Below are 47,380 nucleotides of genomic sequence, written 5' to 3' on the forward strand. Positions count from 1 at the left end.
TCGCTCACGATTCGATTAGAAAGGTTGTGCAGGAAATCGTTGCGTTGATTGGCGATCATTTCATGACACCGGGCGAGTCTCTGGATCGCTTTCTGCTGATTCTTCGACTCTTTCACCTTCCGCGAAACTCGCTGCTGTAACACCTTCAGGCGCTGCAACGAGTTCTTCAAGTATCGGGGATTCTTGATCTTCTCTCCCGTGGAAAGGGTTGCGAAGTCCGTCAACCCGACATCGATACCAAGGGTAGTGTCCAGACAAAACGGCGAGGGGTCCGGTGCCGGCTGCCCATCGTCGACAAGGATGCTGACAAACCACTTCCTGGTTGTGGTTACAGAGACGATCGCGTACTTCATCTTCCCGGTGAACATCCGGTGGAAGATGGTTTTGATCTCACCGATCTTCGGGAGTTTAATCCGACGCCGCCCAAAGTCCACGGTATAATGCTGAGGCACCTGAAAGGACTGCACCGGATTCTTCTTCGACTTGAATCGAGGGAATCCCTTTTTCTCACGGAAGAACCGCGTGAAAGCGTTATCGAGGTTCTTGTTCGCGTTCTGAAGCGATTGGGAGTTGACCTCTTTGAGCCATGGATGCTCTTCTTTGAGGACAGGAAGACGGTTGTTCAGGTCATAGCAGGAGAGTTTTTTGCCTTCCTGTTCGTATGCCCGGATCTTCTGCTCCAGAGAATGGTTGTACACAAACCGACAGGCATGGATGTGTTTCATGAGCATTGCGGTCTGCTCACAGTTAGGGTACATCCGATACTTGTAGGCCTGGAGCATACAGGTATCTGTTGACCTTACAGGAATATATTGTTTTTGGTAATCCTCGGGAAACATGACGAAGGGCGACTCCGCTCCACGAAAGATGCTCGGCATCTTCCTGTCAGGAAACTTCCTGTGGAAGTTTCCGTGTCATCCCCGCACCTGTTGGGTGGGGTCTTCCCGCTCCGCCCCCTTCACCCCCGCAAGATAAACTCTCACGCAAAGATCGCGAAGTACGTGTCACGTTATCAGCGATATCAGGTCGTGTTTGGTGATGACGCCCTGCACCTTCCCCTTTTCGAGCACGACGATCGCGTGGTTATGATGGAGGAGATGGACGATCGTGTCGAGGGGCGCCGTGGGCGGGACCGTCGGGAATCCGGGTTCGATATAGTCTTGCACCACCTTTCGGTGCGTCTGGTGAAGCCCTCCGTCTTCCACGGCGTTCATGATGGCGGATTCGGATATGCACCCGACCGGCACCCCGTTCTCGAGCACCGGCAGCTGGGAGATGCCGTTCTGGCCCATGATCTCGACGGCTCGGCTGACGGGATCGTTCGGGGCGACGGAGAGCACAGGTGCGTTCATCACGTCGGCGGCCGTGATTATCGAGTGCTCCGCTGCCTGCAGGACCTCCACGATCTTTGCGAGCGTGCTCACCCTCGGGTCCACACTGCCCGCCTCGATCCGCGCGACCATTGACTGGCTGATCCCGGCCATGCGGGCAACATCCGCCTGTTTTAAGCCCATACGGAGTCGTTTCTCGCGTAATTCAGCCGGGGTAGGGATTTCCATATTTATTACTATAGGTAATTTTTTAATATATACCTTTGCTGATACATTATTCGGGTCCATATCGGGAAGGTGTTGACGACAGGCAACGGAAGGCACTTCTGCGGCTCATCGTCCCTTCCCGGACAGGTTGATATACCGAAAGGTCGCATGGGATGATATGACTGTAAACAAAGACGAGCAACAGGCCGTTCTCATGAAGGTCAGGGATGTTCTCTCGACCTACCACACCCTGGACGCCGTCCGGGACGAACTTGAGTCCCTTGGCTTCGATGTCCGGGCGGAGCACGGGGACGTCGTATCCATGGAGAATGCACCCGCCGAGATCTTCGTCCAGATCTCCATGAACGACCGGGGCGATATCGTCGATTCCCACGTCGTGACGTTTGACGAGATCGAACTCAAACCGAGGCAGGGTTCTCAACCGCCGTAACGGGCCACGTGCAATAGCAGGGAGTGGGAGGAGTAAGCCTCCTTCTGTTCAGTGCGGCATTCAGCTACGCGCCATACCCGGGCGGATACCAGACGATCCATCTGCCCTGTTCTGGCTTGCACCCGCAGGGATTCACCGTTTCATCGTCTCCCGCCGCTACGTTCAACGAGTTGCTTGCGCGGGGTTTCCGCGTTTCTCGCCCCCTTTGGGGGGCTCGGTCGTTTCATCACTGACGACGGGTCGTGTCGTTTCTGTGTCATTGCCGTGACTCTCGCCACCCGCACTTGCATGCGGCTGCGTGTCTGGCCGGTGGGAGGACTTTCCTCAGCGGCACAGGAATGTGCCACCGTCGGCCGCACTCTCCCTCTCCTAAGTAGTGTTGACCGTGAGAATATATAGCCGTACAGGTACCCTCCTCCAGCAGCCGGCACCGGCGTACCTTCTCCGTTGAGGTTCCCGGATCGACCGCGCGTATCCCCGGGGTCTGGATATGTTTATATACTTGATCCGGGGTCTTACCATTGGCGTTACCATGGGGGAAAGCAGGGCTCGTGCACATCTGGAACTAGCGGCAATCGTTACGGCGTTCGTTGCCGTAACAGCACTCTTCTCGTTTGTCTCGCTTGCGGCAAACGCGATGGAGGGCGGACCCGCTCCCGGTCCCGGCGCATACCCGGTCCTGCCTGCAGACGACCCGCATCTTGCCCCGGTCGGGGCAATCACGGGTTCTTCGTCGGTCCCCGAATCCTCCGGCACCTCCATCGATACCATCACCTTCCGCGTTGTCCATACCGGCGGGGGGAACGGACCCGTCGACCTTGCCCGGACCACCGTGACGGTCATGGCAGGTACCTATCTTGAGATCCTTACACAGTCCGGGGCCGCTTCTCCGGGACCGGGGACGTGGACGGCAACACCTCCCCGGGGCGACACCCTCCTTCTCGCCGGGGAGGACTGTGAGATCCGGCTTTGCCTCGACCGCCCCGTCTCTGCCGGTGAGGCTCTGACCGTCTGGGTGCGTCCCGAGGGCGGCGGACCCTGCTCGATCACCGGGCCGGTGGATACGGGCTCTTCCCGCTCCTGAGAAAGACTAAAAGTATTCAACATCATACGACCCATTTTGATGGAAATGCTGACCCCGGAAGAAGGCAGGACGGCTGTTCGCCTGGCACGCAGTGCCGTCGAGAAGGCCGTCAACGGCGAACGGACGACGCTGCCTGCTCTTCCCCCGGTCTTCGGGGAGAAGCGCGGCGTCTTCGTTACGATCAAGCGGGAGGGGTCCCTCCGCGGATGTATCGGCCTCCCGTACCCGATACGGCCGCTCGGCGACGCGATCGTCGAGGCGGCCGTGTCGGCCGCTCTTGAGGACCCCCGGTTTTTGCCGGTGTCGCGGTCGGAACTTGCCGACCTCGACCTTGAGGTGACGGTGCTCACCGTGCCCCGGCCGCTCGAATGCCCGCCGGAGGAGCGCCCCGGCTGTGTCGAGGTCGGGAAGCACGGCCTGATCGTCAGCGGTCTCGGGACAGGGGGCCTCCTCCTCCCGCAGGTCGCGACCGAGTACGGCTGGGACAGCCGGGAGTTCCTCGACCAGACCTGCATCAAGGCCGGACTCCGGCCCGGGTACTGGAAGCGCGACGATGTTGCCGTGCAGACGTTCGAGGGGCAGATATTTGAAGAGAAGGCGGTTTAATCCGAATGGCAATTACTTTTGAGGTCGTACACAAAGATATCGCCGGGAGGGTCGGGAAACTCAGGGTGAACGATAGAATCGTTCGGACACCCGCGCTCCTCCCCGTCGTCAACCCCCACCTCCCCCTGGTAACCCCCCGCGAGATGCAGGAGATGGGCGTCGAGGCCCTGATCACAAACGCCTACATCTTCCGGCGGAGCGCGGAATACCGCGACCGGGCGCTGGCGGAGGGGCTTCACTCGGTTCTCGACTTCGACGGGGTCGTCATGACCGACTCCGGCTCGTTCCAGCTCTCGGTCTACGGCGAGGTCGAGGTGAGCAACCGGGACACGCTCGAGTTCCAGCAGGCGATCGGGAGCGACATCGTCGTTCCCCTGGACATCCCAACCCCGTCGGACGCGAGCCGGGAGAGGGCGGCACGGGAACTTGCGGTCACCATGGACCGGATTCGTGAGGCCCAACAACTCTTCCCCGACGCAAACCTCGCCGGGCCGGTGCAGGGCGGCATCTTCACCGATCTCCGCGAGGAGGCCGGACGGGCCGTCCGGGACCTCAACTTCACCTTCGCTCCGATCGGGGCCGTGGTGCCGCTGATGGAGAACTACCGTTACCGGGACCTGGTAAAGGTCGTTCTCGCGGCAAAACGCGGTCTCTCCCCGGCGACCGCCGTCCACCTCTTCGGTGCAGGCCACCCGTCGATGTTCGCCCTCGCCGTCGCGATGGGCTGCGACCTCTTCGATTCTGCCGCATACGCCCTCTTTGCACGGGAAGGGCGCTACATCACCCCGCACGGGAGTTTCAAGATCGACGAACTCGCGGAACTGCCCTGCTCCTGCCGGGTCTGCCGCTCGATGACCGCCGACGAGCTCCGTACGTCCGGGGACCGGGAGCGGCTGCTCGCCCTCCATAACCTCTACGTCACCCTCGCGGAGATCGCCCGCATCCGGCAGGCGATCCAGGACGGGACGCTCTGGGAACTGGTCGACGAGCGGTGCCGGAGTCACCCGCGCCTGCTCGACGGCTACCGGGAACTCCTCGCCCACGCATCAACGCTCGCGCGCGACGACCCCGTCTCCAAGCGCCGGTTCTTCTACCGGGGATCGGAGACCTGCCGGAGGACGGAGGTGCTCCGGTTCCGCGAGGTCATCCCCCGCATCCCTCTCGGCGACCGTGTGCTGGTCTCGTTCGACGGGCGGGAGGTTCCGGGGTTCGATACGGTGCTGAACTTCAAGCCGCCCTTCGGGCCGTACCCCGCCGAGCTTGCGGAGACCTTCCCCATTGGACAGAGCGAGGTCCCGGAGTGGGACGACGACATGGTCAGGTCGGGGTGCGCCGGCATCCGGGCCCTGATGAAGGCCCACCCGGAGAAGCGGTTCGTCGTCCTGTGCGGCGAAGCGTGGGCTCGCCTCGTCAGCGAGGAGGTCCCCGATGCGGAGGTGGTATCGTGAGCCGGTATGAGGCGGAGAGGCGCGACGGCCTTGCACGGATCGGGACCTATGAAGAGGGAGAGGAGAGGGTCTCCCTCCCCGCCGCCCTCGATGTGGACGGCCTCTTTCCGGCGCTCAACAGGCGCCCCCTCTCAAACGTCCCGCTCGCGATAGACCCGGCGTTCGTCGAGAACTATTTTTCCCCCGGGGAGGGGCAGCCGGTGACCGTCCACCCGCTCGCCGCTTCGGCGGAGTCGGGCGACTGTGTCATGGTCGCAAACTGGCATACGGCGCAGAAGAACCCCCGGAATTACGCGATGTGGCTGGCGGCTCTCAAAGAGAGCGTCCCGCCGGACACCGCGTGGTACGCCCCGGCTGCGGCGCTCCCTTCGACCGCCTGCCTCCTCGTCTACTCGGGCTTCGACCTCTTCGACTACCGGGCCGTCGACCTTGCATCCGCACGGAAAATGTTCTGCCTTCCGGAAGGCGAGTTTCCCGCCTCGATCATGAAGACGGGAGTCTGCGGGTGCGAGGGGTGCCGGGCCGGCGACCTCGCGCGGCACAACCGTCTCGCGCTCGACCGCGAGATCGCCCTTGTGCGGCACTATATCGAGGCGGGAAGGCTCCGGGAGCTTGTGGAATCGCGGTGCCGGGCGGCCGCCGAACAGGTGGGCATCCTCCGGTTCCTCGACCGGAACTACGCTTTTATGGAGCGCTTCCTCCCGGTGGCGCGGGGGGTGCCGATGCGTGCCAACACCGCCGAGTCGCAGAACCGCTCAGAGATCCGGCGGTTCGCCGACCGGGTGATCGAGCGGTTCGTCCCGACCCGGACCGACGTCGCGGTCCTCCTCCCCTGCTCGGCGCGGAAGCCCTACTCGCTCTCACGGAGCCACCGGCTCTTTATGAACACGGTGGACCGGCGGGCGCACGAACTGATCGTCACCTCGCCGCTCGGCCTCGTTCCCCGGGAACTGGAGCGGGTCTACCCGGCGGGGCACTACGACGTGCCGGTGACCGGCTATTGGGACCGCGAGGAGTGCGCCTTCATCGCCGATATCCTCGCCCGCTACTTCGCGGCGCACCCCTACCGCCGGGTGATCGCCCACCTTGAGGGTGGGGCGCTCACGGTTGCGGAGATGGCGGCGGAGGCTTCGGGGATTGACCTTGAGGTGACCTGTCAGGGGCACCCGACGGCGCCGGGCTCCCTCCGGGCCCTTAATGACGCTCTCGCGGGCGAACGCCGGGTTCAGACCGATACCGTCCGGGGCACGGTATCCTGGCAGTTCGGAACCGAGATCAACACGAAGGGCCTCCAGGTCCGGGGCAGGAGCATGCAGATGGCGGTCCTCCGCGGAAAGCAGCAACTCTTCAGCATCGATTCCGGGACCGGGCTCTTCCGTCCGACGTTCGAGGGGTGGGACCTGATACCGGAGGGCTACCGGGTCCGGATAGATGCATTCGTGCCGCAGGGCGACATCCTTGCCCCGGGAGTCACGGGATGCGACCCCGGGATACGGGAGGGCGATGAGGTGCTCGTGGAAGGGCCGCTCGCGGTCGCCACCGGGCGTGCGATGATGGGGGCGGACGAGATGCGCCGGTCAAAGCGCGGGGTTGCGGTGAAGGTCCGGAAGGTGAAGAAGGCAGGAGAATAGGTGATCTTCCTCCGGGTTCACACTCTCAGGCTCATTGCGAAACGCCATCTTTGGCGTCCATGACACTCAAGTTCACATTGGTTGCGTGAACTACCCCGCGCCTTTTGGGCGGGGCTTCCTGCTTCATTCTCCCTCTATCGAGATAAACCTGAGCACGGATTTTCACCTGATATCGCGCTTGGGGGGTAGGGACAATGGGGAGTGCGATGGGCGAAACGCCCGGAGTTCGAGAAGAACAAAGTTCTTCGAGGGGGGATGCTCCCCCTCCCCGTCAGCCCCTCCTCCCCTAATGACGATTGCCACCACGGGTCCACTATGTCGGGCTTGTGGCTTGTCATAGTTACAATTCCGGGCAACTAGGTGAATACCAACCTTATCCCGCCCGCCACGCAAACCTCAACCAAGAAAAAAAAGGGCAGGCTCTCCTGCCACAACTGTCCGAGCCTTTACTTCTTCGGGACGAGTTTCACCGCCGTCCCGTAGGCGAGGAGTTCCGCCGCGGTCGACATCGTCTGGGACGTCGTGAACCGGATGTTCACCACCGCGTCGGCCCCGAGATCGTGCGCGGCGTTGACCATCCGGTTGTACGACTCGGTTCGGGCATCAGAGAGCATCGAGGTGTACTCCTGAAGTTCGCCGCCGACGACGCTCTTTAAGCCGGCCATAACGTCTTTTCCGATATTCTTCGTCCGTACCGTATTGCCGAAGACCACACCGAGGATCTCCCCGATGGCGTAGCCCGGGACTTCTGCAGTCGTCGTAAGTATCATGTTCGCTTACTCCTTGATGGCTTCGAGGGTCTCCTCGCGCCCCCGCCATATGATCAGTGCAAGGCCGATCACGATGAACGGGATGCCGAAGATAGGGACAATCAATGCGAGCACCGCACCGATGATGATCAGTGCAATCCCCCAGCATACCGGACTCCGCATACATAGCCGTGCGACGGACGTGATGATAATCGTTCGTGTTTCCGCCCCGGATATCTATGTGCCCTCTCAATATCGAGTCCGGTTCGGCAGCGATCGGCGGCGGTCAGGCGCGGGGGAGATGCAGTAAAGAGGCTGGAGGCACAATAAGTATGAAATGTTCGGATGTGTCTCGATGTTACGATCGACCAGCACCATCAGGAGTGAAGCAGTTGTATAAGGTGGAATCAGCGACCATACTCGCCGACCGGGTATATGAATACTGGATCCGCGCGCCGCAGGTGGCCCGGCACGTGCGGGCGGGGCAGTTCCTCATCCTGCGCCTGCACGAAGCGGGCGAGCGGATACCGCTTACCATCTCGGCCGTCAGGGGAGACGCCGTCCGGGTGATCTTTATGGCCGTCGGCAAGACAACCCAGGAACTTGCGACGCTCCGGGCCGGGGACAGCATCACGGACGTCGCGGGACCGCTCGGAAAGCCGAGCGAGATCGCCAACTACGGCACCTGTTGCGTCATCGGCGGCGGTGTCGGGATCGCGAGCACGCCTCTCATCGCAAAGGAACTAAAAAGTGCGGGCAATCGCGTCATCGGGATCATCGGGGCGCGGAGCGCCGATCTCCTCATCCTCGAGGACGAGATGCGGGAGATCTGCGGCGAACTCTACATCACGACCGACGACGGGAGCAAGGGCGTTCACGGGTTTGCAAGCGACGTCCTGAAGAAACTGCTCGAAGAGAGAACGATCGACCGGGTCTGGATCATCGGCCCCGCCATCATGATGAAGGTCACCTCCGGCGTGACGGTGCCCTACGGCGTGAAGACTTACGTGAGCCTCAACCCGATCATGGTCGACGGGACGGGGATGTGCGGCTCCTGCCGGGTGACCGTCGGCGGGGAGACGAAGTTCGCCTGCGTCGACGGTCCCGAGTTCGACGCTCACCAGGTCGACTTTGTCGAATTGATGCAGCGGCAGCGGATCTACACCGAGCAGGAGAAGGTCTCGCTTGAGCGGTTTGCCGAACACCAGTGCCGGTGCGGCGAAGGAGGCGGCCGCCATGAGTGACCGGCCGGCCGAGGTCCGGGTCCACGATTTCGGCGAGGTGGATACCGGCCTCTCCGTCACCGAGGCCATCACCGAGGCGGAACGCTGCCTGCAGTGCAGGAAACCGCTCTGTGTAAGGGGCTGCCCGGTCTGCATCGACATCCCCGCATTCGTCCGCGAGGTCGCGAACGGCAACTTCCCCGCCGCCGCGCGGGCGCTCAAGGAGCAGAACATGCTCCCCGCCATCTGCGGACGGGTCTGTCCGCAGGAGAGCCAGTGCGAGGGGACCTGCATCCTCGGCAACAAGGAGACCCCGATCCGGATCGGAGCGCTTGAGCGGTTCGTGGCCGACTGGGAGCGGGAGAACGGGCCAGAACTCCCAGAGGTGGCGAAGTCGACCGGGAAGCGGGTGGCGGTCGTGGGCTCCGGGCCTGCCGGGCTGACGGCCGCGGCCGAGCTCGCGCGTGCCGGCCACGCCGTCACGATCTTCGAGTCGCTCCACGAGGCCGGGGGTGTCCTGACCTACGGCATCCCCGCGTTCCGGCTGCCGAAAGACGTCGTTAAAGCGGAACTCGACCAGGTGCTCGCCCTCGGCGTCCGGCTGAAGAAGAACCACCTTGTGGGGAGGAGCGTCAGCGTGGACGAACTCCTCGGCTACGACGCGGTCTTCCTCGCGACCGGGGCGGGGCTTCCCGCGTTTATGTGCATCCCCGGGGAGAACTTAAACGGCGTCTACTCGGCAAACGAGTTCCTGACAAGGGTGAACCTGATGCACGCCGATGCGTTCCCGGAGTTCGACACGCCGGTCATGCACGGGGGGCGCGTCGCGGTGATCGGCGGCGGCAACGTGGCGATGGACTCCGCACGGGTGGCGCGCCGCCTGGGGGCGAAGGTCTCCCTGATCTACCGGAGGGGCGAGGAGGAGATGCCGGCGCGGAGGGCCGAGATCGAGCACGCAAAGGAAGAAGGGATCGAGTTTTTCACCTGCACGAACCCGACCCGGGTCTTCGGCGAGCAGTGCTGCGTCACCGGGATCGAGTGCGTGCGGATGTCCCTCTGCGGCATCGATGCGAGCGGCCGCCGGTCCCCGGAGTTAATCGAGGGGAGTGAGTTCACCCTCGACGTGGATATGGTGGTCCAGGCGATCGGGACGAGCCCGAACCCGCTCCTCGTCTCCCTGATCCCGGGACTCGAGCGCGGCCGGAGAGGCAACGTCGTCGTCGACGAGAACGGCCGAACGTCCATCCCCCACGTTTACGCCGGCGGGGATATCGCCACCGGCGCGGCGACGGTGATCGAGGCGATGGGCACGGCAAAGCGCGCGGCGGCGGCGATCAACGCGATGCTGAAGGAAGAGTGAACTCTTTTTCCGGGGTGAGCCAGGGTCGGCCCATTCCCCATCCTGACATTTGCGAACAATTCGTGGAGAGCAGGGAACCGGATCAACCGTCCCCTCTGCACCGGAATGCAACCGCGAGGAGGTTCGACCCGATCAGCGGCAACCCGGCTGCCCAGTAGAGGGTGATGAGCCCGCTCCAGGGATGAAGAGTGGGTGACGGCGAAAGAACGGTATCCTTTACGATACAGGCGAAGATGACGGCGACAAAGATCGTAACGCCCGCGATCGCCCGAAGAGGGACGGGCGCCTTCGCCTTCAGGCGTTCCGGGAGAAGATGAACGAAGGCCAGGGACGCCGGAGACAGCGCGGCAAGCAGGCCGATCCAGACGACCTCGATCCCGCTCACCGGGTCCGAAAGGAACGAGTTCCCATCGGGATAGAGCAGGAGACTCACGATACCGAGGGCGAAGACGGTGCCCGGGAGCAGCAGGTCGAAATACCGTGGTCCGGTCTCCTCCCGTGCTGCCGAGATGAACAGGAGGAGACCGAGAAGGGAGATTCCGCTCAATACGAATGTTGCTGCAGTAAGCCCGGTGAACAGGGCGACCCAGAGGAAAAAGAAGATGGTTGAAGTACACGCAAGCGATATGCTGCAGAGGGGTAGTTTCATCATACGGCCTCGAATCTCCGGCGGTTCACCCGACATGGAGCGCAAACCTATCTCCTGCCTCCGGGCAGTGACGGGGTTCGCACGGCCCGGATTGGACGAACCTCCGTGGTAATTACAGGCAGTGTACCCCTTTGCAAGACTACAATATATACTAATCGATTTTAGTATATAGTTATATTTAGTTCAAAACTGAAGACGCGTTCTCCTGCAGAAGGTCTGCCCGTCCCTCCGGCCCTATCGCCGCCTCCGGTACAGGGCGAAACCCATCCCGACGCCAAGAGCCGCAAAGACCGCTCCAAACCCCGGCGTCGTCGTCCGGAGCGACTGCCCGGGCGCCAGGTCCGAGGGGACCTGCGCGACGTTCGTCTCCTGACCGGCCCGAACGGTGATCTCCCAGACGATCTGGTCGTTGCCGTAGACTTTCAGCACGACGTTCTCGACGCGGGCGTCCAGGGACTGTCCGGAGAGGGCCTGCGCCTCCGCTTCGGCTCTCCCGACCGTGAGGTTCTCCTCCGAGACGTAGGTGGTGGAGACGATCTCTCCTCCCGATAGGTCGACGATGTACTCCGTGAACACGCCGGTATCGTTGATGAAGTAGACCTGCGTCCGCGAGGATCTGGTCGTAATCTCCTCATAGCGGTTCGGGGACTGATTTTCGACGTAAGAGCGCAGCTCTTCGTCGTTGCTGAGCGCCGGGTACTTCGCAAAGATTTCCGGAAACCGGAGCTCCGCGGCCAGGGGCAGCGCCTCGTCGCAGCCGATGATCCAGACGCGCTCGATAGACGGTTCGCCGCCGTGTTCATCGGCACCAATCTTGTTTAAGTAGACGAGCTGTTCTTCGCAGGCGTTCGCCGGCACGATATACACGTATTTGTGGGTGTGATTGTAAATACCCTCATGCCACCAGATCTCCCCGTGTTCGGCTATGAACGTGGTGATCGTCTCGTTGGTCTTCGCGTTCGGGTGGACCAGAAACAGAATACCCGTCTGGTTCCCCTGTCCGGGGAGGGGCGTCACGACTGCGCCTGCAGGGATGTTGCAGACGATCATCGCAACGGTGAGACCGAGCACCAGAAGGACAATACCTTTCGAAATAAAAATGGGTTAGTTGTACCTCGGAACCTCTCCGAGGAGAATCTGTGTTCTGAAATCTTCGTACCTGAGAATGCCATCGCCGGTTGGGTCGTTTGGATCCTGTGTATAATAGGAGTCATCGGCGTCACCGTAGATGGTAATGCTGATGTGAGTGTTTCCATCCGCCCTGTAAACCTGGGGATTGTCAAATACATTCAATGTCGGATCCGAGTGGATCCAGGCATTTCCGTTCCACGATTCTGCAATAGCATGCCCCGTTATATTACCGGAAGGCAGCCTCATGGTGAACGATAAGAACCGTGTCGGGATACCCAGCGCCCGGGCGAAGGCGGTATACAGGGTTCCATACTCATCGCAGACCCCCAGATACTTTCCGTTTATGGGAGACGGATGGTCCATCAGATACAGGTCGGAGAATATGTATTCAATATACGGGTCTTCGTATGTGTAATTCATGGCCCCATTGACATACTGCGTTATCGCATATGCGGACTGATACGGCTCTGTCGTATCATCAGCCGCCTGCGCTGCTTCAAGTAGCACTCTATATCCCTCACTGAATGGGAAATGATATAGATCACTTGTCTCAAGGTTTTCTCCGCCGTCAGGATCGAAGAGATGCGACGCATCGTTGTTATACTTCTCTATGGCATCGATCGGCATTCTTGCCATCCACGACGTAAGGCCGGTCGGATCAACTCTGATCTCGACTGCCATCGGTTTTATTCCGATGGAACTATGCTGTGGGAGAACCTCGAATGGAACTGTCACAGTGAGGTCCGCCCCCGCTGCAAGATCCGAAAAGGGCACACCACACCCATATCCATCCTTAAGCGACCAGAGGATGACCATCCCGCTCGCTGCAGAAGAAGCATAGTTATGGATCGTGATCTCGTGGTAGACAAACGTGTCCTGCGTCCAGTACCAGGAGATAGTTCCCTGGGTCATTCTCACGTCCGGCATTAAATCCCTGGTACCGAGGTCGCTGCTCTCGGTTTGCAGCGTCAATGATACTTTACCGGGAGAGGTTGGAACCACGTCTGCATCGACCACCTGGAATTCTGGTACCCTCTTCGGATCCAGAATGATTACTCCTGGGTGCTGCCGTGCGATCTCCTCAGTGATCGGAACCCTCTGCGGGGTTTCAATGACCGGAGTATACTTCGACATATCTCTCGGCTCAACTCACTGGTCGAACGTATCGAACCAGCCCCTTGATTCATTCTCCGCACTCACAACCGGCACCATCGTTCCGCTCACCAGCAATGCAGCGAGGAGTATGGAAAGTGCCCGCGTTCCAATAGTTTCTTTCATCTGTTTGCCTCCTATAACGTCCCCGGAGGCAGAAGAGGCAACAACCTTAAGTACATTGAATGCAGACTACTCCTCTGCCTTCTGGGCTGTAGGGGGTTCATCCGGCCTTGGACAGATAGGGTGAACCTCCGCCATTCTGCGAACGCCATTTCCGGCATCCGCATAGGGACGTAGACGTCAGTCTATTTATCTCTTCTGTCAAACCTCTCTACACATCCGCCGGTTGTTCGCAAAAGTGAGGTGATCGAACCCGCCCTCGGGAGCGCGGGCACAGGAGCGAGGCCGTTCTTGCGGCGAGGCAGGCTGTGCAAGATACAGAACCGGGGCCGGCCGATCCGCTCCGGGCGGCTACCTCCGGCTCCGGTATTCTTCATTTATCCCCAGAAGATCATCCAGACCCCGAATCCTATCAAAAGAATCCCGCTTCCCGCTCGAATTATATCCCTGTATTCTCGTATCCTGCTTGACGAGGCGTATCCCCCGAGGACCCCGACGCCGAGAAACGGCGTGAGCACCCCTGCCCCGAAGACCAGCAGGAGTGATAGATCCTGCACGGTGCCGTCGATCAGGATTCTGTTCAGCAGGACGAGGAGCATCGGTGCGGCGCACGGGGCCTTGACAATCGAAAATATCATGCCCAGAACGAACAACCCGACAAGGGTGGTCGCGTGCTTCCGTATGGATGACCGGACATAGTTGTCTGTGGAGACCGGGAGCCTGATCAACCCGAGCAGGTTCACCCCGGCGAGTATCGTGATCAGCCCTGCCGCAACGGCGAGGTACGGACCGAAACCACCAAGGGACATCCCCGCCAGCAGGAAACAGCATCCCATGACGATATATGCGGCGACCAGCCCCAGGCCGAATATCAACGAGTTCAGGAGACTGCTTCTCAAACCCTTTCCCGACCCGGTGACGTACACCAGTATGAATCCGAGTATTGCCATCAGGCAGGGCGAGAAGCCGGAAAAGAGGCCCAGGGAGTACGCAAGCGGGATATCCCAGTTTATCGGCGGGGAGTTCTCCTGCGGCTCAGCGCCGGCAAGGGACTGCTCAATCGCCTCCCTGAGGTTCTCCTCGGTGATCGCTTCCTTGGGGATCTTGAAGGTGCCGTCCACGACCACGGCCGGGACTTCGAGAAATGCGTATGCGTTCCATCGCTCCCAGCCGTCCACGGTCTCGACGTCGATCCATTCGATCGCGAGGACCCCGTCGTAGGCACCTTCCAGGTCCGCGATCAGCGGATCGGTGAGCTCGCAGTCCGGGCACCGGTCCATGTGGTAGTATTCAAGGGAGACCGTTGAGGCCGCGGCTGCAGGAATGCACAGGACGCAAGCAACCACCAGTATAGCGATTGCATATAGGGCTTTCATATGCACGGCCTTCATGACACTGAGGATCTCTGTTTTATCTAAATGCTGTTCAGTCCGAGATCAATCGAGAGTCGTTTCTTCTATAATTTCTCTCCTAAACAATTGTGAACGCTTCTTAGGATCATTTGGCACATCGCATTGATTCAGCGATCTTGATCATCTCTCTTTCATCCAGTTGACCGATTATCGCAACCTCTATCTGATTGCAGTTGAACTTCAGGAGAATATTTCCGCCAAAGTGCTTGACAATCTCCTTACCATCGTACGATTGAACGGTGGAATCCGTATTAGAGACCTGCTTCATCTCGGACGGTGTTTGAGTAATTATGAGAGTGCGGCTTCCGTTTGTATAAAGTAATGAAATACTGTCCGAAGTGTTGGTTTGGGTCAGAGAGGCGCCAGAGAAGAGATAATTAGAAGTGTATGATGGTAACGGAATTGGGAAATCTACTTTTTCTTGCACTTCCTCTATGGAAATGAGATCGTACATCTCAGGCAAGGTACTTCCGTTCGTTGCGACAAATGGCAGAGATATGATGAAATCGTTATCATCTACTCCGACATCGAATGAAATGTTTTCGTACTGGATAAACGATCGATAGTCTCCATAGTCGTTACTAACCCTGACTGGAATCAGTCGTTCTTGTTCTATCCAGATCGTTCTTTCTGGTAAAACGCTACTGTTTTCCGGGACTGCTTCAATGACATAACACAGTCTATCAGATTGGGTTTCAGTGCCAGTTAATTCCAGCCGGTACGATCGCATTACTTCCTGCAGCATCTGACCGTAATCACAGTCCGGCAACTTCGCCGAATCAGAACTATAATGCTCTACTACCGTGTTTTCTGCTAAGTCAAGAGTCCAGACGTTCTTTCCGTCCGAAATAGTTTCAATCCTGGATTCAAAATCCGTCAACTTAAATTTATTCGGCTTTTTCAGGACATAATCTTTATATTCGATATATTCGGCTCCAGAAAAAACGGTAGTAATGGCTACACTCTCTGTCATATCATCGATTGCCTCATACCTGGCCAGACTACGATTGACAATCTCATCGGCTGTCAACTCGCCGGAGGTCTCAACACATCCTGGCACGATGGTGAGAAGAGTGAGGAATAAACAGAAAATAATCCTTTTTTTTAACATAGTGGCTCCTCCGCCATCACAACAGCGGCGGGTGTCCATAATAATTCCACAAGAACCCCATAACAGCAAATAAAGCAGAGACCATGATCGCGAACAAACGTGTAGCGCGAGGACTGAGATTTGCAGCAGCAAATTTGGCGGTGGTGTATCGTGAGAGCGTGACCAGGAGAATCAGGGGGATTACGGCCAGCCCAAGCAGTATCGATGATAACAGGTGTGCCGGATCGATGTATCCCGGATACCAGATCAGAGCGCCGAACCGGATAACCGTAGCGGCTATAAAAAGGACCAAAAAAGTAAAAAAGAGTTTGAGTGATCTCAGCATAACCCGGCTCCTTCACATGCCTGCTGTGCGCCCCAGTTGCAGGCTCCGTGAGCTACGAAGAAATCACATGCGAGCGCGCAAGCTCCAGCACAACCAACAATGATCAGCGGATGCGTGGGCTTGATACAAAGATTAGTACAGCCAACCACACATCCTGAATCTGCAATGAATCCGCATATTCTAGAAAATGCGTACAGACAGAACTCACAGACAAGGCCATCATCATCTTCTGTCAGGCCCGCGACAGCAGGGTCATATCTGAGATATGAGATCATGCCATCGTGTGCAACAAATGCTCGCGCCTCGCTCCCGAGTTCGTTGCTGGCAAACACCAGAAATGCTTTTTCATCGGATGCTTCCTTGATGAAGGGCATTGTTACAAGGGTGGTGGTTACGGTCATACTTTCGTTCGTTGTAACACCTTTAATTGCCTGAATCTGCTCTGTGGAGAGAATAAACCCATCATCGAGCAATCCATCACGCAGATGCTGAACGGCAGTATCCGAAAGGGCCTGTGCAATTGCAGCGTTTTTTGTATCTCCAGTGAGCTCATCTGCACTCACTACAATATTGGAGTCGTCCACAGCTCCACTGCTCTCGGTAAACGAGTAACCGGTGCAGTTTCCCGGTTCAAGGGGGTTGCACGCCATCACCGGCACAACACCCGCGCTCACCAGCAGTACAGCGAAGAGCGCGGAGAGGGCCCGCATTCCAATATTTCCGTTCATTTACTTTCCTCCTGTAACATCCCCGGAGGCAAAAGAAGCGTAACTTTAAGTACATGGAATGCAAAGCTACTTTTCGCCTTCGGGTAGTGGGGGGGCTCGCCCGGCCTTGGACGGATTGGGCGAGCCTCCGCAATTTTGCCTGCAATCCACGACCTGACCATTACCGGGCAGGTCGTCCGACGGGCTACAGACGGTTTACCCTTTAGAAGTCCCTCACCATATACTTTTCGATCCCAAAATCGCTATAATCCCATGAATATTCATGGGTCGGAATGAGCAATCGAACGCAACCCCGCAAAAGAGACTCAGCTCTCTCCCTTTCACCGCTCCGCCACACCTTGAATGTGACGCTTCCGGTTAAGCCCCGCGCGAATGACCGCCCCCAACAAGAGTTCATCGGCCGCGTCGAGGCGCGGGGGACCACCACGTACCGGGGGCGGCGTGTATCCTGCCGCGATCACCGGAGATGAGAGCACGACGATTGCCGCTGCACTCCCCCGGGCGATAGAGGGAGGACAGGCGGGACACCGCAGATGGCGGGGTTTGCCTCGCACCGGTGCGCTTCCGGGCCGCGCCCGGCACCATCGGCCGTCGCTGTATCTCCCATTTCCGCCCATACCTGTGTATAGTGCTGGATAGACGAGCAAACAAGGGGAGCCCGGAAAAGAACAGATCACAAAGTATATAATGTCAACCAATGATTGTTGACATATGTCGCTCCCCCTGAACGACAGGCAGTTTGCATTCTGGCGCCTCCGCCGCACCGGCCTCCCCAATGTCGGTATCGCGAACCGCTTCAGCATATCCCGCCAGGCGGTCTCGAAGGCGCTGCTTGCTATGGACAGGAAGGTCGAGGAGACGCTTCTAGAGATGGCGCACGCAAACCAGATCGAAGTCGAGAGCCTGAACGCGGAGAAGGGGGTCCTCTTCGGGCGCTCCGTCCCCTTCGATGCCGCCGCTATCGTCTTCGTATCGGCAGACCGCGGTGTGCAGGTCTGGTACGAACACGAGGGCGACTGCGGCGCGTGCCCCAGGTACGCCCGGTGCATCGAACTCCTCTGGGACTACGCGGACGAACTGGGTATCGCGCTTACAAAGACCGACGACCCAACCCGTATGGCCGATGAACTCTTTGCAAAACTCCGGGAGATCGTATGATGTCTCTCGTGGAGACGATACGAGCCTACCTGGGCTGGTGCCCCGCAGAGGAGCCAGTGCAGGCGCACCGGCAGATGCAGCAGCAGGGGTCCGGCATGCGCGGGGAGCCCCCGCATAACGGCCGACGGCGCGTCGGCGGTGTAGGTATGAAGATTGATTCTATTGCCAAAGAAGAGTTGTGGCGTTCAGTTGCAACCTTTGGAGTCTCGCTTATCGTCACTGCTTTCATCATCACAACAGACTACCTCCCATTGCCACCGTTTTTGCTCTTACCCCTGCCATTGATGATCGCTGCAGTAGTCGCCTGCGTCACGGTGTGGTATAGACGAAAGGAGCGGCTGACCGACCCCAACCCCATAAGCATCCTCCGTCACGCCCTCCGGTTAAGAGATCACAGAGAAGGGGAAAAACGGCAGGGAAGAGCTGTCATCGATAAGGCGGTCGATATCGCCCTTCTCGTCACGGTCTTCCTGATCTACCTCTACGCGTCCCTTGCATACTCCATCAACCAGGTACTCTGGCTCCCCGTCCTTCTCATCATCGCCGCGCTGCTCGGGCGGATCGTCTTCACCGACGGCGGCGAGCGCCGCATCACCTTCGCGCGATCGGTTGTCTTCTACCTCGGAGCAGCCGCGATCGTTGTTCTGCGCTACCTGGCACTGGGGTATCCCGTTCTCCCCCTCCTTCAGGGAATCGCACTCATCGGCGTTGTTACTCATCCCAGCCTCTACATCTGGGAACGGCGGCGCACACCGGAGGGAACGGGTCGATGATAGTCCATGGAGCGATTGATCTGCTCTGCACACTCGTTCGGGACAGATCCGGTGTGGAAATCCACAACGAACCCCCTTTGACGGATATGACAGCGGACGGACAGAAACTCCGGGAGGTCGTGTGATGTCTCTCGTGGAGACGATACGGGCCTACCTGGGCTGGTGTCCCATGCAGGGGGCGATGCGGACGAATCTGCCGGTGCGGCCGGGCATGACCGCGGCACCGGACCGGGCCCGGGTGGCGGATGAGAAGAGCATTTTCGTCAGTCGATCCTGTGGCCGGCACGGCCTCATAAGCGTTTTAGGACAACCTTTAGGAGAAATGTCGCTGTTGCGCCGGAACGGCGATAGTCAGGTCGCCTTTTGCTTAGCCGCTGGCCCTCCTCCCCCCGTGAACACCGGAAGAGCACGATATCACAACTCTTTACTCCCCGGCCGTCTCTAACTCCGGTACGTGCCGCAGCAAAGAGCCCCCATGCCCCTCCCCGATACCGTCCAGCGCCGGACCGTCCTCATCATCGCCACCCTCGCCACGTTCATCACCCCGTTCATGAGCTCGGCGGTGAACATCGCGCTCCCGTCCATCGCCGCCGAGTTCGCCCTGGACGCTGTCACGCTCAGTTTCGTAGCCTCGTCCTATCTCCTTGCGACCGCGATCTTCCTCGTCCCGTTCGGTCGGTTGGCCGACATCTACGGGCGCAAACGAGTATTTTCCCTCGGTGTGATCGTCTTCGCCTCCTCAGCCCTGCTCTCTGCGCTCGCGACATCAGGGCTCGCCCTCATCCTCTTTCGGTTCCTCGAGGGTATTGGAAGCGCCATGATCTACAGCACCAGCGTCGCCATGATCACCTCGGTCTTCCCGCTCGAGGAGCGCGGGAGGGCGCTCGGGATCAACGTCACCGCCGTCTACGTCGGCCTCTCCATCGGGCCGTTGATCGGCGGCTTCCTCACCGAACTCCTCACCTGGCGGAGCATCTTCCTCGTCCACATCCCGCTCGATATCTACATCGTCTACAGCATCCGCCGGCACCTTGCCGGGGAATGGGCCGACGCCCGCGGAGAGCGGCTGGACATCGTCGGTTCGGTCTTCTACGGCGCGATGCTTCTTTCCGTGATGTACGGGTTTTCGCGCCTTCCGGAGCCTGCCGGCATTGCAGCCATCGTTATCGGCGCGGCGCTCTTTGCGGTCTTTTACACCTGGGAGGTGCGGGTGGAAAACCCGGTCATCGACATACGGCTCCTCGCGTCGAACCGGGCGTTCACCTTCTCCAACCTCGCCGCCCTGATCAACTACAGTGCGACGTTTGCCATCGGGTTCCTCCTCTCCCTCTACCTCCAGGTGGTCCGGGGGCTCGACCCCGGCGCCGCGGGACTCGTCCTGATCACGCAGCCGGTCGTCCAGGCGCTCTTCGCCGCCCCGGCCGGGAGGCTCTCCGACCGGGTGGAGCCCCGCTACATCGCTTCGGCAGGGATGGGGCTTGTCGCCGTCGGCCTCGCTCTCCTCGCGCTCCTGACCCCTATAACCCCGATGGCCTACATCATTGCGGTCCTCGCTCTCCTCGGATTCGGGTTCGCCCTCTTCTCCCCCCCGAACACGAACGCCGTCATGAGTTCGGTCGACCGGTCCCTCTACGGCCTCGCTTCCGGTATGCTCGCCACCATGCGGACGACCGGGATGATGTTCTCGCTCGGGATCGCCACCGTCATGTTTGCCGTCTTCATCGGCACCTCCCAGATCGGGCCGGAGGTCCGGGGACCTTTCATGACGAGTTTCCGGGTGGCGTTCACCGTCTTCGCTGCCCTCTGCATCCTGGGTGTCTTCGCCTCGTTCTCCCGCGGAAAGGTGAGGTAATGACCGCGCCGTCCTGTGGGGCCCCGTTCATCTCAACAGAGTCAAAAATTGCTTAATCTTTCTGCCCGCCTGCTTCGCCTACCCGATCAACTTCACCAGCCCGTGCCGGGGTTCGAGCACCTCGCCGCCGCGTTTCAGCTGTTCGAGGGTATGCTCGACCTTGTCGCGGGAGAAGCCTTGCTGCACCAGGATATCGACGACCTCCTCGACCTTTGCCTGGCCGCCGGAGTCGCCGGAGACGTTCCGGATCGCCTCCTTGACCGACCGGATGATGTCCCGTTGCGACTTCGTGACCCCGGTCACGAGTTTATCGATATCGAAGCTCCCGCTCTCGGCGTCGTAGGCGACCTGCCGGAGACAGGCGTCCACGATCTTCAGGATCCGTTCGGCATCCTCGGTATCGACGGTGTTTGAGAGGCGCATCCGGGCGCTCGCCTCCGCAAGCCGCACCAGCGCCTCCAGCTGCCGTGCAGTGACCGGAACGGGCTTGTCTCCGCTTGCATGGCTCCTCAGGCGCATGTAGTAGTTGATCAGCGCCCCCTGCGCCCCCTCGCTTAAGATGGGGAAACAGGTCCGTTTCGCGTAAGCGATGTACTTCCGGAGGAGCGTCGGGTCGACGTCGGGGGTGACCGGCGCAAGCGCACGCTCGATATACGCATCGTCGACGTCCGGCAGCGGCGTATGTCCGTGCTGCTGGATCAACTCGCCGACGCTGTGAGTCTTGATGATGTGCTGCGCGATCGCCGCGTCCCGCTCGGCCTCGGGCTGGTCGGTCATCACGAAGATGAGGTCGAACCGCGAGAGGAGGGAGGGCGGCATATCGATCTGCTCGCCGATCGGGACGAACTGGTCGAACCGCCCCAGTTTCGGGTTCGCCGCACCGAGAAGCGCACACCGGGACTTCAGAGTCGCGGTGATCCCGGCTTTTGCGACCGAGATCGAGTTGCCGCACCAGACCGGGATGCCGTTTCGCCGGACGTAGAGGGTGTGGTTCGGGACCTCAAGACAGTAGATCCTGCCCTTGTACGGCCGCGTCTCGATCTGCTGCTGCCCGTTTGAGTTGATGTTCGGCTCGTTCTGGCCGTCGCGGATGAAGGTCACCTGGTAGATGTCGTGGGTCGCCGCGGAGGTTCCACCCCGCGGATTGGCAGTGATGGTCCCGGCCTCCCGTATGAGGTGGACGTTTCCGGACCATCCCCTCTTCAGCAGGAGCTCGGTGACGTCGTCGGCAAGCTTCTTCGAGGAGGTCGTGTATATCGAAACCCCGGTCGTCCTGTTGACGTAACCGTCCCCGAGCATAAGCGCGTCGAGGAGGATCTCGATCTGCTCCGGTGGAAGCTGCTTGGCGTAGTCGGGGACGTACTTCTCGTGGCATTTGCCGAAGGGGGCAAGGTGTTCGGCGAGCTGCTTTGTATTGATCGAGAAATTTTTGCCGTCGTAGGAGAAGCGGAACGGCATTCGTTCGAGACACCGCCGGATCTTCCCGGCGGACCCGGGAGTCTTCTGCGATATGATCACACGGTAGGGAACCCCTGTCCTGGAGTGCCGCTGGACGGAGCCTTCCGAGAGGAAGTAGCCCAGGAACTCAAGCCAGTCGTCCATTCCGATGCGGATGGGCTCGGTAAGTTTTCCTCCGGAGTTCTGGTTCGCGAACAGAACCACGGGCGGGATCTCGTAGGTTTCCTCCTGCTCTCCCGTCCACACAGCGTTTTTCTTGAACCGCATCCTCTTATGGATCGGGGCCTCGTCCATGCGGACGAGCCGGAACCCCTCCCACTCGTCTGCACGCCGGTTCAGGTTGACATACATCCGGTGGTTCGGCGTGACCGCGAGGTCCACCTGCCGGGATCTGACGTAGTACAGGTCCCCGTCATACTCCGATGCCACGAAATTGGACGGAGATGCGTACTCGAGCCTGCCGTCGGAAGAGAGGGTCGCGACGCGGTCGTCCGTGGTTACGTCGCGGAAGAGCTTCCACCCGCTCTCCGTGAGGACCTCGGTCTCGTCGTCGTAGCACTGCTGCTCCATCGCCTCGTGAAGTGCGCTCCGGTCCTCTTTCGCCATCTTATCCATCTCGTCGACGGCGGCGATCCCCATATCCGCGAGGACCAGCGCACCTGCTTCGAGCGTCCAGCGGCCGTCGCCGAACTCGTCCTTGACGGCCGTCGCCGTCAGCCCCGCGGATGTCGATGACTTGCCGCTCGTGTAGATCCCGCGCGGCGAGAGTTTCACCACGTAACGGAGGATCTGACTCTTTGCGATACCCGGGTCGCCGACCAGGAGGACATGGATGTCGCCGCGGAGACGGGAGCCGTCCGGCATCTCTTTCGCGATGCCGCCGAAGAGCTGGAGTGCGATCGCCTCCTTCACATCGTCGGTCCCGTAGATCGTCGGCGCAATCGACCGGGCGATCTTCTTGTAGATCAGGGGGTCGCGGGAGAGCGCCAGGATCTTCGTCTCGTCTTCCTCGGTGATCGAGACCTCCTCGAACTCCTTCTCGGCGACCTCGATGAAGTTGCACTCGAGGTAGATGTCGAAGAGCGTGCTCTTCTGGCCGTAGTTGATCCTCTGCACCGACCGCAGGATGCCGTTCACCACCACCCGGTCCCCCGGCGCGACGATGCCGGTGAGGTCGTCGGTAACGTCGATATCGAGCGTCTGGGGCTGTTCGCCCCCCCGGAGTCCTTCGGGAGACTCCTGAATCCGGAGTTTCTGGGCGTCGACGAACCGGCACCGGTTCATGACCAGGTCAAGCCGGGTCTTGCGCTCGCAGTTCGGGCAGAAATCGGGTTCATCGAACCGCCCGTAGCCCTGAGGGACCGGGTCGGTGAGTTTCCCGCAGGAACGGCACCGGAAGACCGCACTGACGATCCGGGGGCGCACCTCGGTCGTCTTTCTGAGAATCCCCTCGACGGCGATGAAGGTGTTGATCTGCTCGGCCCGGATGTCCCGGACCTCGGTCTTCTGCGGGAGGTTCGTGAACCGGAGGTTGAGCTGGTCCGGGTCCTGACCGTCTTTGAGTTTGAGGAGTTTATTCTGGACGATAGCGTCCCGGATATCCCCGATGACCTTGCCCGGGCTCCGCAGGAGTTCAAACGCCAGTCTGTTGTTCAGGATCTTCCGGTAGTCGATGATGAGCGACCGGTTGTGCGGGTACTCGCGGGAGAGTTCGGCAAGTTCCCGCTTATACTGCTTCTTTAAAAACTTCGTCCACTCGCCGACGACATCGGTGACTTCGACGGTTACCTCTTCGGTCACGGCTGAGGTCCTCACGGGTGTCGCCCGGAAGCGAGGACGAACCGGGCGAGCAGCGCCTCCATCTGGATCTCGCTGCTTGCCCCTTCCGAGAGGCGGAAATCGGTCTCGCCGAGGGCGTCAATCAGTCTCACTTTGAGCGTCCGGTCGATGTCGCGCCGGACCAGCGTCCGGTAGCACTGGTTGATCAACTCGTTCGGGGCGATGCCCCGGCCGCGGATCAGGTCGGAGAGTATCTTTTCGGCCTCGTCGAACTCTCCCGCTATCGAGAGGTCGAGGAGTTCGTCGACCTCTTCCGGGCGGGCCGTCGCGGTGATCGCATAGATCATCTCCTCGTCGATTGCGGATCTGAGGATGGCCGCGCCCTGAAGGGCGTTGATCGCCTTCCTCATATCCCCGGCGGCGACGTAGACGATGGCGTCGAGCGCACCCTCCGTGACGGTGAGACCTTCGGCAGCGGCAATCCGCCGGACTTCCTCGATCACCGCCTCCGCATCAAGCGGCCTGAACCGGTAGATGGCGCACCGGCTCTGGATGGGGTCGATGATCTTCGAAGAGTAGTTGCACGAGAGGATGAACCGGCACGTTCGGGCGTAGGTTTCCATCGTCCTTCTGAGGGCGGCCTGCGCGTCCGTGGTGAGGGCGTCCGCTTCATCGAGGAAGAGGATCTTGAACGTCGCCCCGGCGAGCGGCGAGGTCCGGGCGAACTCCTTGATCTGGCTCCTGACGACGTCGATGCCGCGTTCGTCGGAGGCGTTCATCTCCCGGAAGTTCATCTGCCAGGAGTCGCCGAAGAACTCCCGCGCCAGCGCCACGGCGGCGGTTGTCTTTCCTATCCCCGCGCTGCCCGTGAAGAGCAGGTGCGGAAGGTTGCCGGTCTTCACGTAGGACTGGAGGCGCACCACGATCTCCTTCTGTCCGACCATCTCGTCGAGTCTTTGGGGCCGATACTTCTCTATCCAGATGGTGTGGTTGCCGTCCATTTGCGTAACTGTTGGTGCTCGGGCATTGTAAAAGCATCGTCACCCCTCCGGTGATCCTTTTTAGAGGGTTGAGGACGAACAGATAGTACCGAATTGTTGTGGAAATACCGGGGGTTCGCATGGAAGCCGGTATATTCCCGCTCCCTCCTGAGATGGACGAGATCATGGAACCTGTAGATCGGGTATTTGCACGGGACTTCGCCGCCGCACGGCATACAGTGGATTTTGGAGACGGGGAACGCGTGGTGACCCCCGGCGGCGCCGCCTGTCGCCGCCTCTTCATCGTCGGTGCCTTCACCGAGCGCAAAGGGAGCAGCGACGTCATGCAGGCCCGGATCGCCGACCCCACCGGCGCGTTCCAGGTCACGGCAGACTGGCAGAGCCCGAACGCAGTCGAGACGCTCGGCTACATTGAACCGCCGGCGTTCGTCGCCGTCACCGGCCGGGCGACGCTCGCCGGTTCCGGCGAGCGAGCGCACGCAACAGTGGACGCCGAGGCCCTTGTTCAGGTGAACCGCACCGTCCGCGACATCTGGGTCCTCGCGACCGCCGGCGCGACGCTCGACCGGCTCGAAACGCTTCTGGAAAGCGGCGATGAGCGTGCCGCAGCCGCCGTCAGGCTCTACGGGACCACGGACGAAGATATCCGGGACCTGGCCGGGACGGTGCGGACGGCGCTTGAAAGCGTCCGCCCGGACATCGCCGTCGGCGATATCGTCCCCGTTGTCAGGCGCGATCTCCTCCTTGCCGCCCTCGATGACGGGGGAGGCGCCCGGGGCATCGGCATCGACGACGCCGTCGCCGCCGGGGTGCGGTCCGGCCTCTCGGCCAGGGACGCAAAGCAAGGTATCGCGGACCTCATTACCGCCGGAGAGTGCTACCAGCCCGCATCGGGCATGATCAAACTCATCTGACACGATATGCACCTGCACTTTATCGAGAACGGCCCGGCCCTCCTGGTCGAGCAGGACCGGCGCGTGCTGGTCGTCGCCGACCTGCACATGGGCATCGAGTCGGGCCTTGAACGCCACGGCGTCCACATCGCGAGCCGGAGCGCCTCAAGGGTCGACCGGGTCGTTGCCTGTATTGAGGAGACGAAGCCCGACCTCCTCCTCCTCCTCGGGGACGTCAAGCACAACGTCCCGGTGACGAGCAGGCAGGAGTACCGGGAACTCCCCACTGTCCTTGCCGCGTTCCGGGAACGCGTGCCGATTGCCGTCGCCCCGGGGAACCACGACGGAGGTATCGGGCGGTTCCTCGACGCCGGAGAGCTCCTGCCTCCCGAAGGCGCGCTCATCGACGGTGTTGGCTACCTCCACGGCCATACCCGCCCGGCCCCCGAACTCCCCGGCCACCTCATCGTCCTCGGCCACCACCACCCGGTCGTCTCGCTCATGGACGCCGTCGGCTGCGCCGCACGCGCCAGGCCGGCCTACCTCTACTCCGGAGCGACCGGCTCCTGTGAGGAGGAGACGCCGCCCGGGGGCCGCACCCGTCTCCTCTTCGTCCCGGCCTTCAACGAGTTCGCCGGCGGGATCGACGTCGGGCGGCTGAAGACGAGCGGGCTCGGGCCGCTCTCCCGGTGCATCGACGAAAAGAACGCGGAGGTGTTTTTAGCGGATGGCACATACGTCGGCTCCCCGGCCACGCTCTGCCCCGAAGGCGGCGTCTGACCTCCTCGACCCGCGGGTGCGGGAGGTCGTCCGGAAGCGCGGGTTTGCCGGCCTCTCCGAGGCCCAGGAGCAGGCCATCCCGCGGCTTCTTGCGGGGGAAAACCTGGTCCTGGTAGCGCCGACCGGCACGGGAAAGACCGAGAGTGCGATGCTCCCGGTCTTCGACCGGCTCCTTGAGAGCGTCGGAGCGGGGTTTAAGGCGCTCTACGTAACCCCGCTCCGGTCTTTAAACCGGGATATCCTCTCGAGGATGGTGTGGTGGTGCCGGGAGCTCGGGCTCTCGGTCGGCGTCCGGCACGGGGATACGCCGCAGAACGAGCGGCGGAAGCAGGCGCTCTCCCCGCCCGACCTCCTTATCACCACCCCGGAGTCCCTGCAGGCGCTCTTCATGGGCAGGCGCCTTCGGGAGCATCTGAAGAACGTCCGGTACGTCGTCGTCGATGAGATCCACGAGCTTGCCGACAGCAAGCGGGGCGCCCAGCTCGCGGTGGCGCTCGAGCGTCTGGCCGCCTACGCGGGGGAGTTCCAGCGGATCGGCCTCTCGGCGACCGTCGGAAACCCGGACGAGATCGGCCGGTTCCTCTGCGGGGCCCGGCCGTTCTCGCTTGTCGAAGTGCCGGTCGCAAGCAGTCTCGATATCAACGTCCGGTTTGCCGGGGAGGACTTCGCCGCTCAGACGCGGGCCGTCGGGAAGTGCCTTGATCTGCCCGGCTCCACCCTCGTCTTCGTCAACACCCGGGTGACCGCCGAGGCTCTCGGGCACGAACTCTACTCCCGTGGGGACGTCGAGGTCCACCACGGCTCGCTCTCGCGTGACGTCAGGGTTGAGGCCGAGGAGCGGTTCCGGAAGGGCGAGGTCGGGACGCTCATCGCGACGTCGTCGATGGAACTCGGGATCGATATCGGGCATATCGAGCACGTCGTCCAGTTTGGCTCCCCCCGGCAGGTCTCGCGTCTGGTGCAGCGGGTCGGCCGGGCCGGTCACCGCCTCGATGCCGTCTCGCACGGCACCGTCCTCGCCACGGGGTTCGACGACCTCTTAGAGTCGCTCGTGATCGCACGCCGGGCGAAGGCGAACGAGTGCGAGCGGATCGTTCCCCCTGCCGGCGCCGCCGACGTGCTCGCAAACCAGGTGGCGGCGATGGCGGTCGAGTACGGGGAGATCGAAGTATCCCGCGTCCGGGAGATGGTCGAGCAGTCGAACGTCTTTGCCGGCTCGCAGCCGCTCCTCGACGCCGTCTGCAAGCAGATGGCGGAGCACCGCCTTATCCGGCTCGACGGGTCCCGGATTATCCGGACGGGGCGGGCGCGGCGTTACCTCATCGAGAATCTCTCGATGATCAACGACGAGCGGAAGATGGAGATCTTCGATATCGTCTCGCGCCGGACGGTCGGGACCCTGGACGAGTCGTTCGTCCTCGGGTGGCTGCATACCGGGGCGGTCTTCATCACGAAGGGTCAACTCTGGCGGGTGCTCGAGATCGAGGGCGGCAGGATCACGGTCGAGCCGGCCGCACGGGCGCGGGGCGAGGTCCCGTCGTGGGAGGGCGAGCAGATCCCGGTGCCGTTCGCCGTCGCGCAGGAGGTCGGGGCGCTCCGGAGGACCCGGGCGTTCGGCCGTTATTCCGATATTCCGGCGGTGATCCGGTATGCGGAGGGGTTCATCGCCCGGATGGACGAAGGGAACTATCCGGTCCCCTCGGACCGTCTCGTCACCCTCGAAAACGCCGACGACGGCGTGGTCTGCAACGTTTGCGGCGGGCACAAGGCGAACGAAGCGCTGGCCCGGGCGCTCTCGGTCCTCCTGTCGGCCCGTTACGGGACGACCGTCGGGATCGAGGTCGGCGCCTACCGGTTCCTCCTGCGCCTGCCCGCAAACGTCCGGGCGCTTGAGGTGCAGGAGACCCTTGCCGCGCTCGAACCTGACCACCTCCCGGGGGTCCTGAAACTCGCCCTGAAACGAACGGCGCTTTTCAAGTGGAAACTCGTCCAGGTTGCAAAGAAGTTCGGCGCCATCGACGCGGACGCCGACTACGAGCGGTTCAGCATCCACCGGCTCATCGACCTCTTCGACGAGACCGTCATCGCGGGCGAAGCCTACCGGGAACTCTTCAGCGACTCAATGGATGTGGAAGCGGCGCAGGAGATCCTTGCGGCGGTCCGCGACGGCCGGATTGCCATAACCGTCGGGCGGTTGAGCCCGCTCGGGAGCGAAGGGCTCTCCTCCTCGCGGGACATGATCCCGCCGCCGATGGTCGACCAGGCGGTTATCGGGACGCTCATGCGGCGCCTTGAGAAAGAGGACGTCGTCCTCTTCTGCATGAACTGCCGGAAGTGGAAGAGCCGGACCGTCGTGGAGCGGGTCCCCGACCGGCCGCAGTGCCCGCTCTGCAACGCCCGCCTCATCGCGGCGCTGAAACCCTGGGACGAACAACTCATCCCGGCGGTGAAGAAGAAGAACAAGTCCGAGGAGGAACGGGCGATCGAGGTCCGGTTTCTCCGGAACGCAAACATCGTTCTCTCCAGCGGAAAGAAGGCGGTGACCGCCCTCGCCGCAAAGGGCGTCGGGCCGGAGGCGGCATCCCGGATCCTCGCCACCCTGACCGAAGGGGATGCCTTCTACCGGGAGGTCCTCAAGGCCGAGCGGAACTACGTCAAGACGCATAGATTCTGGTAAAAAGGATGAGATCCAAGGTGCGCCTTCACGCACCCGTCGGCCCCGGGGAGCCCCCTTTCCGGGGGAAGACAGCGTTTAAACCGTAGGCTAAGGCAAACCCGATGCACTGGACCGTGGCGATATCCACCGGGAATCCGTGCCGGAAGATGGAGTTAGTAAGTTTCAATCTTGGCGGAAAGAGAGACCGGGGCTCAAAAAGCCTCCTTCCCATCAGAACGAACGTAATGGGAAAAAACCGGTTCACACAATCGTTTCGAGCCTTTGCTCCAGGAAATCAACGCCTCTCTTGATATCCTCGATGTTCTTTCCCCCGGTCAGGATGATCTTACCGGAACTGAAGAGAAGGGCGACAATCTTCGGGTCCTCGATCCGGTAGACAAGCCCCGGGAACTGTTCGGGCTCGTACTCGATGTGCTCGAGGTTGAGCGTGATGACGACCTTGTTCAGGTTGATGTACTTGCCGAGGTCGTACGAACAGACGATGTTCGTGATCGCGACCTGCGGCTCGGGGAAGGTCGCGACACCGGCACGCCGGAGCGAGTCCATGATGATCGTGAGGCCTTCGTGGAGATCCTCTTTCTTTCTGATGCCGGTGAGCACCACCTTTCCTGAAGAGAATATCAGGGATGCCATCTTGGGCTTCTCGATGCGGTAGACCGCTCCGGGGAACCTCTTCGTATTCAACTCACAGTTTTTTATTTTATCAGATAGGTTTTCGAGGTCGATCGAGTCTGCAACCCCTCCGGAGGCAACGATGTTCTCGATTTTCAGTGACTCGTATCCCTTCTCATCCATCGATATGAGTATCATTTTTTGAACCATAATACTAATGGGTAATCTTTATGGTATTCGTTGGATTGAGCGTCCTTTATCTTCGTGAATACTTTAAACCATAAACGCGCAATCTTTTATTGATCACGTTATGGCGGAAGATGAGCAAAAACCGGTCTCCTACGAAGACCTCTGCGCGAATTTCAAGATCGACGTCCCTGAATACTATAACTTCGGCTTCGACGTGATCGACGCGTGGGCAAAGAAGGATCGGAACAAACTGGCGATGATCTGGGTGAACCAGAAGGGAGACGAGAAAAAGTACACCTTCTTCGACCTCATGCGCCTCTCAAATCAGGCGGTCAACATCTGCCTGAAATACGGCATCAAGAAGGGCGACCGGGTCATGTTGATGCTCCCCCGGACACCCGAGTGGTGGATCTTCGTCATCGCCCTCATCAAACTCGGCGCCGTGTACTGTCCCGCAACGACGATGCTGACCCCAAAGGACCTGCAGTACCGCATTCAGGCGGCCGATATCAAGATGATCATCACCATGGCCGAACATGCGGGTAAGGTCGAGGAGATCCGGGAAGAGTGCCCCACGCTCGCGGTCCGGCTCATGATCGACGGCGTTCGGGACGGATGGGTCAGTTACCCCGTCGAGCTCGACTACCCTGCACCCTGCTCGCACAAACTGGTGAACCTCCCCGGCATGCACCGGACCAGAGCAACGGACCCGATGCTGATCTTCTTCACCTCGGGGACCACCGGCGAGCCGAAGATGGTGCTGCACGACAACTCCTACCCCCTCGGGCACATCGTCACCGGGCGGCTGTGGCACGACCTGCACCCGAACGACCTTCACCTGACGATCTCCGATACCGGCTGGGGGAAGAGCGCGTGGGGGAAACTCTTCGGCCAGTGGATCGTCGGCGCGTGCATCTTTGTCTACGATATCCGGGGCAGGTTCCATGCCACCGAAATCCTGCCGCTGATGGAGAAATACGGGATCACGACGTTCTGCTGCCCCCCGACCATCTACCGGATGCTGATCTTGGCCGACCTCGACACGTTCGATCTCTCCGACCTGCGCCACTGCTGCAGCGCCGGCGAAGCCCTTAACCCCGAGGTGATCCGGGCATGGGAAGAAGGAACCGGAAAGACGATCTACGAAGGCTACGGCCAGACCGAGACGGTGCTCTGCATCGGAACGTTCCCCGGCATGAAGTGCAAACCGGGCTCCATGGGGAGGCCGTCGCCGGGCTGGCATATCGAACTCCACGACGACTGCGGAAAACCGGTCGGCGTCGGGGAGGAGGGGCGCATCGCCATCAAGGTGAATCCGCGGCCGGTCGGGCTCTTCCGCGGCTACTTAAACAACGAAGAGGAGACCCGGAAAGTCTTCCAGAGCGGGTTTTACTATACCGGCGATAAGGCGCGGATGGACGAAGACGGCTACTTCTGGTTCATCGGGCGGGACGACGACGTGATCAAGTCCTCCGGATACCGGATCGGGCCGTTCGAGGTGGAGAACGCGCTCATGGAGCATCCCGCCGTCCAGGAGGCGGCGGTCGTCGGGTCGCCCGACGTGATCCGGGGGCTTATCGTCAAGGCGTTCGTTGTGTTGAAGCCCGGGTACCGGCCCTCGGAGTCGCTCGTCAAGGATATCCAGAACTATGTCAAGCGGGTGACGGCGCCTTACAAGTACCCCCGCGCGGTCGAGTTCGTGGAGTCGCTTCCAAAGACCATCTCCGGCAAGATCAAACGCTACGAACTCCGTGAGCGGGAGATGAAACGGTTTACCGACAATAACTCCCACAACTCCCACCCCTCCGGGGAGGATGGGGAGTGATTACCTTTATTTTGTTGAAGAGACTACGGTATTAGGCGTTAAGAATCGCAGAACCCGGCCGACGGGGATGGTCGGCCGTAGATTCCGTGCGAGAGTTGCCAAGCCAGGTCAAAGGCGTCAGGTTCAGGGCCTGATCTCGAAGGAGTTCGCCGGTTCGAATCCGGCCTCTCGCATCTCTCCTTTTGCAATGGTTCCGGAATTGACCGGGTGTACCTTCGCCGGTCGAAAAAAAGAGATAGGGTTATTTGATCCGGCCGAATTCCTGGCTCACTTCCGCTGCGGACTGGAAGGTCTTGTCCCCGAACATCTCGAGGACCTGGATCACCGCATCCGGCGCGTTGTTCTTCTGTGCGTGGCTGATCAGATCCTGTTTCCCGGCAGGATAGTCCATACCCCCGAGATATTTCTGGAATGCGGATGCACTCAGTTCTTCGACGGAGGCAGACTGTGCCGCGGAGGCCACGCCGCCTCTCACTGAAGGTCTTTCTTCTGCCATGCTTCTCACCACCTTTCTAACCTGCATGTCCCGCACGGCGGGACACACCTCCGACCCATAGTCCTGGGTGAATAAAAATGTTGCTGTGTTTTTACGCTGAAATAATGACTATTTAGCGGGGGATTGGTCTTAGCCGGGAGTGGTTGCCGGCAGAGAGAGGCCGACCGTCAACCCAACGGGGCATTCGGAGATGCCGGAGAACACTGGGAGCCGGGGGTTCCAGCCCTCTCTCCGGCACTTCATCCCCCGCCCGAACCCGGGCGGGGCAGGGGCCGGACCCGTGCAGCGCTCTCTCTACACCCACGAATAAGTCCGGAAGATGTGACTGGAGTCGGCAGGACGCTGTTTCCGGCGGCGCTGGAACCGGGCCGTACGCACCGCTCAATCAGAGAAGAGGTTCTCTTGAACCCCGATTCTCTAAAAATTGGGTATTTGGAATACTGTTCTTCAGGCCAGGACCTTAGTACCGGCTGTAATCGCTTCTCGGTCTCGGGGGCCGGGCTTCGTCGATCTTTAAGGTGCGGCCTTCAAATACAGTATTGTTCAGGGCTTCTTTCGCTGCCTCGGCCTCTTCGGCGCTGGACATCTCAACAAACCCGAACCCTTTGCGTTCAATGACTCTGACGTCATTTACCGTCCCATACTGGCTAAACAGATCTTTCAACTGCTCTGCATTTACCGAGTAGGTGAGGTTTCCGACGTACAGCTTGTTGCTTTCCATTCAAAGATCCTCTCTATCCATGTACGTTCAAACCTTAATTACTCTTCGGAGGGGACATTGGGGAAGCAGGTCGGGGACACTCTCCCGATGCAGGCGAGCGCCCGGCGGTTGAGGTGCGCTATCCCAGCGCTGTGAGGGGGAAGGGGAGCCGGCAGCCCCGGGTCTTTTTGCCGGGAATGACCCGGGATAGATACCTTAATGATGACCCGGATCATTGATGTACACTCCCCTGGCGGAAAAGTGCGAGGCCCGTCGTTGCACTGCTGCCTCCCCTGGAGTTGATGAACTGACAAAGACACGAGGAACACAAAATAACGAAAGCGATGAGATCATACGGGTACGGTTACCGAAGAAGCGAAATCGGGAACTGTTTGCCCGCGCCGACCTGATGCTCGGGGCAAACCACATCCGTGTCCGCTGTGAGGACGGCGTCACGCGCACCGGGCGGATCAAAGGTAAGATCAAGAAGCGGCTCTGGATCCGCGAAGGCGATCTCTTGATTGTCGTTCCCTGGAGTTTCCAGGATGAAAAGTGCGATATCGTCTACCGTTACATCAGACCTCAGGTAGACTGGCTCAAGAGGCACAATTACCTCAGCCAATAATACACCTTTGCGCTTCTGTAGTTTCGGTCAGGGCAAAATCCCGGGACTTCGGGGTAACGACCCGCTGCAATGGAGTTCGCGTCCCGGATACGAAGGCCGGTCCCCGCCGCCATGGCGCTCTGCTTCCCGACCAGGAGACCTCCAGCCCCGGGCCGGGGCTTGTATTCACCCTTCGCTTGCCTCTCTCCGCCGCCGGACGATGCCTGCTCATACAGCGGTCGGGAAGAACTCGCCGCGGTCCGGGCAGCTCCCGGGAGTAAAGAATATTCGTGCTTTACCGGGGGATGAGTAAATATTCGTTAGGATATGGTTATATACTGCATGCCATGATGAATCAGTATATTTCACAGAAGGAATTATTTTTAACTTTCGTAGCATCGGTTTAAATCGATTATAATGATTTATATCTTATAAATTTTAATATCTTTCCCGGAGATCGTTCATTGAAAACAGATATATTTATGTAATACTATTAGACAATACTCTCTCATGACTGAAACCTCCTCGCAGGGATCCGGGATCTGGCAGGATGGACCCGCCCTTCAGATCCCGATATTCTACAAACTTATGGCGAGCATGCTCACCATTGCGGTCATTCCGGTCCTTCTGCTCGGGATCGTCTCGGCGGGCGATACCGGGAGTCTCATTGCCGTGCTCGGTCTGCAGAACAGCATCATTGTCCTGACCCTCCTCACGCTCGCTGTTATCCTGATGTGGAGTTTCTATCTTGCCAGGAGCATCACGGCTCCCATCGAACAGCTCTCAAAGGTTGCAACCAGTGTAAGCCAGGGCAACCTTGAAAACGCCGAGATCACCGTAACGAGCAACGACGAGATCGGCGAACTGGCAGTTGCGTTCAACCGCCTGATCAACTCCTATAAGATCCTCGATACCCTTGCGAAGGACGACGGCGAGTAAGGAGAGGTTTCCCGGCAGGAACTTCCTCCTTTTTTTTCGCGCGAACAACGATCTGGCAGGAATTTGAATGATAGACAAATTACCCCGGGGAAAGGCCATCGGAGAGATGCAGGCACCGCTCCAGTGGATCTTCTCGCACACGTCCCGCTTTTTCGGGGCGGTACGGATCACAATGCAGGACGGAGAGGGGTTCCTGCTGGTGCAGAATGGCGAACCTCTTGCTGCGTACTTCAGCCACCCGTTTAAGTCCCTGAGCGGGTCGCCGGCATTGAAATTCTTCAGCAGCCAGGCTATCCTCGATTTCAGTCTCTGGAAGTACGAGCCCGAAGATATGCAGACGGCCCTCACCCTCTCCGCCGGGGCAGAGGCCCACCTGCAGCCCGGCCGCGCCCTCCCGGCCGATCGGCCTGAGGATGGCGAACCCGGCCCTGTGGCCGGGACCGTGGAGGGGAGGGAAGAGAGTTCCCAGGGCGCATCTCCGGGAGAGGAACCGGAGCGGCTCAAGGCGGTGCTCCAGAATCCCGGGGTGACTGCAGCGGCCTGCTTCTCCGACGGCCTCTGCATCGCATCGGTCGGCGATATCGACACCGAGTCTGCCGTCGCTTTTGCCGAAGACCTGCTCCGGTGGTCGATCCGCCTGCAATCGGCCGCACCGGCTTGCGGAGCGCTTGTGCAGATGACAATCTTCTATCGCGACGGAAACGTCATCATAACCCCCTGCGACGACAACTTCCTCTGCATCTTTACTACGCCTGCGGTGCACCTCGGCCAGGTACGGCGGATGATCCGGGACCTGCAGAGCGGGGCGGCGGATCACACCTCCGGATGAAAACGGCCCTATACTCCAGCGCTCTTCCGCCTGCCGGTGTTTGATACACGGCTTTCCGTGTCTCCGGTCGGCGTTGATACATTCCGGATAGCCCGGGCCTGCTCTTCTCACAACAAGGGGGCTCTACCGGGGAAGACGAAATAGTCATTATAATGGTAATATTTATATAATTAATATATTATGGATTGCGGGCCCGGGCGTGACAGCGTCCGGGCGGGCAAGGATAACCGGAGGATGGGTCGTATGACCGGCGAGAAGAAAAAGGAGAGGCGAGGCCTCGCATCGGCAGACGAAGCGACCCGAAAACGGGTTGCACAGACCGGTGGAACCGCGCCGCACGATAAACGGGGGCTTCAGGCTGCTTCCCCCGAAACCCGTCGTCGCGTCGCGAGCGCCGGTGGCAGGGCTCCGCACGAGGAGCGGGGCCTTCAGGCTGCAAGTGCTGAGACCCGGCAGCGCGTCGCCCGGGCAGGCGGAAGGTCCCCGCATGAGGAGCGGGGACTCCGGGCGGCACCGGAGAAGACCCGGCAACGCATCGCCCGCAAAGGCAGCCGGTCTTCGGCCGGTCAGGACCCCTCAACGCTTCGTTAGGTGAGGGAGAGATCAGTTGCTCCCTTCCTCGACCTTCCCGTGCACCCGCGTTCCCCCGGCCGGTTCCCGGGGTTTCATCGTTGCCGGTTCCCGGGCATACTCCACTCCGGCCCCCGCAAGGAGAGCCGGGTAGTACCGGGTGACGTACTCCTTCACCATCCGGCGGGATGAAAATCGGGGGCCGTTGCTCTTGATCGACTCTTTCATCATCTTTACCCAGCCGTGCGGGACGTCGTCGATGGAACGGTTGTAGTAGAGCGGGACGACCTTCTTTTCGAGGAGGTCGTAGATCGCCGCGGCGTCGCTGCGGTCTCTCCCGTCGCAGGCTGTCGTCTCGTCTCCGAACGCCCAGCCGTTTCTGCCGTTGTAGCCCTCGGCCCACCAGCCGTCAAGGATGGAGAGGTTCAGGACCCCCGAAAGCGACGCCTTCATACCGCTCGTCCCGCTCGCCTCCATCGGGGGCAACGGGTTGTTTAGCCAGACGTCGACGCCGTGCACCAGGTACTGCGCCATCTGTTCGCCGTAATCTTCGACGAAGGCGATCCTTCCGCCGAACTCCGGCTGCTGTGCGTAGCGGTAGATCTGCTGGAGCACCTGTTTTCCCCCGGTGTCGGCCGGGTGGGCCTTGCCGGCAAAGATGATCTGGACGGGATGCCAGGGGTTGTTCAGGATGCCCATTAGCCGCTCCGGGTCCTCGAAGATGAGGTATGCCCGTTTATAGGTCGAGAACCGCCGGGCAAACCCGATCGTCAGGACGGAAGGGTTGAGGAACGCTCCTTCAGCCGCCGGATTCGACGCTCCGCCGTTATGTGTCGTCCATTTGACCCGCTCCTGTTCCCGGATGCGGTTGAAGAGTTTCGCCTTCAGCCAGGTGTGAAGATGCCAGAGTTCGTCATCCGGGATCTCCTCGACGAGTTCCCAGACCGCCGGGTCGTCGTGCTCCGAGAGCCAGTCGGGAGAGGTCGGCCCGATATGCCGGTCGTAGAGTTCCTTCATCCGGGGGTTCAGCCAGGTCGGTACATGGACGCCGTTCGTGATGGAGTCGATGGGCACCTTCTCCTCCGGCGTCCCGGGCCACAGGCAATGCCACATCCGCCGGGTGACGGCCCCGTTCACACGTGAGACGCCGTTGCGGTGCGCCGACATACGCAGGGCGAACGCGGTCATGTTGAACCCGGCGCCGGGGTTCTGCGGGTGGACGCCAAGCTGCAGGAACCGCGTCCGGTCGATGCCGAGCGCCGGATAGTAGGTCTTGAAGTAGCGGTCGATGAGGTCGACGGGAAAGACATCGTGGCCCGCAGGGACAGGCGTGTGCGTGGTGAAGACGGACGTTGCCTGCACCTCTGCGAGCGCCTCCTCGAAGTCCGTCCCCCGTTCGACCCGCTCCCGGACCCGTTCAAGCAGTGCAAACGCCGGATGACCTTCGTTTAAGTGCACCGCCGCATAATCGATACCGAGCGTATGGAGCATCTGCCAGCCGCCGATGCCGAGCACGATCTCCTGCCGGAGGCGCTGTTCCGGGTCTCCCATGTAGAGCCGGGACGATATGCCCCTGTTTTTGGGGTCGTTGCAGGGGATGTCCGTATCGAGGAGGTAAAGCGGGACCCTGCCGACCTGGACCTTCCAGACGGCGGTGTAGATGGGCGGGTCGATACGCGGGACCCGGATCACCAGGTCTCCTCCTGCCGGGTCAAGAACCCGGGTGATGGGCGCCGCATCGCGGTCGACCGGCTCGGTAATGCCTTCCTGCCAGCCATCCGGGGTGATGTGCTGGTGGAGGTAGCCCTGCGAGTACATGAACCCGACGGCAACCATCGGGAGGCCGAGGTCGCTTGCTTCTTTTAAGTGGTCGCCGGCGAGGAACCCGAGTCCGCCCGCATAGAAGGGGAGCGAGTGATGGAGCCCGTATTCCGCCGAGAAGTAGGCGATTGTCAACGGGGGATTCCCGGGGTAGTTCTCGGCGAACCAGGTCCCGGTGGCGTTCATGTACCTCCTGAACCGGTGCATGATGATCTCGTAGCGGTGGAGATAGGCGGGGTTCTCCGCCGCCTGGTCCAGGAACTCAACCGGTATCTCGCGGAGCATCCGAACCGGGTTGTGGACGCTCTCTCTCCATGCCTGCCGGTTCAGTTGCTTGAAGAGCAGTCGTGCCTCCGGGTTCCAGCTCCACCAGAGGTTGTATGCGAGGTCGACGAGCCCGGAGATCCTCTCCGGGATACGATCAATGAGGTCATGTGCGGGAGTTCCCATGCGTTCTGCCTTCTTCTGAAGGATTTACCGTCTGTATTTATTATTCTATGTTTACGGATTTTAGTGAATGCCTGAGAGAATGGAAAAAATTGAGCAGTATCCGGCTTCTCCGAGCCCCGGGAGCCTCTGGGTGCGGGCTTCCGGGGTTCACCCTCTCCCGTAGATCTCCGTAACTCCAGCAAACTCCCGCAGACCCTCCTCCCCCATCTGCTCCGGCCGGAGCCGCCACTCCCAGTTTCCCTCCGTCGTGCCCGGTCGGTTCATCCGCGCCTCCTCCCCGAGGCCGAGGATGTCCTGCATCGGGATGATGACGGTATCGGCGGGGGAGAGCATCGCGAGGCGTATGAAGATCCGGGGGACCTGGTCGGCACTCACCGGGCCCCCGATGTAGCGGAAGAGGACGTCTTTCCGGTCGCCGGCGACCTCGTGCTCGAACCATCCCCGGACCGTGTTGTTGTCGTGCGTCCCCGTGTAGGCGACGGCGTGCTCCGTGATGTTATGGGGCGCGTGGGGGTTCTTTGCGACGTCGCCGCCGGAGAAGCCGAAAATCAGGACCTTCATCCCCGGGAACCCGAAATGAGCCATCGTCTCGTGGACGTCGGCGGTGATGTGGCCGAGGTCCTCGGCGATGATGGGAAGGCACGGCCTGCTTGCGTGCAGCAGGGTGAAGAAGTCCCGGCCGGATGCATCGACCCAGCGCCCGTTCTCCGCGGTCGCATCGCCCGCCGGGACCTCCCAGAACTGCAGAAAGCCCCGGAAGTGGTCGAGGCGCAGCCGGTCGACGAGGACGAGGGTGCGGTCGACCCGGCTCTCCCACCACGCGAACCCCTGCGCCCGGTGTGCATCCCAGTTGTAGACCGGATTTCCCCACAGTTGCCCGGTCTTGCTGAAGATGTCCGGGGGGACCCCTGCAACAGCCGCCGGCTTCTTCTGTTCGTTGAGTTTGAAGAGCCCCGGGTTCGCCCAGAGGTCGACGCTGTCGTAGGTCGGGTAGAACGGGAGGTCCCCGATGATCTGGATGTGGCGCTTGCGGCAGTGGTTCTTGAGCGTCCTCCACTGGTGCTCGAAGACGTACTGGAGGAACTTCTCCCGGAGTATCCGGTCTGCGAGTTCGGTGCCGTACTTCCGGAGCGCCTCATCGCGGCGGTCCCGGACCCCGGCCGGCCAGTCGCCCCAGGTCTTCCCGGGGAACTGCTCCTTGAGGGCGGCGAAGATCGCGTAGTCGTTGAGCCACGCGACGTTTTCGGCCGCGAAATCCTTGTAGCGGAAATCCGCGCCGCGTTCTTTGAACCGTGAAAACGCCAGGTCGAAGAGGCGGTTCTTGTAGTCCATGACCGCCGGGTAATCCACCCGGTCCCCGGGAAAAACAGGAGGGTCCCCGATGTCCTCCGGGGCGAGGAGACCGTCCGCGACCATCTGTTCGGGGCTGATGAGCCAGGCGTTCCCGGCAAACGCCGAGGGGCTCTGGTAGGGCGAGTTGGCGAACGCCGGAGATGTCGGGTTGAGGGGAAGGATCTGCCAGTAGCGCTGTCCGGCACCGGCGAGGAGGTCCACGAACCGGTGCGCCGCGGGTCCGAGGTCGCCGATGCCGTAGGCCGACGGCAGGGACGTGATGTGGAGGAGAACCCCGCTGCTCCGCCGGTTCATGTCCCGCGCCTCCTCACGTCACCCTCACGTTGAGGCATGCCGCCGCCCTCCTGAACGCCTCCGCCCATCTCCCGTCGTCCTGTCTCCTCTCCGCGTAGCGCCGACGCATCCCGATGATGAGGTTCTGACTCTCCCATAGGGTGAGCGCCAGCCCGACCATCTTCGCGCACCCGGTGATGCGGACGATCTCTTCGAGCGGGTCCGGATCGTCCGGCCGGGCCGCCGCTTTCCGGGCGGCGAGGGTGATCCGCCTGCTCGCCGCCGCCCCGAGGTCCGCACGGTAGGGCGCAAGGTCGCAGGACCTCACCTCCCCCGCGAGCGCCGCAAATCGGTCCGGGTCGGGACACCCGCGGTCGAAGATCGCGAGCAGCCGCGCGGCGCCGGCGTGCGCCAGAAGATGGGCGGCGGCTCCCGGTGCGGGGAGCCCGAGGTCCGCAAGCACCGAGAGCAGCGCCCCGGCATCGCGGTAGACCGTGCAGACGGCCGACCCGATCCCGGGGGCAATCCTCCCTGCAATCGTCCACAGTTCCTCGTCGGAGAGGTCGGACGCGGTGTAGGCACGGGCGAAACCTCCGGCTACGGCGCCGGGCGGGTCGGGTCCCGCTGTCTCCTCCCACGTCTTCCGGAGCCCTTCGTCGCCGCCGGGCTCGCGCACGCCGAAAGCGACCCGGTCGATCCCGGCAAAGAACGCGGCCGCGTCGAGGAGCGTCTCTTCGCCCGTCGCACGCGACCGCACCCGGACGGTCCCGAGGATGCGGCGCCGGCCTCCGGCGTCCGACCGGTAACGCCAGTCTCCCTCGCAGGCATACATCCCGGCCGCGGGGGAGTCGAGGCCGAAGGTCTCATAGAGAGCGGCCCCCGCCCCGATCCGGAGCAGGTCCTGCGCCGCCGGCCGGACCAGGGCCTCGTAGACCGCAGCACCGGTCGCGTAGTCCGGGTCGTTCGTCCGGGTCCGGCGGAGGAGAGCGACGAACGCCGCCTCAAGGTCGAGCCCGAGAGCCTGTCGGGCAAGGTCCATCGCCCGCTTCGCGTGCCGCATCACCTGGACGCTCCCCGGCTCCGCGATGTCGTCGAAGAACCAGCCGCAACTCGTCTGCATCAGCATCGCCTGCCGCTCAATCTCAAGGAGCATGAGTACCCGGCGGCGCTCGCCGGAGGAGAGGTCGCGGAGGGCGTGGCGCGAGAAGAACGCGGCCACGGCCTCGTCGGACCACCGGGCGATGACGAGGGCGACGGCGTCGTCCCGGGCCTTCTCGGGGTCGCGGACGAGGGCCGCGAGCGCCTCATCGACCCGGGGAGCGACGGCGTCCCGGACCATGACGACCGCCTCCCGGAGCGATCCGCGCCATTCCTGCGACCATCCGGGGTGCGCCCCGCTGTTGCACCCGCACCCTCGTTGCCAGCGTTCGACGCCGTGGATGCAGCTCCACGACGTCATCTCGCGGACGACGACCTCATGCGTCGGCGGGTGGGCGGCGAGGTACTCTCCGTAGACCGTGAGCCGGACGTCGCGACGCGCCTCGACGGTTTTGAGGCAGTAGGCGAGCGCCATCTCCCCGAACGTGCGGTGATGGCCGTAGGTCTCCCCATCGGTCGCGATATGCACGAGTTCCGGCCGGTCTCTTTCCCGGGAGAACGCGCCGAGCAGACGGGCGGCAAACCGCCGCCCGTCGGAGAGCAGGTCGCCGAACGCGACGTCGTGGGCTATTCCTCCGTCGTAGAAGAAGACGGCGATGCTTCTCCCGGAGGGGAGGCGGCAGAGGTAGGGCATGGTTGTATCGACCCGGCAGCCGGAGACGTCCGTCCAGGCCTCCGCCCCGACCGGGCGGACCCTCTCCGCCTGGTGGGCGGCGAGGACCGTGAACCGGACTCCCGCTTCCGCCATCAGGTCCAGGGACTCGAGATCGACCGCCGTCTCCGGGAGCCACATCCCCTCGGGCTTCCGGCCGAATCGGGCTTCGAAATCGCGGACTCCCCAGACGACCTGAGCCCTTTTGTCCCGCCGGGTCGCAAGCGGCATGATGATGTGGTTGTAGCAGGCGGCTATCGCGGACCCGTGCCCGGCGTAGTGCTCTCTGCTCGCCCGGTCGGCCTCGACGATCGCACCGTAGACCACCGGGCGGTGCGTTTCAAGCCAGGCAAGAAGCGTGGGTGCGGCCGTGAAGCTGATCCTTTCGTAGGTGTTCGCGACCTGTGCGATCCTGCCGTCGGCATCAAGGATACGTGCGGCGGTGTTCGGCCCGTAGCACTCCGCGGTCACCCGTTCGTTCCAGTCGTGGTACGGGGCGGCGGAGCGCTGGACCTCGACGTCCCCGAGCCAGGGGTTCTCCCGTGAAGGCTGGTAGAAGTGCCCGTGGATGCAGACGGCGCGGTCCATCGTCACGCCCCCTCGGGAGCGAAGACGACCGCGGCGAGCGGGGGCAGGGTGAGCGGGAGGGACCACGGCCGGCCGTGCGCCGGGACCTGCTCCGCCTCCACCCCTCCGAGGTTGCCGACGCCGCTTCCGCCGTACTCGACCGCGTCGCTGTTGAGCACCTCCTCCCAGAACCCGCCGAACGGGACGCCGACCCGGTAGCCGTAACGCGGCACCGGGGTGCAGTTGCAGACGACGAGGACGACGGCGTCGGCCGATAACCCCCGCCGGAGGTAACTGACGACGCTCTTCTCCACGTCCGAGAAGTCGACCCACTCGAACCCGCCCGGATCGGCGTCCCGTTCGTGGAGGGCGGGTTCCCGCCGATAGAGGCGGTTCAGGTCGGCGACCCACTGGAGGGTCCCCCGGTGGGGAGGATACTGCAGGAGGTCCCACGCAAGCCCGGCATCGTGGCTCCACTCCGACCACTGCCCGAACTCTCCGCCCATGAAGAGGAGTTTCTTTCCGGGGTGCGTGAACATATACCCGTAGAGGAGGCGGAGGTTCGCCCGTTTCCGCCACTCGTCGCCGGGCATCTTCCCCACGAGCGAACTCTTCTCGTGGACGACCTCGTCGTGCGAGAGGGGGAGGATATAGCGCTCGGAAAACGCGTACCATATGCTGAACGTGAGGAGGTCGGGCCGGTACTTCCGGAAGACCGGGTCGAGAGCGAAGTAGTCCAGGGTATCGTGCATCCAGCCCATGTTCCACTTCAGGTCGAACCCGAGCCCCCCGGTCGCGGTCGGTGCGGTCACCCCCGGCCAGGAGGTCGCCTCCTCGGCGATGACGAGCGCGTCCGGGAAGTTTGCGTGGACCGTGTCGTTCACTTTCCGGAGGAACCCGATAGCCTCGAGGTTCTCCCGCCCGCCGTAGACGTTCGGCGTCCACTCCCCGGCGCTCCGTGCATAGTCGAGGTAGAGCATCGAGGAGACCGCATCCACCCGGAGCCCGTCCGCATGGTAGCGTTCGAGCCAGAAGACGGCGCTGCTCGTAAGGAACGACCGGACCTCGTTTCTTCCGAGGTTGAAGAGGTAACTCTTCCACTCCGGGTGGCAGCGCTGTCGGGGGAGGGCGTGCTCGTAGAGGTAGGTGCCGTCGAAGTAGGAGAGCCCGTAGCCGTCGGCGGGGAAGTGGGACGGCACCCAGTCGAGGAATACCCCGATCCCGCGCTGGTGGAGCGTGTCGACGAGGTGCATGAAGTCCTCCGGGGTGCCGTACCGGCTGGTGGGCGCGAAGTAGCCGAGCGTCTGGTAGCCCCAGGAGGCGTAGAGCGGGTGCTCCATGACGGGGAGGAACTCGACGTGGGTAAACCCGGCATCGAGCACGTAGTCGGCGAGTTCGGCCGCCAGTTCCCGGTAACTCAGGGACCGGTTCTTCTCCTCCGGCACCTTCCGCCACGAACCGGGGTGCACCTCGTAGACGGATATCGGGGCATCTATGGAATTGTTCCTCTCCCGGCAACGTAGCCACGCCCGGTCCCGCCAGGTATACGCGAGGTCCCAGACGATGGACGCGGTCTTCGGCGGGACCTCCCAGAAGTACGCAAACGGGTCGCCCTTCTCCACACGGTAGCCGCCGTACCTGCTTAGGATGTGATACTTGTAGAGCGCCCCGTGGCCGATATCCGGGATGAACCCTTCCCAGATGCCGGAGTTGTCGCTCCGCGCGCAGAGCGGGTCGCGGCCCGCTTTCCAGCCGTTGAAGTCCCCGATGACCGAGACTTCCGCGGCATTCGGCGCCCAGACCGCAAAGAACGTCCCCTGCGCGTCTCCGGCGACGACCGGGTGCGACCCCAGCCTGTCATAGAGGCGGGAGTGGGTCCCCTGCCGAAAGAGGTAGACGTCGTAGTCGGTGATGAGGCTCCCGGTCTTCGTGATCTCCTGCACGGGCCTCAGCCTCCCCCGGGATTGCCGGAGAGAACCCGTCCATAGACTTCAAGCATCCTCTCCGTGACGGCATCCCACCGGAACTTCTCCATCACCTTTCTATGCCCGGCCTTTCCGAGCCTCTGCATGTAGGCCGGGTCGTCGATGAGGTGGGAGACTCCCCAGGCGATAGAGTCCGGTCGGACGGGGACCTTGATGCCGTTCTTGTAGTTATCGATGTTCTCGGAGAGCCCCCCGACGTCGGTCGCGACGACGCAGCGCTCCGCGCTCCACGCCTCCGTGAGGACAAGCCCGAACGGCTCGTTCCTGCTCGGTATGACGACGAGGTCGCAGGCGTTCAGGAGCCGGATGTGCTCCGCGTCGGAGACGTAGCCGAGGAACTGCACGGGAAGACCGTGCGCCGTGCTCTCCAGGTACCCGCGCATATCTCCGTTACCGGCAAAGAGGAACTGCACGTCCCAGCGCTTGGCGAGGATCTGGGGGATAGCCTGCATCAGGAGGTCGGGCCCCTTCTGGTAGGTGAGGCGCCCGACGAAGAGGACGACGGGTGCCAGAGGATGGATGCCGTAGTGCTTCTTCACCTCACCCGGGTCGACCGGGATACGGTAGGCGGAGGGATCGATGCCGTTCGGGATGACGGTGACCTTCCACCCCGGGACGTTGTAGAGCCACATCACCTCGGTCTTCGTCGAATTCGAGACGGTCGTGACCGCCTTTGCGATGTAGCCCCCGTACCACTCTTTACCCGAAATCTCCTGGAACTCCCACCAGCCGCCGAAGTTTCCCCCGTGCCTCCCGTATTCGGTGGAGTGGTAGGAGAGGACGGTGTTTCGGTCGCGGAGGAGGTGCATCGCCTCGACGAGGTGCCAGTCGTGGAAGTGGAGAATGTCGAACGGGGGGGTGTCGCAGGCGCGGAAGGCGTCCACGAGCATGTTGCTCATGGTCCGGCAGTACTCGACGATGTTGTCGCCGAACGGCAGGCAGTAGTGGTAGTGGACGCCCTCGATCACTGCATCGCCGTTCTCTCCCCGCGTGAAGAAGTGGACTTCGTGCCCCTTTTGGGCGAGGTGCTCGGCGAGGTGGGTCGCTGCCGGTGCAAGGCCGCCCACCTTGAACGTGGAGTGAAGCGACTCCCAGCAGAAGAATGCTAACTTAAACGTTTCCATAATTGGGTGATCCTCTTCTGAATCGTTGAATGGAGTCTGGTGCGGTCGGAGACGCCCCGGATCGTCTTCGCCAGTCTTTTATCGCCGATGACCTGGTCGATCCACCGGTAGAAGTCGTTTCGCTCGACGTGGTAGCGGATGACGTCGTCCGGAACAAATTCGAGCATATGGGCGAACTCCTGGAGGCTGTGGGCGGCGTAGCCGGCCGGTCTGTCGCATGACGAGAAGTTGAACGCTTTGTCGGGAGGGACGCACCGGAGCGTGAGAGCGGACCTGGGAGATGGGGCGTTTGCTGCAGATCGCTCCTCTGCGTGTGAGAGGACCCGCATGAACGAGGCGAAGTAATCGTAGGTCGCCTGGTGGCTGACGGCGTGGAGCGGCTTTCCGCACGAGAGCGAGCGCATGGCCATCCGGCGGGTGTGCTCGGTATCGAGGAGGCACCGCCAGACTGCCGGGTCGGCGACCAGGCCTCCGGCCTCTTCGAGCGCTTCGAGGGCGGACTGCTGCAGGATGGTTCGCTGCCGGCTCTGCGGGCCTGTCGTCTCGCCGATCGTTCCGTGCGGCGGAAGCCGGGCGGCCTCTCGCGTGCGGACGGTCTCGATCCCTTTTTCTGCGAGAGCGGCCGGGAGCGCCCGCAGGAACTCGAAGATGCCCGTCTCGGGGCCGATGAAGTCCCCGAAGGTGCGGTAGTCGAGGAAGAGCGTGATGCAGTCGCCGGGGGATACGGAGAGCCACCCGGCATATCGGTCGGCCATGAGCGGCCATTTGTCCCACTCCCGCCAGGAGAACCGGACGGCGATGTCGTCGGAGAGGTCGCAGTTGGTGACGAGGACCGGGAGGCCCCGGTAGGTATAGGGATAATTCGGGTCCTTCTCCGGAACGTGTTCTTCGCTCCCCTCGATGATGGCCGCCTGAATTCCGGCCCCGATAAGCGCCTCTGCGGTGGCGGGGGCGATGGGGTAGTCGGTATGCGCGAACGTGGTCGGCACGACGGCGAAGTGCTCCTTCATCAGGGCCCGGTGCATGAGGACTTCGTCGGTGAACTCAGTGATGTCGGTAAACTGTCCGGCGACGCTGTGGTAGTAGGTCTGGGCGAGGAGTTCGGCGTTCCGGTGAGTCGCCGCCCGGGAGAGGAGTTCGAGCATCTCCGGGTACCACGCTTCCAGGCGTTCCACCACCGTTCCGGAGATGCTGAAGGAGCACGTAAACCCGTTGTCAAGAAGATCGAGGAGGAGTTCGGTCGTCGGCCGAAAGCAGCGATCGATGACTCGCCCGAGGTCTTTTTTGGCGTTCGGGTTAAAATAACTCTCGTTTGCGTTTCTCTTTCCCGTTACCATGTCTGGCTGGAACCCGGGATTGAGATAGCAGGGGTAATGAACATCGAATCCCAGGCATACCTTCGGTGGATTTGAGCCCTCGCCTGTCATCAGTGGTAAATGGCGGTTTGCGTATATAAATGTCGTCGATGCGGTAGACTTCCCGACCTCCGGTCTTTTGTCGGGCCCCGTATCCTGATTGCCCGACGGTTATTGCTCCCGGGGAGGATCGCAATGACCCCGGGATGCCGCCGGACGGAAGGAGACGCGCCTGCATGAGCGCTTGACGGATCTGCCGTGCGGACGATTGGTCCTGAGGAGGCATGTACCCGTCTCACGGTCACCTGATATCCATCCTCATGAACTTTACGTAGGTCGCGGCGAAGAAGACCGACGGGAAGACGATGAGCGCGGCAATGTTCATCCAGACCTGACCGAGGGCGTCGGCAAGCCCGCCGGGCGTCTCCTGCATCTCCGGACCGTAGACCGTATACATCATCGTGGCGAGCCGGGGGTTCGTCACCGCCATCGCGACCCGGTAGTAGTTCGTCTGCGGCGAGAGGATGTTGGAGACGTCGTTGATGAACCGCCGTTTCTCGGTGTAGGCCTTTCTCGCCTCTTCGTAATCTCTCCACGCCGGGTCGTCGGTTCCGCCGTATACCACACTCTGCGAGGAGCTGCTGACAAAGTAACCGCCGCCGCTCGAGGCCCGTACAACCTCTCCTCGCGGCGTCGGCATCGGGCCCATCTCCGGCGGCTCGGGGGGGTCGCCTGCGAGGGTGTCTGCGGCAATCGTCCCGAAGACGGGGAGGAGCGAGGAGACGA

Annotated in this window: 41 protein-coding genes, 1 tRNA gene, 1 other RNA gene and 1 pseudogene; 19 read left to right on the plus strand and 25 right to left on the minus strand. The window is 61.6% G+C overall.

Going from position 1 to position 47,380, the window contains the following annotated elements:
* Both BP737_RS14355 and BP737_RS14360 read right to left on the minus strand, forming a co-directional pair.
* Window positions 1-782 (minus strand): RNA-guided endonuclease TnpB family protein (locus BP737_RS14355; RefSeq protein WP_342686292.1); only part of this gene is annotated, 782 nt, incomplete at its 3' end.
* 222 nt (window positions 783-1,004) lie between these two features.
* On the minus strand, window positions 1,005-1,559 hold the full coding sequence (locus BP737_RS14360; RefSeq protein ID WP_292405518.1) for a CBS domain-containing protein: 555 nt from the start codon (window positions 1,557-1,559) through the stop codon (window positions 1,005-1,007).
* Between the two features lie 157 nt (window positions 1,560-1,716).
* On the opposite strand from BP737_RS14360, the gene BP737_RS14365 reads away from it, so the two are divergent.
* Window positions 1,717-1,989 (plus strand): hypothetical protein, encoded by a 273-nt coding sequence (locus tag BP737_RS14365; RefSeq protein ID WP_342686293.1) that lies wholly within the window; start codon window positions 1,717-1,719, stop codon window positions 1,987-1,989.
* A 21-nt stretch (window positions 1,990-2,010) separates the two neighbouring features.
* On the opposite strand, the gene rnpB is transcribed toward BP737_RS14365, so the two are convergent.
* Window positions 2,011-2,358: RNase P RNA component (gene rnpB, locus BP737_RS14370), an RNA gene on the minus strand.
* Between the two features lie 163 nt (window positions 2,359-2,521).
* Between rnpB and BP737_RS14375 the strand changes: the two genes are divergently transcribed.
* From BP737_RS14375 to arcS, 4 genes are read left to right on the plus strand one after another with little or no spacing between them, the layout of a single operon-like run.
* Entirely contained in the window at window positions 2,522-3,073 is a 552-nt protein-coding gene (locus tag BP737_RS14375) for a hypothetical protein (protein ID WP_342686294.1), read from the plus strand.
* Between the two features lie 39 nt (window positions 3,074-3,112).
* Window positions 3,113-3,679: a TIGR00296 family protein gene (locus BP737_RS14380; protein ID WP_342686295.1), complete on the plus strand. Its 567-nt coding sequence runs from the start codon at window positions 3,113-3,115 to the stop codon at window positions 3,677-3,679.
* A gap of 5 nt (window positions 3,680-3,684) precedes the next feature.
* On the plus strand, window positions 3,685-5,127 hold the full coding sequence (gene tgtA, locus BP737_RS14385) for a tRNA guanosine(15) transglycosylase TgtA (protein WP_342686296.1): 1,443 nt from the start codon (window positions 3,685-3,687) through the stop codon (window positions 5,125-5,127).
* Window positions 5,124-6,758: an archaeosine synthase subunit alpha gene (gene arcS / locus BP737_RS14390; protein WP_342686297.1), complete on the plus strand. Its 1,635-nt coding sequence runs from the start codon at window positions 5,124-5,126 to the stop codon at window positions 6,756-6,758. Before tgtA ends, arcS begins: the two co-directional genes overlap by 4 nt.
* A 446-nt stretch (window positions 6,759-7,204) precedes the next feature.
* Here arcS and BP737_RS14395 read toward each other — a convergent pair whose 3' ends face one another.
* The gene (locus BP737_RS14395; RefSeq protein WP_342686298.1) at window positions 7,205-7,528 is read right to left on the minus strand and encodes a heavy metal-binding domain-containing protein; all 324 of its coding nucleotides are present in this window, start codon (window positions 7,526-7,528) and stop codon (window positions 7,205-7,207) included.
* A gap of 6 nt (window positions 7,529-7,534) precedes the next feature.
* On the minus strand, window positions 7,535-7,690 hold the full coding sequence (locus BP737_RS14400) for a hypothetical protein (RefSeq protein WP_292405535.1): 156 nt from the start codon (window positions 7,688-7,690) through the stop codon (window positions 7,535-7,537).
* Window positions 7,691-7,890: 200 nt separating this feature from the next.
* Here BP737_RS14400 and BP737_RS14405 point away from each other — a divergent pair, with 200 nt between their 5' ends.
* Entirely contained in the window at window positions 7,891-8,751 is an 861-nt protein-coding gene (locus BP737_RS14405) for a sulfide/dihydroorotate dehydrogenase-like FAD/NAD-binding protein (RefSeq protein WP_342686299.1), read from the plus strand.
* Window positions 8,744-10,090, plus strand: coding sequence for an NADPH-dependent glutamate synthase (gltA, locus tag BP737_RS14410; protein WP_342686300.1), 1,347 nt, complete (start codon window positions 8,744-8,746; stop codon window positions 10,088-10,090). The genes BP737_RS14405 and gltA overlap by 8 nt, the downstream gene beginning before the upstream one ends.
* Window positions 10,091-10,172: 82 nt before the next feature.
* Here the strand turns inward: gltA and BP737_RS14415 are convergent, their stop codons facing one another.
* The 7 genes from BP737_RS14415 to BP737_RS14445 form a co-directional block, all read right to left on the minus strand.
* A complete protein-coding gene (locus tag BP737_RS14415; RefSeq protein ID WP_342686301.1) occupies window positions 10,173-10,742 on the minus strand; it encodes a hypothetical protein in 570 nt (189 codons plus the stop codon).
* Window positions 10,743-10,973: 231 nt separating this feature from the next.
* The gene (locus BP737_RS14420; protein ID WP_342686302.1) at window positions 10,974-11,810 is read right to left on the minus strand and encodes a hypothetical protein; all 837 of its coding nucleotides are present in this window, start codon (window positions 11,808-11,810) and stop codon (window positions 10,974-10,976) included.
* Between the two features lie 33 nt (window positions 11,811-11,843).
* Window positions 11,844-13,004 carry a transglutaminase-like domain-containing protein gene (locus tag BP737_RS14425; protein WP_342686303.1) on the minus strand — a complete coding sequence of 387 codons (1,161 nt, stop codon included), beginning with the start codon at window positions 13,002-13,004 and terminating at the stop codon, window positions 11,844-11,846.
* 15 nt (window positions 13,005-13,019) lie between these two features.
* On the minus strand, window positions 13,020-13,148 hold the full coding sequence (locus tag BP737_RS14430) for a hypothetical protein (RefSeq protein WP_342686304.1): 129 nt from the start codon (window positions 13,146-13,148) through the stop codon (window positions 13,020-13,022).
* A 374-nt stretch (window positions 13,149-13,522) separates the two neighbouring features.
* A complete protein-coding gene (locus tag BP737_RS14435; RefSeq protein ID WP_342686305.1) occupies window positions 13,523-14,521 on the minus strand; it encodes a cytochrome c biogenesis protein CcdA in 999 nt (332 codons plus the stop codon).
* A 121-nt stretch (window positions 14,522-14,642) separates the two neighbouring features.
* Window positions 14,643-15,707, minus strand: coding sequence for a hypothetical protein (locus BP737_RS14440; protein WP_342686306.1), 1,065 nt, complete (start codon window positions 15,705-15,707; stop codon window positions 14,643-14,645).
* A 279-nt stretch (window positions 15,708-15,986) separates the two neighbouring features.
* The gene (locus tag BP737_RS14445) at window positions 15,987-16,721 is read right to left on the minus strand and encodes a hypothetical protein (protein WP_342686307.1); all 735 of its coding nucleotides are present in this window, start codon (window positions 16,719-16,721) and stop codon (window positions 15,987-15,989) included.
* A gap of 711 nt (window positions 16,722-17,432) precedes the next feature.
* On the opposite strand from BP737_RS14445, the gene BP737_RS14450 reads away from it, so the two are divergent.
* The 3 genes from BP737_RS14450 to BP737_RS14460 all read left to right on the plus strand — a co-directional run bounded on the left by BP737_RS14450 (window position 17,433) and on the right by BP737_RS14460 (window position 20,504).
* Window positions 17,433-17,879, plus strand: coding sequence for a hypothetical protein (locus BP737_RS14450; RefSeq protein WP_342686308.1), 447 nt, complete (start codon window positions 17,433-17,435; stop codon window positions 17,877-17,879).
* Complete coding sequence (locus BP737_RS14455; protein WP_342686309.1) at window positions 17,876-18,652, plus strand: hypothetical protein; 777 nt, start codon at window positions 17,876-17,878, stop codon at window positions 18,650-18,652. Before BP737_RS14450 ends, BP737_RS14455 begins: the two co-directional genes overlap by 4 nt.
* Window positions 18,653-19,106: 454 nt before the next feature.
* On the plus strand, window positions 19,107-20,504 hold the full coding sequence (locus BP737_RS14460; RefSeq protein WP_292405453.1) for an MFS transporter: 1,398 nt from the start codon (window positions 19,107-19,109) through the stop codon (window positions 20,502-20,504).
* A gap of 78 nt (window positions 20,505-20,582) precedes the next feature.
* Here the strand turns inward: BP737_RS14460 and BP737_RS14465 are convergent, their stop codons facing one another.
* Both BP737_RS14465 and BP737_RS14470 read right to left on the minus strand, forming a co-directional pair.
* The gene (locus BP737_RS14465) at window positions 20,583-23,762 is read right to left on the minus strand and encodes an LAGLIDADG family homing endonuclease (protein WP_292405456.1); all 3,180 of its coding nucleotides are present in this window, start codon (window positions 23,760-23,762) and stop codon (window positions 20,583-20,585) included.
* 11 nt (window positions 23,763-23,773) lie between these two features.
* Window positions 23,774-24,742: a replication factor C small subunit gene (locus BP737_RS14470; RefSeq protein ID WP_292405458.1), complete on the minus strand. Its 969-nt coding sequence runs from the start codon at window positions 24,740-24,742 to the stop codon at window positions 23,774-23,776.
* 119 nt (window positions 24,743-24,861) lie between these two features.
* On the opposite strand from BP737_RS14470, the gene BP737_RS14475 reads away from it, so the two are divergent.
* Genes BP737_RS14475 through BP737_RS14485 form a run of 3 tightly spaced genes read left to right on the plus strand, consistent with a single transcriptional unit; the run spans window position 24,862 to window position 29,092 of the window.
* Window positions 24,862-25,656, plus strand: coding sequence for a hypothetical protein (locus BP737_RS14475; RefSeq protein WP_292405461.1), 795 nt, complete (start codon window positions 24,862-24,864; stop codon window positions 25,654-25,656).
* A gap of 6 nt (window positions 25,657-25,662) precedes the next feature.
* The gene (locus BP737_RS14480) at window positions 25,663-26,415 is read left to right on the plus strand and encodes a metallophosphoesterase (RefSeq protein ID WP_292405463.1); all 753 of its coding nucleotides are present in this window, start codon (window positions 25,663-25,665) and stop codon (window positions 26,413-26,415) included.
* Window positions 26,363-29,092, plus strand: coding sequence for a DEAD/DEAH box helicase (locus tag BP737_RS14485; protein WP_292405466.1), 2,730 nt, complete (start codon window positions 26,363-26,365; stop codon window positions 29,090-29,092). The genes BP737_RS14480 and BP737_RS14485 overlap by 53 nt, the downstream gene beginning before the upstream one ends.
* Window positions 29,093-29,117: 25 nt before the next feature.
* On the opposite strand, the gene BP737_RS14490 is transcribed toward BP737_RS14485, so the two are convergent.
* The gene (locus BP737_RS14490; protein WP_292405469.1) at window positions 29,118-29,258 is read right to left on the minus strand and encodes a hypothetical protein; all 141 of its coding nucleotides are present in this window, start codon (window positions 29,256-29,258) and stop codon (window positions 29,118-29,120) included.
* 74 nt (window positions 29,259-29,332) lie between these two features.
* A complete protein-coding gene (locus tag BP737_RS14495) occupies window positions 29,333-29,887 on the minus strand; it encodes a TATA-box-binding protein (RefSeq protein ID WP_292405472.1) in 555 nt (184 codons plus the stop codon).
* Window positions 29,888-30,014: 127 nt separating this feature from the next.
* On the opposite strand from BP737_RS14495, the gene BP737_RS14500 reads away from it, so the two are divergent.
* A complete protein-coding gene (locus BP737_RS14500; RefSeq protein ID WP_292405474.1) occupies window positions 30,015-31,718 on the plus strand; it encodes an AMP-binding protein in 1,704 nt (567 codons plus the stop codon).
* Between the two features lie 88 nt (window positions 31,719-31,806).
* Window positions 31,807-31,891 (plus strand) — tRNA-Leu (locus tag BP737_RS14505).
* Between the two features lie 68 nt (window positions 31,892-31,959).
* On the opposite strand, the gene BP737_RS14510 is transcribed toward BP737_RS14505, so the two are convergent.
* Window positions 31,960-32,214: a DUF2795 domain-containing protein gene (locus tag BP737_RS14510; protein WP_292405477.1), complete on the minus strand. Its 255-nt coding sequence runs from the start codon at window positions 32,212-32,214 to the stop codon at window positions 31,960-31,962.
* Between the two features lie 460 nt (window positions 32,215-32,674).
* Window positions 32,675-32,935, minus strand: coding sequence for an RNA recognition motif domain-containing protein (locus BP737_RS14515; RefSeq protein WP_292405480.1), 261 nt, complete (start codon window positions 32,933-32,935; stop codon window positions 32,675-32,677).
* 217 nt (window positions 32,936-33,152) lie between these two features.
* Between BP737_RS14515 and eif1A the strand changes: the two genes are divergently transcribed.
* From eif1A to BP737_RS14535, 4 genes are all read left to right on the plus strand, one after another.
* Window positions 33,153-33,539 carry a translation initiation factor eIF-1A gene (eif1A, locus tag BP737_RS14520; RefSeq protein ID WP_292405483.1) on the plus strand — a complete coding sequence of 129 codons (387 nt, stop codon included), beginning with the start codon at window positions 33,153-33,155 and terminating at the stop codon, window positions 33,537-33,539.
* Window positions 33,540-34,028: 489 nt separating this feature from the next.
* Entirely contained in the window at window positions 34,029-34,457 is a 429-nt protein-coding gene (locus BP737_RS14525; RefSeq protein WP_292405486.1) for a HAMP domain-containing protein, read from the plus strand.
* 67 nt (window positions 34,458-34,524) lie between these two features.
* Window positions 34,525-35,286 (plus strand): roadblock/LC7 domain-containing protein, encoded by a 762-nt coding sequence (locus BP737_RS14530; RefSeq protein WP_292405489.1) that lies wholly within the window; start codon window positions 34,525-34,527, stop codon window positions 35,284-35,286.
* A 243-nt stretch (window positions 35,287-35,529) separates the two neighbouring features.
* Window positions 35,530-35,877, plus strand: a complete 348-nt coding sequence (locus BP737_RS14535; protein ID WP_342686310.1) for a hypothetical protein — start codon at window positions 35,530-35,532, stop codon at window positions 35,875-35,877.
* A gap of 12 nt (window positions 35,878-35,889) precedes the next feature.
* Here BP737_RS14535 and glgP read toward each other — a convergent pair whose 3' ends face one another.
* The 7 genes and pseudogenes from glgP to BP737_RS14570 all read right to left on the minus strand — a co-directional run.
* On the minus strand, window positions 35,890-38,127 hold the full coding sequence (gene glgP / locus BP737_RS14540) for an alpha-glucan family phosphorylase (RefSeq protein WP_342686311.1): 2,238 nt from the start codon (window positions 38,125-38,127) through the stop codon (window positions 35,890-35,892).
* Between the two features lie 147 nt (window positions 38,128-38,274).
* Window positions 38,275-39,774, minus strand: a complete 1,500-nt coding sequence (gene malQ, locus BP737_RS14545) for a 4-alpha-glucanotransferase (protein ID WP_292404937.1) — start codon at window positions 39,772-39,774, stop codon at window positions 38,275-38,277.
* A 13-nt stretch (window positions 39,775-39,787) separates the two neighbouring features.
* Window positions 39,788-42,151, minus strand: coding sequence for a DUF3536 domain-containing protein (locus tag BP737_RS14550; RefSeq protein ID WP_292404946.1), 2,364 nt, complete (start codon window positions 42,149-42,151; stop codon window positions 39,788-39,790).
* 2 nt (window positions 42,152-42,153) lie between these two features.
* Entirely contained in the window at window positions 42,154-44,073 is a 1,920-nt protein-coding gene (gene glgB, locus BP737_RS14555) for a 1,4-alpha-glucan branching protein GlgB (RefSeq protein ID WP_292404940.1), read from the minus strand.
* A gap of 5 nt (window positions 44,074-44,078) precedes the next feature.
* Window positions 44,079-45,239 carry a glycosyltransferase family 4 protein gene (locus BP737_RS14560; RefSeq protein WP_292404942.1) on the minus strand — a complete coding sequence of 387 codons (1,161 nt, stop codon included), beginning with the start codon at window positions 45,237-45,239 and terminating at the stop codon, window positions 44,079-44,081.
* Entirely contained in the window at window positions 45,221-46,666 is a 1,446-nt protein-coding gene (locus BP737_RS14565; protein WP_292404944.1) for an alpha-amylase, read from the minus strand. The genes BP737_RS14560 and BP737_RS14565 overlap by 19 nt, the downstream gene beginning before the upstream one ends.
* A 229-nt stretch (window positions 46,667-46,895) precedes the next feature.
* A pseudogene (locus BP737_RS14570) lies at window positions 46,896-47,380 on the minus strand (ABC transporter permease); the annotation flags it as partial.

It is taken from the genome of Methanoculleus sp. UBA291, from assembly GCF_002499755.1.
In the GTDB taxonomy this organism is placed as follows: domain Archaea; phylum Halobacteriota; class Methanomicrobia; order Methanomicrobiales; family Methanoculleaceae; genus Methanoculleus; species Methanoculleus palmolei.

Bases quoted from the DNA above. Each gene is read 5' to 3' on its own strand.
- BP737_RS14560 (WP_292404942.1), bottom strand. From the start codon at position 45,239: ATGGAAACGTTTAAGTTAGCATTCTTCTGCTGGGAGTCGCTTCACTCC.
- BP737_RS14435 (WP_342686305.1), bottom strand. From the start codon at position 14,521: ATGAAAGCCCTATATGCAATCGCTATACTGGTGGTTGCTTGCGTCCTG.
- BP737_RS14375 (WP_342686294.1), top strand. From the start codon at position 2,522: ATGGGGGAAAGCAGGGCTCGTGCACATCTGGAACTAGCGGCAATCGTT.
- BP737_RS14510 (WP_292405477.1), bottom strand. From the start codon at position 32,214: ATGGCAGAAGAAAGACCTTCAGTGAGAGGCGGCGTGGCCTCCGCGGCA.
- BP737_RS14470 (WP_292405458.1), bottom strand. From the start codon at position 24,742: ATGGACGGCAACCACACCATCTGGATAGAGAAGTATCGGCCCCAAAGA.
- BP737_RS14475 (WP_292405461.1), top strand. From the start codon at position 24,862: ATGGAAGCCGGTATATTCCCGCTCCCTCCTGAGATGGACGAGATCATG.
- malQ (WP_292404937.1), bottom strand. From the start codon at position 39,774: ATGAACCGGCGGAGCAGCGGGGTTCTCCTCCACATCACGTCCCTGCCG.
- BP737_RS14455 (WP_342686309.1), top strand. From the start codon at position 17,876: ATGATGTCTCTCGTGGAGACGATACGAGCCTACCTGGGCTGGTGCCCC.
- BP737_RS14395 (WP_342686298.1), bottom strand. From the start codon at position 7,528: ATGATACTTACGACGACTGCAGAAGTCCCGGGCTACGCCATCGGGGAG.
- gltA (WP_342686300.1), top strand. From the start codon at position 8,744: ATGAGTGACCGGCCGGCCGAGGTCCGGGTCCACGATTTCGGCGAGGTG.
- BP737_RS14500 (WP_292405474.1), top strand. From the start codon at position 30,015: ATGGCGGAAGATGAGCAAAAACCGGTCTCCTACGAAGACCTCTGCGCG.
- BP737_RS14415 (WP_342686301.1), bottom strand. From the start codon at position 10,742: ATGATGAAACTACCCCTCTGCAGCATATCGCTTGCGTGTACTTCAACC.
- BP737_RS14400 (WP_292405535.1), bottom strand. From the start codon at position 7,690: ATGCGGAGTCCGGTATGCTGGGGGATTGCACTGATCATCATCGGTGCG.
- BP737_RS14525 (WP_292405486.1), top strand. From the start codon at position 34,029: ATGACTGAAACCTCCTCGCAGGGATCCGGGATCTGGCAGGATGGACCC.
- BP737_RS14550 (WP_292404946.1), bottom strand. From the start codon at position 42,151: ATGGACCGCGCCGTCTGCATCCACGGGCACTTCTACCAGCCTTCACGG.
- BP737_RS14535 (WP_342686310.1), top strand. From the start codon at position 35,530: ATGACCGGCGAGAAGAAAAAGGAGAGGCGAGGCCTCGCATCGGCAGAC.
- BP737_RS14380 (WP_342686295.1), top strand. From the start codon at position 3,113: ATGGAAATGCTGACCCCGGAAGAAGGCAGGACGGCTGTTCGCCTGGCA.
- BP737_RS14440 (WP_342686306.1), bottom strand. From the start codon at position 15,707: ATGGACACCCGCCGCTGTTGTGATGGCGGAGGAGCCACTATGTTAAAA.
- BP737_RS14425 (WP_342686303.1), bottom strand. From the start codon at position 13,004: ATGTCGAAGTATACTCCGGTCATTGAAACCCCGCAGAGGGTTCCGATC.
- BP737_RS14480 (WP_292405463.1), top strand. From the start codon at position 25,663: ATGCACCTGCACTTTATCGAGAACGGCCCGGCCCTCCTGGTCGAGCAG.
- BP737_RS14495 (WP_292405472.1), bottom strand. From the start codon at position 29,887: ATGGATGAGAAGGGATACGAGTCACTGAAAATCGAGAACATCGTTGCC.
- BP737_RS14515 (WP_292405480.1), bottom strand. From the start codon at position 32,935: ATGGAAAGCAACAAGCTGTACGTCGGAAACCTCACCTACTCGGTAAAT.
- tgtA (WP_342686296.1), top strand. From the start codon at position 3,685: ATGGCAATTACTTTTGAGGTCGTACACAAAGATATCGCCGGGAGGGTC.
- BP737_RS14360 (WP_292405518.1), bottom strand. From the start codon at position 1,559: ATGGAAATCCCTACCCCGGCTGAATTACGCGAGAAACGACTCCGTATG.
- BP737_RS14530 (WP_292405489.1), top strand. From the start codon at position 34,525: ATGATAGACAAATTACCCCGGGGAAAGGCCATCGGAGAGATGCAGGCA.
- BP737_RS14445 (WP_342686307.1), bottom strand. From the start codon at position 16,721: ATGAACGGAAATATTGGAATGCGGGCCCTCTCCGCGCTCTTCGCTGTA.
- BP737_RS14485 (WP_292405466.1), top strand. From the start codon at position 26,363: ATGGCACATACGTCGGCTCCCCGGCCACGCTCTGCCCCGAAGGCGGCG.
- eif1A (WP_292405483.1), top strand. From the start codon at position 33,153: ATGTACACTCCCCTGGCGGAAAAGTGCGAGGCCCGTCGTTGCACTGCT.
- glgP (WP_342686311.1), bottom strand. From the start codon at position 38,127: ATGGGAACTCCCGCACATGACCTCATTGATCGTATCCCGGAGAGGATC.
- BP737_RS14450 (WP_342686308.1), top strand. From the start codon at position 17,433: ATGTCGCTCCCCCTGAACGACAGGCAGTTTGCATTCTGGCGCCTCCGC.
- BP737_RS14365 (WP_342686293.1), top strand. From the start codon at position 1,717: ATGACTGTAAACAAAGACGAGCAACAGGCCGTTCTCATGAAGGTCAGG.
- BP737_RS14565 (WP_292404944.1), bottom strand. From the start codon at position 46,666: ATGACAGGCGAGGGCTCAAATCCACCGAAGGTATGCCTGGGATTCGAT.
- BP737_RS14430 (WP_342686304.1), bottom strand. From the start codon at position 13,148: ATGAAAGAAACTATTGGAACGCGGGCACTTTCCATACTCCTCGCTGCA.